Annotated in this window: 48 protein-coding genes (2 of these 48 running past the window's edge); 34 read left to right on the top strand and 14 right to left on the bottom strand. The window is 72.4% G+C overall.

Annotated elements, in window-relative coordinates; translation table 11 throughout:
- The 4 genes in view from Ani05nite_RS27580 to Ani05nite_RS27565 are tightly spaced (at most 13 nt apart) and all read right to left on the bottom strand, a layout consistent with a single transcriptional unit that may run on beyond the window.
- A protein-coding gene (locus Ani05nite_RS27580; protein ID WP_203773036.1) for an ABC transporter permease crosses the window boundary here: on the bottom strand, positions 1-279 show its 5' portion. 462 nt of this gene lie to the left of the window's left edge; only the first 279 of its 741 coding nucleotides appear in the window; it begins with the start codon at positions 277-279; its stop codon lies off the left edge, out of view.
- A gap of 13 nt (positions 280-292) precedes the next feature.
- Positions 293-1,159 (bottom strand): ABC transporter ATP-binding protein, encoded by an 867-nt coding sequence (locus Ani05nite_RS27575; protein WP_203773034.1) that lies wholly within the window; start codon positions 1,157-1,159, stop codon positions 293-295.
- Positions 1,156-1,482, bottom strand: a complete 327-nt coding sequence (locus Ani05nite_RS27570) for a winged helix-turn-helix domain-containing protein (protein WP_203773032.1) — start codon at positions 1,480-1,482, stop codon at positions 1,156-1,158. The genes Ani05nite_RS27575 and Ani05nite_RS27570 overlap by 4 nt, the downstream gene beginning before the upstream one ends.
- Positions 1,479-2,114, bottom strand: a complete 636-nt coding sequence (locus tag Ani05nite_RS27565; RefSeq protein ID WP_203773030.1) for a transporter — start codon at positions 2,112-2,114, stop codon at positions 1,479-1,481. The genes Ani05nite_RS27570 and Ani05nite_RS27565 overlap by 4 nt, the downstream gene beginning before the upstream one ends.
- 85 nt (positions 2,115-2,199) lie before the next feature.
- Here Ani05nite_RS27565 and Ani05nite_RS27560 point away from each other — a divergent pair, with 85 nt between their 5' ends.
- Positions 2,200-2,622: a GNAT family N-acetyltransferase gene (locus Ani05nite_RS27560; protein ID WP_203773028.1), complete on the top strand. Its 423-nt coding sequence runs from the start codon at positions 2,200-2,202 to the stop codon at positions 2,620-2,622.
- Here Ani05nite_RS27560 and Ani05nite_RS27555 read toward each other — a convergent pair.
- A complete protein-coding gene (locus tag Ani05nite_RS27555) occupies positions 2,609-4,639 on the bottom strand; it encodes a HelD family protein (protein WP_203773026.1) in 2,031 nt (676 codons plus the stop codon). The two genes, Ani05nite_RS27560 and Ani05nite_RS27555, sit on opposite strands and share 14 nt — an antisense overlap.
- A 280-nt stretch (positions 4,640-4,919) precedes the next feature.
- Between Ani05nite_RS27555 and Ani05nite_RS27550 the strand changes: the two genes are divergently transcribed.
- From Ani05nite_RS27550 to Ani05nite_RS27535, 4 genes are read left to right on the top strand one after another with little or no spacing between them, the layout of a single operon-like run.
- Positions 4,920-5,492 (top strand): ArsR/SmtB family transcription factor, encoded by a 573-nt coding sequence (locus tag Ani05nite_RS27550; RefSeq protein WP_203773024.1) that lies wholly within the window; start codon positions 4,920-4,922, stop codon positions 5,490-5,492.
- Between the two features lie 38 nt (positions 5,493-5,530).
- Positions 5,531-6,781: an MFS transporter gene (locus Ani05nite_RS27545; protein WP_203773022.1), complete on the top strand. Its 1,251-nt coding sequence runs from the start codon at positions 5,531-5,533 to the stop codon at positions 6,779-6,781.
- On the top strand, positions 6,778-7,629 hold the full coding sequence (locus tag Ani05nite_RS27540; protein WP_203773020.1) for a menaquinone biosynthetic enzyme MqnA/MqnD family protein: 852 nt from the start codon (positions 6,778-6,780) through the stop codon (positions 7,627-7,629). The genes Ani05nite_RS27545 and Ani05nite_RS27540 overlap by 4 nt, the downstream gene beginning before the upstream one ends.
- Positions 7,630-7,671: 42 nt before the next feature.
- The gene (locus Ani05nite_RS27535; protein ID WP_203773018.1) at positions 7,672-9,207 is read left to right on the top strand and encodes a COG1361 family protein; all 1,536 of its coding nucleotides are present in this window, start codon (positions 7,672-7,674) and stop codon (positions 9,205-9,207) included.
- Between the two features lie 3 nt (positions 9,208-9,210).
- On the opposite strand, the gene Ani05nite_RS27530 is transcribed toward Ani05nite_RS27535, so the two are convergent.
- Together Ani05nite_RS27530 and Ani05nite_RS27525 are read right to left on the bottom strand one after the other, a co-directional pair.
- Complete coding sequence (locus Ani05nite_RS27530) at positions 9,211-10,185, bottom strand: alpha-hydroxy acid oxidase (protein WP_203773016.1); 975 nt, start codon at positions 10,183-10,185, stop codon at positions 9,211-9,213.
- 1,160 nt (positions 10,186-11,345) lie between these two features.
- Positions 11,346-12,302, bottom strand: coding sequence for an aldo/keto reductase (locus Ani05nite_RS27525; RefSeq protein ID WP_239130676.1), 957 nt, complete (start codon positions 12,300-12,302; stop codon positions 11,346-11,348).
- Positions 12,303-12,454: 152 nt separating this feature from the next.
- Between Ani05nite_RS27525 and Ani05nite_RS27520 the strand changes: the two genes are divergently transcribed.
- Positions 12,455-14,062, top strand: coding sequence for a beta-1,3-glucanase family protein (locus tag Ani05nite_RS27520; RefSeq protein ID WP_203773014.1), 1,608 nt, complete (start codon positions 12,455-12,457; stop codon positions 14,060-14,062).
- 68 nt (positions 14,063-14,130) lie between these two features.
- On the opposite strand, the gene Ani05nite_RS27515 is transcribed toward Ani05nite_RS27520, so the two are convergent.
- The 3 genes from Ani05nite_RS27515 to Ani05nite_RS27505 are packed head-to-tail and all read right to left on the bottom strand — an operon-like array spanning position 14,131 to position 18,473.
- Positions 14,131-14,961 (bottom strand): SWIM zinc finger family protein, encoded by an 831-nt coding sequence (locus tag Ani05nite_RS27515; RefSeq protein ID WP_203773012.1) that lies wholly within the window; start codon positions 14,959-14,961, stop codon positions 14,131-14,133.
- 1 nt (position 14,962) lies between these two features.
- Positions 14,963-18,037, bottom strand: coding sequence for a DEAD/DEAH box helicase (locus tag Ani05nite_RS27510; protein WP_203773010.1), 3,075 nt, complete (start codon positions 18,035-18,037; stop codon positions 14,963-14,965).
- A 55-nt stretch (positions 18,038-18,092) separates the two neighbouring features.
- Complete coding sequence (locus tag Ani05nite_RS27505) at positions 18,093-18,473, bottom strand: VOC family protein (RefSeq protein ID WP_203773007.1); 381 nt, start codon at positions 18,471-18,473, stop codon at positions 18,093-18,095.
- Between the two features lie 83 nt (positions 18,474-18,556).
- Here Ani05nite_RS27505 and Ani05nite_RS27500 point away from each other — a divergent pair, with 83 nt between their 5' ends.
- The 22 genes from Ani05nite_RS27500 to Ani05nite_RS27395 all read left to right on the top strand — a co-directional run bounded on the left by Ani05nite_RS27500 (position 18,557) and on the right by Ani05nite_RS27395 (position 46,232).
- Complete coding sequence (locus Ani05nite_RS27500; RefSeq protein ID WP_203773005.1) at positions 18,557-19,312, top strand: TetR/AcrR family transcriptional regulator; 756 nt, start codon at positions 18,557-18,559, stop codon at positions 19,310-19,312.
- 109 nt (positions 19,313-19,421) lie between these two features.
- A complete protein-coding gene (mqnC, locus tag Ani05nite_RS27495; RefSeq protein ID WP_203773003.1) occupies positions 19,422-20,663 on the top strand; it encodes a cyclic dehypoxanthinyl futalosine synthase in 1,242 nt (413 codons plus the stop codon).
- A gap of 326 nt (positions 20,664-20,989) precedes the next feature.
- Complete coding sequence (locus Ani05nite_RS27490) at positions 20,990-21,685, top strand: demethylmenaquinone methyltransferase (RefSeq protein WP_275410647.1); 696 nt, start codon at positions 20,990-20,992, stop codon at positions 21,683-21,685.
- A gap of 51 nt (positions 21,686-21,736) precedes the next feature.
- The gene (locus Ani05nite_RS27485; protein ID WP_203772999.1) at positions 21,737-22,018 is read left to right on the top strand and encodes a hypothetical protein; all 282 of its coding nucleotides are present in this window, start codon (positions 21,737-21,739) and stop codon (positions 22,016-22,018) included.
- An 88-nt stretch (positions 22,019-22,106) separates the two neighbouring features.
- On the top strand, positions 22,107-23,405 hold the full coding sequence (locus tag Ani05nite_RS27480) for a geranylgeranyl reductase family protein (RefSeq protein ID WP_203772997.1): 1,299 nt from the start codon (positions 22,107-22,109) through the stop codon (positions 23,403-23,405).
- Between the two features lie 79 nt (positions 23,406-23,484).
- Positions 23,485-23,850 carry an NADH-quinone oxidoreductase subunit A gene (locus tag Ani05nite_RS27475; protein ID WP_125811851.1) on the top strand — a complete coding sequence of 122 codons (366 nt, stop codon included), beginning with the start codon at positions 23,485-23,487 and terminating at the stop codon, positions 23,848-23,850.
- Positions 23,851-23,855: 5 nt separating this feature from the next.
- On the top strand, positions 23,856-24,527 hold the full coding sequence (locus Ani05nite_RS27470) for a NuoB/complex I 20 kDa subunit family protein (protein ID WP_203772995.1): 672 nt from the start codon (positions 23,856-23,858) through the stop codon (positions 24,525-24,527).
- Entirely contained in the window at positions 24,524-25,216 is a 693-nt protein-coding gene (locus Ani05nite_RS27465) for an NADH-quinone oxidoreductase subunit C (protein WP_239130675.1), read from the top strand. Before Ani05nite_RS27470 ends, Ani05nite_RS27465 begins: the two co-directional genes overlap by 4 nt.
- Positions 25,213-26,553: an NADH-quinone oxidoreductase subunit D gene (locus tag Ani05nite_RS27460; protein ID WP_203772993.1), complete on the top strand. Its 1,341-nt coding sequence runs from the start codon at positions 25,213-25,215 to the stop codon at positions 26,551-26,553. Before Ani05nite_RS27465 ends, Ani05nite_RS27460 begins: the two co-directional genes overlap by 4 nt.
- Positions 26,554-27,717 (top strand): NADH-quinone oxidoreductase subunit NuoE, encoded by a 1,164-nt coding sequence (nuoE, locus tag Ani05nite_RS27455; RefSeq protein ID WP_203772991.1) that lies wholly within the window; start codon positions 26,554-26,556, stop codon positions 27,715-27,717.
- A complete protein-coding gene (gene nuoF / locus Ani05nite_RS27450; protein WP_203772989.1) occupies positions 27,714-29,030 on the top strand; it encodes an NADH-quinone oxidoreductase subunit NuoF in 1,317 nt (438 codons plus the stop codon). Before nuoE ends, nuoF begins: the two co-directional genes overlap by 4 nt.
- Positions 29,030-31,504 (top strand): NADH-quinone oxidoreductase subunit G, encoded by a 2,475-nt coding sequence (locus tag Ani05nite_RS27445; protein WP_203772987.1) that lies wholly within the window; start codon positions 29,030-29,032, stop codon positions 31,502-31,504. The genes nuoF and Ani05nite_RS27445 overlap by 1 nt, the downstream gene beginning before the upstream one ends.
- Before the next feature lie 55 nt (positions 31,505-31,559).
- Entirely contained in the window at positions 31,560-32,966 is a 1,407-nt protein-coding gene (nuoH, locus tag Ani05nite_RS27440) for an NADH-quinone oxidoreductase subunit NuoH (RefSeq protein WP_203772985.1), read from the top strand.
- A 1-nt stretch (position 32,967) separates the two neighbouring features.
- A complete protein-coding gene (gene nuoI, locus Ani05nite_RS27435) occupies positions 32,968-33,627 on the top strand; it encodes an NADH-quinone oxidoreductase subunit NuoI (protein ID WP_203772983.1) in 660 nt (219 codons plus the stop codon).
- Positions 33,624-34,397 (top strand): NADH-quinone oxidoreductase subunit J, encoded by a 774-nt coding sequence (locus Ani05nite_RS27430; protein WP_203772981.1) that lies wholly within the window; start codon positions 33,624-33,626, stop codon positions 34,395-34,397. The genes nuoI and Ani05nite_RS27430 overlap by 4 nt, the downstream gene beginning before the upstream one ends.
- Positions 34,398-34,434: 37 nt before the next feature.
- Positions 34,435-34,734: an NADH-quinone oxidoreductase subunit NuoK gene (nuoK, locus tag Ani05nite_RS27425; RefSeq protein ID WP_203772979.1), complete on the top strand. Its 300-nt coding sequence runs from the start codon at positions 34,435-34,437 to the stop codon at positions 34,732-34,734.
- A gap of 12 nt (positions 34,735-34,746) precedes the next feature.
- Positions 34,747-36,672 (top strand): NADH-quinone oxidoreductase subunit L, encoded by a 1,926-nt coding sequence (gene nuoL, locus Ani05nite_RS27420; protein ID WP_203772977.1) that lies wholly within the window; start codon positions 34,747-34,749, stop codon positions 36,670-36,672.
- The gene (locus Ani05nite_RS27415) at positions 36,669-38,207 is read left to right on the top strand and encodes an NADH-quinone oxidoreductase subunit M (protein ID WP_203772975.1); all 1,539 of its coding nucleotides are present in this window, start codon (positions 36,669-36,671) and stop codon (positions 38,205-38,207) included. The genes nuoL and Ani05nite_RS27415 overlap by 4 nt, the downstream gene beginning before the upstream one ends.
- Positions 38,208-38,209: 2 nt before the next feature.
- Complete coding sequence (nuoN, locus tag Ani05nite_RS27410; protein WP_203772973.1) at positions 38,210-39,742, top strand: NADH-quinone oxidoreductase subunit NuoN; 1,533 nt, start codon at positions 38,210-38,212, stop codon at positions 39,740-39,742.
- A 514-nt stretch (positions 39,743-40,256) separates the two neighbouring features.
- Positions 40,257-44,447 carry a polymorphic toxin-type HINT domain-containing protein gene (locus Ani05nite_RS27405; protein WP_203772971.1) on the top strand — a complete coding sequence of 1,397 codons (4,191 nt, stop codon included), beginning with the start codon at positions 40,257-40,259 and terminating at the stop codon, positions 44,445-44,447.
- A gap of 61 nt (positions 44,448-44,508) precedes the next feature.
- On the top strand, positions 44,509-44,910 hold the full coding sequence (locus Ani05nite_RS27400) for a hypothetical protein (RefSeq protein ID WP_203772969.1): 402 nt from the start codon (positions 44,509-44,511) through the stop codon (positions 44,908-44,910).
- A 329-nt stretch (positions 44,911-45,239) separates the two neighbouring features.
- Entirely contained in the window at positions 45,240-46,232 is a 993-nt protein-coding gene (locus tag Ani05nite_RS27395; protein ID WP_239130688.1) for a polyprenyl synthetase family protein, read from the top strand.
- Between the two features lie 49 nt (positions 46,233-46,281).
- Here Ani05nite_RS27395 and Ani05nite_RS27390 read toward each other — a convergent pair whose 3' ends face one another.
- The gene (locus Ani05nite_RS27390; protein WP_203772967.1) at positions 46,282-47,496 is read right to left on the bottom strand and encodes an MFS transporter; all 1,215 of its coding nucleotides are present in this window, start codon (positions 47,494-47,496) and stop codon (positions 46,282-46,284) included.
- A gap of 153 nt (positions 47,497-47,649) precedes the next feature.
- Here Ani05nite_RS27390 and Ani05nite_RS27385 point away from each other — a divergent pair, with 153 nt between their 5' ends.
- The 3 genes from Ani05nite_RS27385 to Ani05nite_RS27375 all read left to right on the top strand — a co-directional run bounded on the left by Ani05nite_RS27385 (position 47,650) and on the right by Ani05nite_RS27375 (position 49,750).
- On the top strand, positions 47,650-48,444 hold the full coding sequence (locus Ani05nite_RS27385) for an IclR family transcriptional regulator (protein WP_203772965.1): 795 nt from the start codon (positions 47,650-47,652) through the stop codon (positions 48,442-48,444).
- Between the two features lie 89 nt (positions 48,445-48,533).
- Positions 48,534-49,046, top strand: coding sequence for a sigma-70 family RNA polymerase sigma factor (locus Ani05nite_RS27380; protein WP_203772963.1), 513 nt, complete (start codon positions 48,534-48,536; stop codon positions 49,044-49,046).
- A complete protein-coding gene (locus Ani05nite_RS27375) occupies positions 49,043-49,750 on the top strand; it encodes an anti-sigma factor family protein (RefSeq protein ID WP_203772961.1) in 708 nt (235 codons plus the stop codon). Before Ani05nite_RS27380 ends, Ani05nite_RS27375 begins: the two co-directional genes overlap by 4 nt.
- 13 nt (positions 49,751-49,763) lie before the next feature.
- Here the strand turns inward: Ani05nite_RS27375 and rarD are convergent, their stop codons facing one another.
- From rarD to eccE, 3 genes are all read right to left on the bottom strand, one after another.
- Entirely contained in the window at positions 49,764-50,711 is a 948-nt protein-coding gene (gene rarD, locus Ani05nite_RS27370; RefSeq protein ID WP_203772959.1) for an EamA family transporter RarD, read from the bottom strand.
- A 95-nt stretch (positions 50,712-50,806) separates the two neighbouring features.
- Complete coding sequence (locus tag Ani05nite_RS27365; protein WP_203772957.1) at positions 50,807-51,190, bottom strand: phage holin family protein; 384 nt, start codon at positions 51,188-51,190, stop codon at positions 50,807-50,809.
- 123 nt (positions 51,191-51,313) lie between these two features.
- Positions 51,314-53,176, bottom strand: coding sequence for a type VII secretion protein EccE (gene eccE, locus Ani05nite_RS27360; protein WP_239130674.1), 1,863 nt, complete (start codon positions 53,174-53,176; stop codon positions 51,314-51,316).
- 295 nt (positions 53,177-53,471) lie between these two features.
- Here eccE and Ani05nite_RS27355 point away from each other — a divergent pair, with 295 nt between their 5' ends.
- The 3 genes from Ani05nite_RS27355 to Ani05nite_RS27340 all read left to right on the top strand — a co-directional run.
- Positions 53,472-53,795, top strand: a complete 324-nt coding sequence (locus Ani05nite_RS27355) for a WXG100 family type VII secretion target (RefSeq protein ID WP_239130673.1) — start codon at positions 53,472-53,474, stop codon at positions 53,793-53,795.
- 24 nt (positions 53,796-53,819) lie between these two features.
- Positions 53,820-54,113: a WXG100 family type VII secretion target gene (locus Ani05nite_RS27350; RefSeq protein ID WP_203772953.1), complete on the top strand. Its 294-nt coding sequence runs from the start codon at positions 53,820-53,822 to the stop codon at positions 54,111-54,113.
- Between the two features lie 253 nt (positions 54,114-54,366).
- Positions 54,367-57,671, top strand: the 5' portion of a protein-coding gene (locus Ani05nite_RS27340) for an SseB family protein (RefSeq protein WP_239130672.1). It continues 133 nt past the right edge of the window; 3,305 of the gene's 3,438 nt are visible here — the first part of the coding sequence; its start codon is at positions 54,367-54,369; its stop codon lies off the right edge, out of view.

The following is a 57,671-nucleotide window of genomic DNA, read 5'->3' as shown; positions in this document are numbered from 1 at the left end:
CGCGGCGCCGGCGGGCAGGGTCCGGGCGTACGGGTCCCACGGCTGGGCCCGGTCCTCGGCGACGCCGATGCCGTACTGGAAGAGGTTGCTGGTCATCACCACGAAGGTGACCATCGACGCGGTCGCGTACGTGGCGTACACGGGATCGCTGCCGACGAACGGGACCACGAAGAAGATCATCGAGGCGGCCGGGAAGAACGCGCTGCCGATCAGCGCCATCGGGATCCGGAAGGTCTCGAGCAGCTGGAAACGGGCATGGGTCAGGGCGAGGGATGTCATCCGAACCTCCGGTTCAGGCCGAGGTGAGCGTGAGGAACGCCTCTTCCAGCGAGGTGGGGCGCACCTCCAGCTCCGTGAAGGGGACGTCGCGGGCGACCAGGTCGCGGACCAGCCGGTCGGCGTCGCCGGTGAGCAGGTGGGTGCGGTCGCCGTCGCGTTCGGCGCCGACCACCCCGGGAAGGTCCGGCAGGGGTACGGGCACGGTCAGGCTGACCCGGCGGATGGCGACCAGGCCGCGTACGGCCGCGACGGTGTCGTCGGCCAGCACCCGGCCACCCCCGATCACCACCACCCGCCGGGCCAGAGCCTCGATCTCCTCCAGGTAGTGGCTGGTCAGCACCACCGTGCCGCCGTCGGCGTGGAACGCGCGGATGCCGTCCCACAGCGCGTGCCGGGCCTCCACGTCCAGCCCGGTCGTCGGCTCGTCGAGGAACACCACGCGGGGCCGGCCGACGAACGCCAGCGCGACCGCCACCCGCCGCTTCTGCCCGCCGGACAGGCCACCGGTCTGCCGCCGGACCAGATCGGACAGGCCGAACCGGTCGAGCAGCTCGGCCCGGCCCAGCGGGTCGGGGAAGTGCGCGCGGACGAAGTCGACGACCTCGCCGACCCGCAGCGCGCCGGGCAGCCCGGTCTCCTGCGGGGTCACGCCCAGCGCCCGCCGGTGCGCCGGGTCCCGCGGGTCGCCGCCGCACAGCTCGACCGTGCCGGAGGTGGGGCGGCGGACCCCGGTGAGGAGGCTGACCAGGGTGCTCTTGCCGGCGCCGTTGGGCCCGAGCAGGCCGACCAGCTCGCCGGCGTGGACGTCGAGGTTGATCCGGTCGAGGGCGAGCACGTCGCCGTACCGCCGGGTGGCGTCGGTCGCGCGGGCCAGGATCATGGCTCCTCCTGCAGGTTGGTGGTGCCGTTGAGCAGCGCGCGCAGCGCCGCGGTGTAGTCGTCGAAGGCGACCCGGCCGCGGCCGGTGAGCCGGACGAGCGTGGCCGGGGTCCGGCCCTGGTGCGTCTTGGTGACCTCGACGTAGCCGGCGTCCTCGAGCTTGCGCAGGTGCACGGAGAGGTTGCCGGCGGTCATCCGCAGGATGTCCTGCAGCCGGGGGAACGCGATGCGGTCGTCCGCGCGCAGGGTGGCCAGCGCGGAGACGACGCGCAGCCGCGCCTGGGCGTGGATCACCGGGTCGAGTTCGGGCAGCGCACCGGTCATCGCGGCATCCGCAGCCAGGACACCAGGCCGGCGACCAGCATGCCGCCGCCGCCGAGCACGGCGACGACCAGCGCGTGCCAGCCGGGACCGAGCGCGATGCCCACCACGTTCACGACGCTGATCGAGATGCCGAGGACGTAGAGGACGCGGTCGTTCCACAGCGCGCCGCCGGCCATGTGCAGGGCGCCGGTCAGGGCGACCATCGCGCCGGCCCAGAGCAGGTTGGCGTCCGGCACCGGCAGCAGCTCGCTGACCCGGCTCAGCAGGACGGCCATGCCGATGAAGGCGACCGACCAGGTGAAGCCGTACATGGCGCCCTGGCGCGACGTCGGGCCGCTGACCTGGCGGCCGGCGCGGGCGCCGACGAAACCGGTGACGATGCCGGCCAGCGTGATCGCGGCGAGCAGGACGGTCAGCGGCAGGAAGTCGGGCATGTCCACATAGACCCGTCCGCCGGGGCCGAACCGCAGGAAGAACACGCCGAAGCCGACGAGCCAGGCGAGGCCCCACGGCCAGAGCAGCAGCCGCGGGTCGGGAGTGAGCCGGCGCACGGTGGCCGCCTGCTCGCGGGCGATGAGGCGGAGCGACTCGGCCGGGTCCAGCGGGGGCAGCTCGTCGTCGTTGGCATCCATGCAAAGAACTTTACCGCATAAAGTCAAATAGCTTTGTGCCATAAACCTGATGGCTGCGGGCCACCGCCCGGCTTAGCATCGCGCGGTGACCGATCTTGAGCTGCGCGCCGCCGATGCCCGCGAGCTGGGGGCCGTGCTGGCGTTCTGGGCGACGGCGGCCGAGAACGCCAGCCGGCCCCCGGACACCCCGGCGGCCCTGGCGGCGCTGCACCTGCGCGACCCGGACGCGCTGATCGTGGCCGTCGACCGGGGCCGGATCGTCGGCACGATCATCGCCGGCTGGGACGGCTGGCGCTGCCACCTGTACCGCCTCGCGGTCCACCCGGAACGCCGCCGCGCCGGCATCGGCCGGGCCCTCATCGACGCGGCGGAGAGCCGCATCCGGGCGCTGGGCGGCACCCGGATCGACGCGATGGTCCTGGACGACAACCCGCGGGCGCACGCCATCTGGGCCGCGCGCGGCTACCGCCGGCAGGACGACTGGTCGCGCTGGATCAAGCCCCTCTGAGCGGCCCGGGCAGCGGCTCGGCGTGCACCACGGACAGCCGCGACACCGCGCGGGTGAGCACGACGTAGAGCCGGTGCAGCCCGCGCGGCTCGGCGGCGACGATCTCGGCCGGCTCGACCACGACGACATGGTCGTACTCCAGGCCCTTGACGATCGTGGCCGGCACGACCGTGACCCGCGCCGCGGAGTCGACGTCGTCGGGGGTCGCGGTCTCCAGGCCCGCGGCCCGCAGGTGCGCACGCAGCCGGTCCACCGCCGCGTCGGCCGCGATGACCGCGACCGACCCCTCGTGCTCCAGCGCCGCGGTCACCTCGACCAGCGTGGCGGCATCCACCTCGGACGCCGGCACGCCGACGACGGCCAGGTCGCCGTCGCGACGCAGCGAGACGGCTTCGGGTACGTCCACCCGCAACGCCGGGAGCAGGCGGTTGGCCAGGGCCAGCACGGCGGCGGGTACGCGGAAGCCGACCGTCAGCGGCACCACGACGGCGCCGGGCTTGCCGAGGTGCCGCAGGGTGTCCCGCCAGTCCGCGGCCGCCCACGGCGCGGTGCCCTGGGCCAGGTCGCCGAGCAGGGTGATCGAGCCGTGCTCGCTGCGCCGGGCGATGGCCCGGGCCTGCATCGGCGACAGATCCTGGGCCTCGTCCACCACGACGTGCCCGAAGCTCGGCTCGCGCTCCAGCAGGCCCGCCGCCTCGTCGAGCAGCACCAGGTCGGCGGCGCTGAACCGGGCCGCCTTGACCGAGCGCGGCGGTTTGGCCCAGCGCAGCACGGCCTGCTCGGCGTCGCTGAGGATGCCGTCGGCGGCCCGGGCCAGCAGCTCGGCGTCGGTGAGCAGCGCGACGACCAGCGCCTCCGGGGTCAGCGCGGGCCAGACGTTGTCCAGGAAGTCGCGGACCTGCGGAATCCGGGCCATCCGGCGCAGCCAGCCCTCGTTGGGCGAGTTGCCGGTGCGGTACTCCGACTGCCGCTGCAGCAGCGCGACCACCCGGGCCCGCACCCGCTCCCGCCCCACCGCGTACGGCAGATCCTCCCGCCGGGCCTCGTCCACGATGCGCCGCAGCGGCTCCGGATCGATCCGCCAGCGGTACGAGCCGTCCGACACCATGATCGGCTCCACCGGCTTGCCGACCCGGCCCCACAGCGCCCGGCGCAGCACGGCCGCCATCCGGGGATCGTGCTTGAGCAGCGCGGCGGCGTCGGCGTCGCGGCCGCGTACCGGCGCCCGGGCGATCAGGTCGTCGACCGTGGCCTGCTGCACCTCGACCTCGCCGAGCGCCGGCAGCACCGCCGAGATGTAGGACAGGAACGCGGTGTTGGGCCCGACGATCAGCACGCCGGAGCGGCGCAGCCGCTCCCGGTGCAGATACAGCAGGTACGCCGCCCGGTGCAGCCCGACCGCGGTCTTGCCGGTGCCGGGCGCCCCCTGCACGCAGATCGAGTCCTCGAGGTCGGCCCGGACCAGCTCGTCCTGCTCGGGCTGGATGGTGGCGACGATGTCCCGCATCGGCCCGACGCGGGGCCGCTCGATCTCGGCGGTCAGGATCCGGCTCCGGGTGCCCAGCTCCTCGCCGCGGTCCAGGTGCTCGTCCTCGAAGCTGGTCAGCTCGCCCCGGACGAAACCGAACCGGCGCCGGGTCGAGACGCCCTGCGGGTCCCGCACGCTGGCCCGGTAGAACGACTGGGACAGCGGCGCCCGCCAGTCCAGCACCATCGGCTCGCCCGCGTCGTCGGTGACGTGCCGGCGCCCGATGTGGTACTTGCTGTCGTCGATGTCGAGCTTGCCGAAGAACAACGGCGTGCCCGGATCGTCGGCCAGCTCGGCGACGCGGCGGGACAGGGTGCGCCCGAGGGTCTCGGCGCTGTAGGCGTCGCCGGCGATGTCGGCGCCGGCGGAGAAGAGGGACTCGGCCCGGCCGCGCATCCGGGCCAGGGCGGCGCGGGACTGCGTCAGGTGGGTGCGTTCGGCGGTGAGTTCGCTGTCGAGATCGGTTGCGGGCACGCTGATCTTTCCCATCGCGGTAGCTCGCTGCTCGCTCGCGTATCCGGCGACGGTTGGCCGTCGTCCGGCGCGGGGACGTCCGCTGCGGTGTCGTCTCACCGCGGCCGTCAAGCGGCCACGTACGATACGCGGCCGCAGCGGGCCGGGCCACCGGTTTATCGCCTTTCGGATCCGGTCGGCCGAGGAGGCCGTGAACGTGTGCCGCGTCGGCGGCGGAGGTGCGGCGGCATCTCTGAGCGCTTGCGGCGGGTGAACCCGGCTCCGCGCGGCGCGCCCGGCGCGGGATCATGGGTGCATGGCTGACGGGCAATCCTCCGCACGGATCACCGACCCGAAGGTGATGCGCGCCCTCGCGCACCCCGCCCGGATCGCGATCGTCGAGCATCTCGGCAGCACCGGCGCGGTGGTCACCGCCACCGAGTGCGCCGGGCTGGTCGGGTTGTCGCCCAGTGCCACCAGCTACCACCTGCGCGAGCTGGCCAAGTTCGGGCTGGTCGAGCAGGCGCCGAGCCGGGGTGACGCGCGGGAGCGGGTGTGGCGCAGCACCACCTCGGGTTTCAGCGTGGACGGCGACCTCGACGAGCCGGAGACCCGGGACAGTCAGCGGGCGCTGGTCGACGTGTATCTGAGCCGGGACTTCGCCCGGATGCGCGAGTGGGTGGCCCGGCTGCACGAGGAGCCCAGGGCCTGGCAGGACGCGAGCACGCTGATGGGCCCGATGCTGCTGCTCAACGCGGAGGAGTTGATCGAGGTCAACCGGCGGGTCAAGGAGGTGCTGGATCCGTACCGCCGGCGGGAGCGGATGGGCGACGCGCCGGCCGACGCCCGGCCGGTCGTGGTGCACTACGCCGCTTTCCCGGTGGAGTGACCTTGCGCTGAGCAGATGTGAAGGATTATTTTCGAAGTATGTCCTTCACACCTGACCGCTCGCGCTGGGGTGACGTGTACCTGGCGGCCGGCGCCCGCGGCGTCTCCGCCTGTGGCGACTTCCTCGCGGCCACCGCCCTCGCGCTCGCGTTGCAGCAGGCCGGGGCCGGTGGGACGGCCGTCTCGGGGCTGCTGCTCGCCGCCGCGCTGCCGCTCGCCGTGCTCGCCCCGGTCACCGGCCGGATCGCCGACCGGGTGGACAGCCGCAAGCTGCTGATCGTGGCGGGCCTCGGTCAGGCGGCGGTCTGTGTCGCGCTCGCCTTCGCCGAGCGGCCCGCGCTGATCATCGCCCTGGTGGCGGTGCTGGCCGGCGGGCTGGCGGTCACCCAGCCCACGCTGGCCGCGCTGCTGCCGGCGATGGTCCGGCGCGACGACCTGGCCAAGGCGAGCGGGATCAACCAGACCGCCGGGCTGATCGGGATGCTGATCGCTCCCGCCCTGGCCGGCGTGCTGGTCGGGCAGTTCGGCGCGCGGGTGCCGCTGCTGCTCGATGCCGGCACGTACCTCTCGCTGGTGGTGGCCGGGCTGCTCATCCGTACCAGAAGATCGTCGGCGGGCCGGCCCGCCGCGGCCGCGACCGTCTCCTGGCGGCTGCGCGACGACCGCCTGGTCGCCGTGATGGTCGGGGCCATCGCGGCCGTCGTCGCCGGGGTCGGCGCGATCAACGTCATCGAGGTGTTCTTCATCCGGCAGACGCTGGGCGCCTCCACCACCGTGTTCGGCCTGGTCAGCGCCGCCTGGACCGCCGGGATGCTGGCCGGCGCGGTGCTGTTCGGCCGGCTCGGCCGGCGCTGGACGCACGCCGGGCGGCTGGTGCGGATCTCCCTGCTGCTGGCCGGGGCCACCTGCGCCGTGGTGCTGGCCGGGGCCGGGGTGTGGCACGCGCTGCTGCTGGTGCCGCTGTGGTTCGCCGGCGGCGTCGGCAACGGCGGCATCAACGTCTTCACCAGCGTGGTCATGGCCGAGCGGGTGCCGGCCGCCGCCCGCGGCCGCGCGTTCGCCGCGATGGGCGCCGCGATCCAGGGCGCCGGCATGGTGGGCTACCTCATCGGCGGGCCGCTCGTCGACCACTTCGCGCCGCGCCCGCTGGTCGCCGCCGCGGGCCTCGCCGGGCTGGCCGCCGTCGCGGCCTGTCTGCCGGTCGTCTGGCGGGCCGGACGTGAGATTGGTCCCTCGCCGCAGGTGGAGCCCCGGCAGGCGCAACCCGCCGGAGATAGCGTCGGGGCATGAGCGACATAGGTCAGCGCCCCCGGGTCGGGCACATCCAGTTCCTCAACTGCCTGCCCATCTACTGGGGCCTGATGCGCTCGGGCGCGCTGCTCGACGTCGACCTGCACAAGGACACCCCGGACCGGCTCAACGCCGCGCTGGTCGCCGGCGACCTCGACATCGGCCCGATCTCCCTGGTCGAGTACCTGCGCAACGCCGACGATCTGCTGCTGCTGCCCAACCTCGCGGTCGGCAGCGACGGCCCGGTGCTGTCGGTCAACCTGGTCTCCACCCGGCCGCCGGCCGAGCTCGACGGCCGCCCGGTCGCGCTCGGCTCGACCTCGCGCACCGGCGTGCTGCTCGCCCAGATGCTGCTCGCCGAGCAGTACGGCGCCGAGCCCGAATACTTCCGCTGCCCCCCGGAGCTGAGCCAGATGCTGCTGGAGGCCGACGCCGCGGTGCTGATCGGCGACCCGGCCCTGCGCGCCATGTACGAGGCCCCCGAGCTCGGCCTGGAGGTCATCGACCTGGCCCAGGCGTGGCGCGAGTGGACCGGCCTGCCGATGGTCTTCGCCGTCTGGGCCGTGCGCAAGGAGTTCGCCGCCGCGCACCCCGGCGTGGTCAAGGAGGTGCACGAGGCGTTCCAGCGCTCACGGGACCTGTGCCTCGGCGAGCTGGACGAGGTGGCCGAGGCCGCGGCGCGCTGGGAGCCGTTCGACGCCGCGACGCTGGCCACGTACTTCCGGGCGCTCGACTTCTCGCTCGGCGAGCGGCAGATCGCCGGGGTCCGCGAGTTCGCCCGCCGGGCCGCCGCCCGCGGCGAGGCGCCGGCCCTGCCCGCGGACGGGCCGCTCTTCGCCCAGGTATAGACCACTTTGCTCCGGGCGGGGTAGCGCCGCGCACCGTCCTGGGTGGAACATCGTCCGGTGGCCCTGCGGATGAACAACCTGGCGATGCGGCTCGTCCTGCCCGTCGCTCTGCTCGGGATGACCGCCGTCGGCGCCGCCACCCCGGCGTACGCCGAGGCCGGGGCCGCGCGCCCGGACCTCGAGATCTCCGTGCCGGACCGGGTCGTCACGACCGCCGGCGGCACCAAGAGCGTGCCGTTCGAGGTGGTCAACACGGGCCGGACGCCCGCCACCGGCCTGGTCGTCGACTTCGCCACGGCCGCCGCCCCGCTCGATCCGCGGCTCGGCTTCCAGCCGCCCGCCGGCTGCACCGCCACGGGCTGCGCGGTCGGCGATCTCGCCACCGGTGCGCGCAAGGCCTACACGTTCACCGTGACGCCCACCAAGGAGCTGCCCGCGTCCGGGGCCGGCCTGACCCTCTCGGCGCACGACGCCGACGGTGAGTGGCACGAGGCGGTCACCGTCACCGTGGTGCGCGCGGCCGGAGGCATCGACCTCGAGACCGCCGCCATCCCGGAGCTCAAGCTGGCCGCGGGCGCGTCCGCGGTGCTGCCGATCAAGGTACGCAACAACGGCGACCAGCCCACCGAGGGCATCGCGATCGCGCTCGCCGCGCCCCGCTACCTCACCTTCCCGAAGCAGTACGCCAACTGCGTCGAGGTCGCCGACCTGCCGGGGGTCGTCTGCGCCTTCGACCTGGCGCTCGCCCCCGGCTCGGTGTTCAGCATCGCGCCGTCGACCCCGATCACCATCGCCGCCGACAAGGCCGCGCCGGGCCCCGCCCGGTACGACGCCGGCATGTACGCCTTCGGCCTCGACGACGAGGACACCGACGCCGCCAGCCTGGCCGCCGCCACCGAGGCGCTGAAGCAGCCCGGCGCCAAGCTCAAGCTGGTGCCGGCCGTGCAGGCCCTCGCCGTGGACGACAGCGAGCTCAACGAGTGGGACAACGTGATCTCGTTCCGGGTCCGGGTCCCGCTGAACCAGGCGGACAGCGTCGCGATCGGTGACGCCTTCGAGGGCAAGGTGGGCGACACCCGCACGGTCGAGGTCGGTTTCCGCAACGACGGCCCGGCGGCCGTGCTTCCCCCGCCCGCCAAGGGCAAGCACGCGGCCCGGGTGCACATCCCGTCGGGCCTGAAGCTGACCAAGGTGGACAAGGACTGCGTCCCCGACGGCGACGGCGAACCCAGTTGGAACAGGCCGGGCCAGGTCAGCGGTCACGACTACCTGTGCGTGGCGGCCGCGTCGCTGGCTCCGGGCGCCAAAGCGCTGTTCTCCTTCACCGCCAAGATCGAGAATGGCGACAACGAGGACGCGGGCTCGATCACCGTCGACGGCGGCGTGCAGGACAAGAAGACCAGCAACAACGTCGCCAAGATCGAGGTCAAGCTGACCACGGGCACCGGCAGCGGCGGCACCGGCGGCGGCCTGCCCGTCACGGGCGCCCCGACCGGCCGGATCGCCGGCGTCGGCATGCTGTTCGTCCTCACCGGCGCCCTGGCTCTGGTGCTGACCCGGCGCCGCCGCACGGTCTGACGGCTAGGCCCGCACCACCACGTCGCGGCCCACGTCGGCGAGCGTGGGCAGGCCGGCCTGCGCCATCGTCCGCGCCAGGTCGGCCCGATAAAAATCAAGGCAATCCCGTACGCCGTCAGCGCCGCCCGTGGCCAGCGCCCACAGCACCGGCCGCCCGACGAGCACGGCCGTCGCGCCCAGCGCCAGCGCGGTCAGCACGTCCCCGCCGTCCCGGATCCCGCCGTCCACGAGCACCGGAACGCGCCCGCCGACCGCCTCGGCCACCGGAGCGAGCGCGCGGGCGGTGGCCACCACCCGATCCAGCTGCCGACCCCCATGATTGGAAACGATCACCCCGGCGGCGCCCGCCTCGACGCACGCCGCCGCATCCCGGGCCCCCAGCACGCCCTTGACCAGCACCGGGCGGCCGGAGAGGCCGGCCAACCAGCCGATCGCCCCCGCAGCGAGGGCCGGATCCTGCTCCAGCCCCGCCGCCCGGGCCGCCGGTGAGAGCGCACCGGCCTGCGGCACCGGCCGCGGATGCACGTACGGGGCGTCGGCGGTGAGCACAACCGCCCCGGCCCCGGCCTCGACCGCGGCGCGCACCTGCCGCTCGGTGACGTCCCGATCCCGCAGCACGTACGCCTGGAACCACCACGGCCCCCCGACCGGAATCTCGGCCAGCGTTCGCCCGGCCCGGGCGCTGAGCACCAGCAAAGAGCCTGCAGCGGCAACGCCCCGGGCGGTCTCGGCTTCACCCTCGGGATGCGCGAGCGTGTGCAGGGCGGTCGGCCCGGCCAGCACCGGGGCGGCCAGCCGTGCGCCGAAAAGCTCCACTTCGGTGCTGACCCGGGAGACGTCCCGGAAGAGACGGGGGACGAAGCGCCACTCGCGCCAGGCGGCGGCGGCTTCGTCGCGGGAGACCTGCGCGCCGAAGCCGTCGCGGAAGTAGTCGAAGACGGCGGCGGGGAGGATTTTGCGGGCTGCTTCCTCTTGCATTGGTCACGCTCCGCTTGGTGTCTTCGGGGTTGGGGGCTTGCGGCTTGGAGTGCGCTCTTCGGTGCGGTGCTCTTCGGTGCGGTGCTCTTCGGTGCGGTGCTCTTCGGTGCGGTGCTCTTCGGTGCGGTGCGGTGCGGTGCGGTGCGGTGCGGTGCGGCCGGCCTTTGGTCTGGCGTGGGCCGGCCTTCGGTCTGGCGGGGCCGTTCGTTGGTCTGGCCGGGCGGGGGGTGGCTTTGGGGCTGGGCGTCCCGGGCGGTGTTCGGGCTTGCCCGAGCCGAGGCGGCTGATGGTTTGCCCGGCTGGCCCTTTTCCGTATTGGTTCTTCCTGGCGGGGTGTGGGGTCTGGTTCGACCGGGTGGCTATGGGGTCTGGCTCGGCCGGCGACCTTTGCGATTCGCTCGGCCGCCGGTTCTTCGTTCTGGTCCGGCCGGACGGCTGTTTGGTCTGCCCGGCGGGGCCCTTGTTTGGGCCTGGCCCGGGTGGGGTGCTGTGGGGTGTTGGGCGGCGGTCTGTTCTTCGACTTTGCTGGGCTGTGGGTTGTCGGCTGGCCGGGCTGTTCTTGGGTCTGGCCGGGGTAGGGCGGCGGGGTGTTCTTCGGTCTCGCGGGGTTGTGGATGGCTGTGCGGTGTCGGCCGGCCGGGTCGTTCTTCGGTCTCGCCCGGCCGGGGTAGCCCTTGGCCTCGCGGCCGACCCGACCCGACCCGACCCGATCCGGACCGGCCCGGACCGACCCGCCCCGGACCGACCCGCCCCGGACCGACCCGCCCCGGACCGACCCAGCGCGGCCCGGCCCGCCCGACCCAGCGCGGCCCGGCCCGCCCGACCCAGCGCGGCCCGGGCCGACCCGACCCCAGCGCGGCCCGGCTCCGCCTGCCCGACCCAGCGCGGCTCGGCCGACCCGGCCCCAGCCCGGCCACAGCCCGGCCCCAGCCCGGCCCCAGCCCGGCCCGGCCGACCCGACACCAGCGCGGCCCGGCTCGGCCCACCCGACCCAGCGTCCCGGCCCGGCCGGCTGTCCGTTCTCGCCGCCGGTACCTGTCCGGTCCGGTCCCGCACGGCCAGCGCTATTCCGGCGGCATCCGTCCCCTCCCAAGCCGGTCACGTCATCCGCTGGCCTCCCGCCCCGACCCCTCCCGGCGGGATCCCTCAGCGCAGCCCCCTCACCCCGCCAACACCCGATCCAGAGCAACCACGTCCTCGGCGCTCAGCCGCCACTGCCCGGCAGCGGCGTTCGCCCGTACCTGCTCCGGTGTGGTCGCCCCGGCGATCACGCTGCTCACCGCCGGCTGCGCGGCGAGGCCGGCGATCGCGACGTCGAGCAGGCTGTGCCCCCGCTCCTCGCCGTACGCGGTCAGTGCCTCGATGGTGTCCCAGTCCGCGCCGTCGAGCCAGCGCTGGTAGCGCTCCTGGGCCAGCCGGGTGCCTTCGGGCGGGAGAGTGCCGCGCCGGTACTTGCCGCTGAGCAGGCCGCTGTCCAGGGGGAAGAACGGCAGCAGGCCCAGCCCGAACTGCTCGCAGGCGGGCACGACCTCGTCCTCGACCTCGCGGTGCAGCAGGCTGTACTGGTTCTGCGCGCTGATGAACGGCGTGTGGCCAGCCGTGCGGGCCGTCCAGTCGGCGTCGGCGATCTGCCAGCCCGCGAAGTTCGAGTTGCCCAGGTAGCGCACCTTGCCGCTGCGGACCAGGGCGTCGAGGGCCGAGAGTGTCTCCTCGATCGGGGTGGCCTCGTCGGGGGTGTGGATCTGGTACAGGTCGATGTAGTCGGTGCCGAGCCGGCGCAGCGAGGCCTCGACCGCCCGCACGATGTAGGACCGCGAGCCGCGGGCGCCGAAGTCGGGGCCGTTGACGCCTTCCATGTCCATGCCGAACTTGGTCGCCAGCACGATCTCGTCGCGCCGGCCCTTCAGTGCCGCGCCCAGGCACTCCTCGGAACTGCCGTGCGGGGTGCCGTAGATGTCGGCCGTGTCGAACAGGGTGATGCCGGCGTCGAACGCCGCGTCGACGACCGCCCGGGTGCCGTCGGCGTCGAGCTTGCGGCCGAAGTTGTTGCAGCCGATGCCGACGACCGAGACGACCAGGCCCGAGGCGCCGAGGCGGCGGTAGCTCATCTCACTCATGATCCGAGCCTATGTCGCCGCCGGCGCCGAAATCTTCTCGCAATACATCAGCTGTTGTCTATTGACACGGGAAGTTAACCATTTGATGCTGTGAGAGCGCTCTCAGGAGCCGTTCCCCCGTCCCCTGCGCCGTCCGTCTCCGAGGAGTCATCGTGCGTACCAGATCAAAACTCCTGCATGCGCTGGCCGCGCTCGCCGTCACCGTGCCGCTCGCGGCCGTGGCCGCGGCCGCGCCGGCCCAGGCGGTGGGACCGGCGCTGCTGCCGGTCACCGTCACCAACAACACCGGCCGCGGCGAAGCCGTCTACCTGTATGTGATCGGCATCAACCTGAACACCAACAGGCTCGGCTACGTCAACCAGGGCGGCGCCTTCACCCCGTGGCCCGCCGGCTCGCTCCCGCCCTCGCCCGCCCCCGACGTGGCGATCGGCGGTCCCGGCAACGGTGGCGCCACCACTGTCAACTTCCCGCGGGGCTTCTCCGGCCGGGTCTACTTCTCCCTCGGCGAGAAGCTCAAGTTCTTCCTGACGCCGGACGGTCTGGTCCAGCCGGCCCCGTGGGCCAGCGGCGACCCGAACTACAACATCCTGTTCGACTGGAGCGAGTTCACCTACAACGACGCCGGGCTGTGGCTGAACAGCTCGCAGGTCGACATGTTCGCGGTGCCGCACGCGGTGACCGTGACCGGCGCGTCGGGGGTGACGACGAAGACCGGCGAGCTGCTGAACAACGGCCGCACCAACGTGATCAACGGCATCAGGGCGCAGGCGGGCTGGGCGAACACGGTCTACACCCGTTCCGACGGAACCGTGCTGCGGGCGCTGGCCCCAGGCAAGGCGGCGGGCGCCGGGCTGCTGAGCGCGAACTACCTGGACTCGTACATCACGTCGGCGTGGAACGCCTACGCCAGCAAGACGCTGACGGTGGTGCCGTTCGGCGACCAGCCCAACACCAAGTACTTCGGCCGGACCTCCGGCACCGTCATGAACTTCACCAACAGCGCGGGCCAGCAGGTGGCCTCGTTCAACAAGCCGTCGTCGGCCAGCGTCTGGGGCTGCGACGGGGACCTGCCGGCGCCGAACGACCTGGTGAAGGGGCCGATCTCGCGGACGCTGTGCGCGGCGCTGAACCGGGGCACGCTGGGCACCGTCGACACCCAGCCGAGCACCAACGCGGCCCAGTTCTACCAGAACAACCCGACCAACCAGTACGCCAAGATCATCCACCAGAACATGGCGGACGGTAAGGCGTACGCGTTCGCCTTCGACGACGTCGGCAACTTCGAATCGCTGGTGCACGACGGCGACCCGCGGGCGGCCGGGCTGATCCTGACCCCGTTCGGCGCGGGCGGCCCGACCACCCCGCCGCCCGCGGGCGGGGGACAGGCCCTGATCAGCGACTGGAACGGCAAGTGCGTCGACGTGCCCAACGCCAACTTCGTGGACAGCGCGCCGCTGCAGACGTGGACCTGCAACGGCTCCAACGCCCAGAAGTGGACGGCGGTCGGCGGCGCGCTGCAGGCCCAGAACAACAAGTGCATGGACGTGGCGGGCGGCGGCACTGCCAACGGCACGCCGGTGCAGCTCTACACCTGCAACGGGACCGGGGCGCAGCAGTTCGTGCTGTCGGGGGCCGGGGACCTGGTGAACCCGCAGGCCAACCGGTGCGTCGACATCAAGGACTGGAACGGCGCGGACGGGGGACGCCTTCAGTTGTGGGACTGCGCGGGCACGGCGAACCAGAAGTGGCACAAGGGGTAGGTAGCCAGCGGTGAGGAGTGGCGGGCCCGCACGGTCGGTGCGGGTCCGCCGCCTTTCGCGCCTCATGGCTATGGGGACGGTGGGTCGGCGAGGTCGCGATAGGCCGGGCGCAGGATGTCGACCAGCGGGATGTGGCGAACCCGGAGCTGCGGCGCGTCCAACACCCGCAGCAGCAGCTCCGGCGGCGCCGCCATACGCCCGGGCCGTTCCCGCAGCCGGCTCAGCGAGATGGCCGGGGTGTAGAAGTCGGTGAGCCGCGCCTCCAGCCCCACCTCCGCCACGGCCAGCGGGTCGATGGTCTCGACCGGCTCGGGCAGGCCGCGCAGGGCGGCGAGCAGCTCGTCGCGGCCGCGCCCCCGCCACGCCAGCACCAGGAACGGGTCGTCGTCGAAGGCCTCCGCCAGCACGTAGAGCACCGCGGACACGTGCTTGCAGGGCTTGCCCCAGTCCGGGCAGGAGCACGTCATGTCCAATGCGGACGGGAACAGCGGCAGCTCCAGCTCGTCGAAGAGCTCCACCAGCTCGTGCGGGATCTCGCCGGCCAGCAGCGCCGCGCGGTACAGGGCCTGGGAGCCGAGCGCGGCCAGGATCTTCGTCCACTGTGCTGCGTCGTAGGCCGGGATGTCGATCGTCACCGCGTACGGCTGCGGGCGTGAACCCTGGACCTGCCCCGCGACGCGGCCGGGCGTGAGGTCGAAGCCGATGACCTGACCCTTGCGCGCGTACGCACGCCCACGCGCGAGCCGGCCCGCGTCGCAGGTGCGTTCCAGGATGTCCACGAAACGCCGGGACCACCACTGCTCGCCGATCTTGCCGCGCTTGGCGCGTACGGCGATGCCGCCCTCCACCCGGATCGGCCCGGTGCTGTCGAACCAGCGTCCCTGCGGGTCCACGGGCATGTCAGCTCACCGCCACCGGGTCGAGCGCGAACAGCTCGCGCAGCTGGTCGGTGTCGAGGTCGGTCACCCAGTCCTCGCCCGTGCCGACCACCGAGGAGGCCAGCGCCTTCTTGCGCTCGATCATCGCGTCGATCTTCTCCTCGAGCGTGCCGGTGCAGATGAACTTGCGGACCTGCACGTTGCGCGACTGTCCGATGCGGAACGCGCGGTCGGTGGCCTGGTCCTCCACCGCCGGGTTCCACCAGCGGTCGACGTGGATGACGTGGTTGGCGGCGGTGAGGTTCAGGCCCGTGCCGGCTGCCTTGAGCGACAGCAGGAACAGCATCGGCTCCGGGTCGTTCTGGAAACGGTCGACCAGCTCGTCCCGCCGGCTCTTGGAGAGTCCACCGTGGAGCCATAGCACCGGGCGGTCCAGGTGCGCGGCCAGATACGGCTGGAGCATCGTGCCGAACTCCGAATACTGCGTGAAGACCAGCGCCTTGTCGCCGTCCTCGATGATCTCCTCGGTCAGCTCCTCCAGGCGGGCCAGCTTGCCCGAGCGGCCCGGCAGCCGGGAACCGTCCTTGAGCAGATGGGCCGGGTGGTTGCAGACCTGCTTGAGCTTGGTCATCGCCGCGATCACGTTGCCCCGCCGCTGGATGCCCTCGCTGTTGTCGATGACGGTCATCATGTCCTCGACGACGGCCTGGTAGAGCGTCGCCTGTTCGGCGGTGAGCGTGCACCAGACCTTCATCTCGTTCTTCTCCGGTAGGTCGGAGATGATCGACTTGTCGGTCTTGAGGCGTCGCAGCACGAACGGCCCGGTGGCGCGCTTGAGGGCAGCGGTCGCGTCGGCGTCGCCGCGCACCTCGATCGGCTCCTGGAAGCGCCGCCGGAACCGCTTGGCCGGCCCCAGCAGCCCCGGGTTGCAGAACTCCATGATGGACCACAGCTCGGCGAGGTGGTTCTCCACCGGCGTACCGGTCAGGGCCAGCCGCGTCCGGGCCGGAATGGCCCGCACCGCCTGGGCCTGCCGGGTGCCGCTGTTCTTGATGGCCTGCGCCTCGTCGCACGCGATCCGTCCCCAGTGGATCTCCCGCAGCGCGCCGAGATCGCGCAGGGCCGTGCCGTAGGTCGTGATGACCAGATCGGAAGCGGCCACCGCGGCGCGGAGGTCCTCGTCCCGTTTGCGGGCCCCGCCGTGATGGACGTGCACCCGCAGCGCCGGGGCGAACCGGGCGGCCTCCTTCTGCCAGTTGCTGACCAGTGACATGGGGCAGACCAGCAGGGTCGGCGCCACGGGAGCGGCCGGGTCGGCCCGCTCGGCGAGCAGCAGCGACAGCGTCTGCGCCGTCTTGCCGAGCCCCATGTCGTCGGCGAGGATGCCGCCCAGCCCCAGCCCGGCCAGGAAATGCAGCCAGGACAGCCCCCGCTCCTGGTACGGCCGCAGCGTCCCCTGAAAGCCCGGCGGCGTCGGCACCGGCGTGAGCCGCTCGGCCGCCCGGCCGGAGACGAGGTCGCCGAGCAGCCCGTCGGCATCCACCTCGACCAGCGGCAGGTCCTCCTCGCCGCCGTCGACCACCTGCTGCAGCACCTCGCCGGCGGTCAGCTCGCCCTCCCGGCGCCGCCCGACCGCCTTGAGCGCCGCCTTGAGCTGACGGTCGTCCAGCTCGACCCACTGGCCGCGCACCCGGACCAGTGGCACCTTGAGCCGGGCCAGCTCGGCGAGCTCGTCGGCGCTGACCGTGCCGTCGCCGATCACCAGGTCGATCCGGAAGTCGACCAGCTGCTCCAGGCCGAACCCGGAGTCGGCGGCGGCCTTGCCGGACGGGGTCTTGCTGCGGCTGCGGGTGGTCAGCTTCAACCCGACCGCCTTGCGCCCGGCCCAGGAGGGCAGTTGCACCCCGAACCCGGCCGCCTGCAGCAGCGGCGCCGCCTGCCGCAGGAAGTCGTGCGCCTCGCCCGTGTTCAGCGCCATGCCCTCGGGTCGGGCGTCCAGCAGGGCCTCGTGCAGGGCGGGGAACAACCGGACCGCGCGGCCCAGCCCGGCGAGCAGCGTCTCGTCGGGACTGGCCGGCAACCCGGGCAGCCGGGCGCCGGCCCACAGGTCGCCCGCGGGCAGGTAGAGGCTCGGGTCGTCGGCGGACTGCAGGGCGAACTCCAGGGCCCAGTCGTCGGTGCCGGGCGGTGGCTCGGTCAGCCGGAAGCTCACCCGGATCGGGCCGTTGGCGTCGTGGGCCGAGCGGAGCCAGGCCACCAGCGGCTTGGCCAGCTCGGCGACGTCGGCGGCCGGCGCGCCGGGCAGCGTGGGATCGGTGCCGGTCAGCGAGAAGAGCCAGCGTTCGGCGAGCGCGGTCCGGGGGCCGGGCCGCAGCCCGAGCAGCATCCGCTCGGGCATGAGCGACCGGGCCGCGGCATCGACCAGCACCTCGAGCGCATCCCGCAGCGTCCGCCCGACGCTGCCGGCGCCCGCGTCCTCCGGCGGCTCGGACGACCCACCCGCGGACGCCGAGCGGCACACCGGCGGCATGGCCGCCGCGAAGTCCCGGTAGCCGGCCGCGTCCGCGCCCGTCAGCACCGGCCGCCACCGCCCGGCCGGCGTTCCCGACTCGACCACCAGCTGGGGCAGCATCCGCCCCCGGCGAGCCAGGTCGCAGGCGTGCCCCGCCAGCAGGCACAGATAGCGCAGCGACGGCGCGGCCAGCCACGGCCCCTCCGGGTCGGGCTCGGCGAGCGCGCCGAGCGCCGCCAGCGCCTGCTCGCCGGGCACCACGAGGGCCGGCGTCGGCCACGTCCCCAGCCGCAGCCCGCGTCCCGGCGCCTCGCTGCCGGCCTCCGGGGACGGCAGCGGACCCCTGGCCGTTCCGGGCAGGTGCAGGGTCAGCTCCGACTCCGCGGCCTTGGCGAGCGCCTCGCGGACGTCGTCGGACGAGCCGGTCAGCGCCGCGGCCAGCGCCCCGGCCGGCACCGCGAACGGGTGCGGCCGGCGGCGGCCCCGGGACGAGGTGGTCAGGGGAAGGGCGGGATCCTCGGCCCAGAGCGCGAGCCTCCCGGGCGCCGACTCACCGGCGATCCACACGCCATGCACGACGAGCACTGCGACTCCGATTCCGATCGACCTGTCGAGGTTAACGACTGAGCCGGCCCGGGGCTCAGGAGGCGGCCCACTCGACCAGCTCGTACGCGATGCCGTTGGGATCCTCCACCATGAACAGGCGCTCGCCCCACGGCTCCTCGCGCAGCGGGAGGGTGATCGGCACGCCCTCGGCGCGCAGCCGTTCCTGCTCGTCCTCGAGGTCCTGCACCACGAAGGCCACGATCACGCCGGTGGCGCGCTGGTCGCGCAGCGGCTCGGGCAGCACCTCGATGCCGCGGCGGAGGAAGACGACGTCCACCGCGCCGTCGTCGCGGCCGAGGGCGGCGAACCCGTCGGCCGCCATCCGCTCGACGAAGCCGAAGTGGGAGACGAGAAACTTGCTCGACGCGGGGACGTCGTCGACGGTGAGTGAGACGGCAGAGGACGAGACTCGCACGGAACCTCCAGCTCGTACGGGAACCCCAGCTCTTTAGTTGGACACCGTATAAGATACGCCGTACAGGAAGGGAGTGCCACCCCGTGGCTGAGGCCCGACGCACCATCGACCTGCTCTGGTTCTCCGAGCCGGCGAGCCGGCGCGGCCGGAAGAAGGGGCTGACCCTGGCCCGGGTCGTCGACACCGCGATCGTGCTGGCCGACGACGAGGGGCTCGACGCTGTGAGCATGCGCCGGGTCGCCCAGGAGCTGGGCGTCGTGCCGATGACGCTGTACACGTACGTGCCGGACAAGGCCGCCCTGCTCGACCTGATGCTCGACGCCGTCTACCTGCGGATGTCGCGGGCGGAGCCCGCGGGGGAGTCCTGGCGCGAGCGGCTCGCCGCGGTGGCCGAGGACAACCGGCTGCTCTACGAGCAGCACCCGTGGGCGGCGGGCATCTCGCAGAGCCGGCCGCCGCTGGGCCCCGGGCTGATGGCCAAGTACGAGCACGAGCTGCGCGCCTTCGCCGGCGCGGGCCTCGACGACGTGGAGACCGACGCCGCCCTGACCTATCTGCTGGGGTTCGTGCAGGCCTCGGCCCGGGCCGAGGCCGACGCCCGGGCCGAGGCCGCGCGCAGTGCCCGCAGCGACCACGAGTGGTGGGCCGAGAACGGCCCGCTGCTGGCCAAGGTCTTCGACCCGCAGGCCTACCCCACCGCCGTGCGGGTCGGCGCCGCGGCCGGCGCCGAGCTGGGCGGGGCCTACCACCCGGGCCGCGCGTACGTCTTCGGCCTGGAGCGGGTGCTGGACGGCCTGGGCGTCCTGATCGACCGTCGGGCCGCCGACCAGCGTCGCTGAGCGCCGCGAGGGCGGGCGGCGCGGGGGAGCGCGCCGGCGGGCGGAGGCGCGCCGCGGCAGTGACCGACGCCGCTGACGACCGCCGGATCCGGGACGTAGGCTTCGGGGCGTGACGGCGAACCCGGAGATCGACAGCATCCTGCAGCGTGGGGCCGACGGTGGGCGGATCACGCCCGAGGAGGCGCTGCTGCTCTACACCGAAGCGCCCTTCCACGCCCTGGGTGAGGCGGCCGACGCGGTCCGGCGCCGGCGCCATCCGGACGGGATCGTCACCTACCTGATCGATCGCAACATCAACTACACCAACGTCTGCGTCACGGCCTGCAAGTTCTGCGCCTTCTACCGGGCGCCGAAGCACGCCGAGGGCTGGTCGCACCCGATGGAGGAGATCCTGCACCGCTGCGGCGAGGCGGTCGAGCTCGGCGCGACGCAGGTGATGCTCCAGGGCGGCCACCACCCCGACTACGGCGTGGAGTACTACGAGAACCTCTTCTCCTCGGTCAAGCAGGCCTACCCGCAGCTGGCCATCCACTCGATCGGCCCCAGCGAGATCCTGCACATGGCCAAGGTCTCCGGCGTCTCCATCTCCGAGGCCGTGCTGCGGATCAAGGCCGCCGGCCTGGACTCCATCGCCGGCGCGGGCGCCGAGATGCTGCCCGACCGGCCGCGCAAGGCGATCGCGCCGCTCAAGGAGTCCGGCGCGCGCTGGCTCGAGGTCATGACGGTCGCGCACCGTAACGGGCTGAGCTCCACGGCCACGATGATGATGGGTACGGGCGAGACCAACGCCGAGCGCATCGAGCACATCCGGATGATCCGCGAGGTGCAGGACCTCGCCGTGGCCAACGGCTACGTGGACTCGCCGGTCGAGGCCGAGGGCAGCGTGGGCGGCTTCCGCGCGTTCATCCCGTGGACGTACCAGGCGGAGAACAACCACCTCAAGGGCCGCACCCAGGCCACCACCCTGGAGTACCTGCGCTTCATCGCGGTGTCCCGGCTTTTCTTCGACAACGTGGCCCACCTGCAGGCGTCCTGGCTGACCACCGGCAAGGACGTCGGCCAGCTGGCGCTGCACCTGGGCGTGGACGACCTGGGCTCGATCATGCTGGAGGAGAACGTGATCTCCTCGGCGGGCGCCCGGCACCGGTCGAACCTGCACGAGCTGATCTGGATGATCCGCACGGCGGGACGGGTCCCGGCGCAGCGCGACACCCTGTACCGGCACCTCGCGGTGCACGCGACCGAGGCCGACGACCCCACGGACGAGCGGGTGGTCTCGCACTTCTCGTCGATCGCGATGCCCGGCGGCGGCGCCGGCCGCACCGAGCTGCCGCTGGTGGACGTCTCCTGAGACCCCGGCGGGACCCCCGGAAGTGAGGGGTGTCGATGGGCCGGATGACCGAGGTCATCGGCCGATCGGCCAGGTACGGGTCGGTGGAGTGGCGAGGGGCTGGTTGCTCCTCGGTAACGAGCCGCGCGTGTCTGTGGTTTGCGCCGTTCGCGCTGGTTATGTTGCCTGCGTAACACCGCACCACTGAAGCGTCGCCACGACTCATGACCGTCGGCGGCGGGGTCTCGGACCCGACCGATGGCGGTCGTATATATAACGCACGAAGAACGGGCGGGATGGGTCACCATCCCGCCCGTTCTGTGTCCCCGCCTGGCAGAGTTGCGGGCGTGACGCGCGCAGATCTGGACAAGCAGCCGCACGAGGTCGCCGAGATGTTCGACGGCGTGGCCGAGCGGTACGACCTGACCAACACGGTGCTCTCCTTCGGGCAGGACCGCGGCTGGCGCCGGGCCACCCGGGCGGCGCTCGGCCTGCGCCCGGGCGAGCGGGTGCTCGACGTGGGCGCGGGCACCGGGGTGTCGACCGAGGAGCTGGGCCGCTCGGGGGCGTACGCGGTGGGCGCCGACCTCTCCACCGGCATGCTGCGGGCCGGGCGTGCCGCCGGCCGGACCGTGCCCCTGGTCGCCGGGGACGCCCTGAAGCTGCCGTTCCCCGATGCGGCCTTCGACGCGGTGACGATCTCCTTCGCCCTGCGCAACGTCGTCGACACCGGCGCGGCGCTGCGGGAGCTGGGCCGGGTCACCCGGCCGGGCGGGCGTCTGGTGGTGTGCGAGTTCAGCCACCCGACCAACGCGGCGTTCCGCACCGTCTACCTGTCGTACCTGATGCGCAGCCTGCCCTCGGTGGCCCGCGGCGTGTCGAGCAACCCGGAGGCGTACGTCTATCTGGCCGAGTCCATCCGGGCCTGGCCGGACCAGGCCGGGCTGGCCGCCCGCATCGCGGGCGCGGGCCCGTGGAGCCGGGTCGGGTGGCGCAACCTGACCGGTGGGGTCGTTGCCCTGCACCGGGCCACGAAGATCTAGAAAATAGTTGTTTGCCCGGTTCAGGCGGGTGCGGGGTGTTTGACTCGGGCCATGACGACAATCGACTGCGCGGTCGACGACTCGGACATCGACGTCCCGATCGACGACCGTGACGAGGGCGAGCGACGGGCCCTGGAGCTGGCGCATCGTATCCGGTTGGTGGCCGTGCGGGACCCGGAACAGGCGCAGCGGTTGGTGGATGAGCTGATCGTCGCGCTCGACGCCGCGATGGGCGGTACGTTTTCCGAGCACCTGGACGGAGTCGCCCGCGAGGTCCTGCAGCGTGCTCTCGCGAAGAGCCGGAACAGTTCCGAAACAGTTAGGGTTCCCTAACCCCTATCCGCTTCGATGGCCGTCTTAGACTCCGACCTGGGCTGGCTTGTGAACTGTTTCACGAGCCCGCGCTTGACGGAGGTGAGCCGTGAACGACCTCGCTACCGCAGGAGGAACCGTCGCCGACGAGGCCGACGTGATCGTGGTCGGGGCAGGGCCGGGCGGCTCCGCCGCGGCGTACCACATGGCGCGGCACGGCCTGCGGGTCCTGCTGCTGGAGAAGACCGAGTTCCCGCGCGAGAAGGTCTGCGGCGACGGGCTCACTCCACGCGCGACCCGGCAGCTGATCCGGATGGGCGTCGACACCTCCGAGAAGGCCGGCTGGCTGCACAATCGCGGCCTGCGGGTGATCGGCGGCGGCGTCCGTCTCGAGCTGGACTGGCCGGAGCTCGCCAGCTTCCCCAACTACGGTCTCGTGCGCACCCGCCTGGACTTCGACGACATGCTGGCCCAGCGCGCGGTGGAAGCCGGCGCCCTGCTGCGCACCGGCGTCAACGTCACCGGGCCGGTGCTCGACGACGACGGTCGCGCCATCGGTGTCGAGGCCAAGGCCGGCCCCGGCAAGGAACCGGTCCAGTATCGCGCCCCGCTGGTGATCGCGGCGGACGGCGTGTCCGGCAAGTTCCCGCTCGCCATGGGGCTCGCCAAGCGGGACGACCGCCCGCTCGGCGTCGCCGTCCGGCGCTACTACCAGTCGCCGGTGCGCGCCGAGGACGACTACCTGGAGTCCTGGCTGGAGCTGCGCAGCGCGCAGGACCGCGACCGGCTGCTGCCCGGGTACGGCTGGATCTTCGGCCTCGGCGACGGCCGGGTGAACGCGGGCCTGGGCATCCTCAACTCCTCCAGCGCCTTCGGCCGCACCAACTACCGGGCCATGCTCACCGACTGGCTGAACACCACGCCCGAGGAGTGGGGCCTGCGCGGCGAGGCCAACGCCGACGGCCCGATCCTGGGCGCCGCGCTGCCGATGGGTTTCAACCGCGTGCCGCACTACACGCGCGGCGTCATGCTGGTCGGCGACTCCGGTGGCATGGTCAACCCCATGAACGGTGAGGGCATCGCGTACGCGATGGAGTCCGGCGAGCTGGCCGCCGAGGTGGCCGTCCAGGCCCTCGCGCGCCCGGCCGGGGCCGACCGCGAGCGTGCCCTGCAGGCGTACCCGGCGGAGTTGAAGGTCCGTTTCGGGGGGTACTACCGCCTCGGTGGGGTCTTCGTGAAGCTGATCGGCAACCCGCAGATCATGCGGATCGCCACCAAGCACGGCATGCCGCACCCGACCCTGATGCGCTTCGTGCTCAAGTTGCTGGCGAATCTGACGGATCCGCGGGACGGGGACGCCATGGACCGCATCATCAACGGCCTGACGAAGGTCGCACCGGCGGTATGAAAGACATCGGGACCCCGGTCGACCGGACGCCAAAGCGGATTAATAGTGTGAAGCGGCTAACAGTCGAGCAGGAGACGGTATGACGCTCAATCCCTACGTACCGATCGTCGGGCTGCTGATTCTCGGCGCGCTCTTCGCCTTGTTCTCGGTGTCGATCGCGCCGATCGTCGGCCCGAAGCGGTACAACCGGGCCAAGCTCGATGCGTACGAGTGCGGCATCGAGCCGGCGCCGCAGCCCATCGGTGGCGGCCGCTTCCCGGTCAAGTTCTACTTGACCGCGATGCTGTTCATCGTCTTCGACATCGAGACCATCTTCCTCTACCCGTGGGCGGTGTCCTTCGAGGCGCTCGGCCTGTTCGGCTTCGTCGAGATGGTCCTCTTCATCGTCACTGTCTTCATCGCCTACACGTACGTGTGGCGACGCGGCGGATTGAACTGGGACTGACTGATATGGGAATCGAAGAGAAGCTACCGAGCGGCATCCTGCTGACCTCGGTGGAGAAGCTTTCCAACTGGGCCCGCAAGTCGTCGTTCTGGGGCGCCACCTTCGGCCTGGCCTGCTGCGCCATCGAGATGATGGCGGCCGGCGGTCCGCACTACGACCTCGGCCGCTGGGGCATGGAGGTCTTCCGGGCCTCGCCGCGGCAGGCCGACCTGATGATCGTCGCCGGCCGGGTGAGCCAGAAGATGGCGCCGGTCGTGCGGCAGATCTACGACCAGATGCCCGAGCCGCGCTCGGTGATCTCGATGGGCGTCTGCGCCTCGTCGGGCGGCATGTTCAACAACTACGCGATCGTGCAGGGCGTCGACCACATCGTCCCGGTCGACATCTACCTGCCGGGCTGCCCGCCGCGGCCCGAGATGCTGATCGACGCGATCCTCAAGATGCGCGAGAAGGTCATGGCCGCCCCGCTCGGCCCGAACGGCCGCAAGATGCTCGAGGCCCGCAAGGCCGCGGGCAAGATGCCGGTCGTCGCCCCCGGCGCCATGCCGTCCTCGTACCGGGTGGACAAGGTCCGCCGGGCCGAGTGGACGCAGGCCGTCAAGGAGGGCCGCGAGGAGCAGCTGCGCATCGAGAACTGGATGAAGCTGCAACCGCACCTGCGGGAGGATGGTAAGTGAGCGTCGAATCGACTCCCGAAGGGGCCAATCTCGGCTCCCCGGCGGAGCTGCCGCCCAGCCCCGACAAGGGCATGTTCGGCATCCAGGGCACCGGCGACGTCTCCGGCTTCGGTGGCCTGGTCCGCCGGCGGCCGACCACCGCCGACACCCCGCGCCCGTTCGGCGGCTACTTCGACGAGGTCCACGACGCGCTGGAGGAGGCCTACCCGGGCTTCGCCGACGCGATCGAGAAGGTCGTCGTCGACCGCGGTGAGCTGACCCTGCACATCAAGCCGGAGCGGATCGCCGAGGTCTGCCAGATCATGCGCGACGACGAGTCGCTGCGCTTCGAGCTGTGCTCCTCGGTGGACGCGGTCGACTACCTGGGCAGCGACAACCGCCGCTTCCACGTGTCGTACCAGCTCACCTCCATGACGTACCGGCGCCGGGTCCGGCTGGAGGCGGCGGTGGCCGACGGGGTCAGCCTGCCCACCGTGACCAGCGTGTACCCCACTGCCGACTGGCAGGAGCGCGAGGTCTACGACATGTTCGGTGTCGTCTTCGCCGGCCACCCCAACCTCACCCGGATCCTCATGCCGGATGACTGGGAGGGCCACCCGCAGCGCAAGGACTATCCGCTCGGCGGCGTGCCCGTCGAGTACAAGGGCGCCGAAATTCCGCCGCCGGACCAGCGGAGGGTCTACCAATGACAAGCCAGACGACCAGCGGAGCCGGGTACGCCACCGAGCGCGAGACCACCGAGGGCCGGGTCTTCAACGTCACCGGCGGTGACTGGGACACCATCACCGGCGGCATCGACCCGCTCAGCAACGAGAAGATCGTCGTCAACATGGGCCCGCAGCACCCGTCGACGCACGGCGTGCTGCGGCTGGTGCTGGAGCTCGAGGGCGAGACCGTCACCCAGGTCCGGCCCGTGGTCGGTTACCTGCACACCGGCATCGAGAAGAACCTGGAGTACCGCAACTGGACCCAGGGCACGACCTTCGTGACCCGGATGGACTACCTGGCGCCGCTGTTCAACGAGACCGGCTACTGCCTGGCGGTCGAGAAGCTGCTCGGCATCACCGACGACATCACCGAGCGGGCGAACACCATCCGGGTGCTCTTCATGGAGCTCAACCGGATCTCGTCGCACCTGGTCTGGATCGCCACCACGGGCATGGAGCTCGGCGCGATCTCGATGATGCTGTACGGCTTCCGCGAGCGGGAGTACATCCTCGACATCTTCGAGGAGACCTCGGGCCTGCGGATGAACCACGCGTACATCCGCCCGGGCGGGGTCGCGCAGGACATCCCGGACTCGGCGATCCGCAAGATCCGGGACCTGCTCGTCTACCTGCCCAAGAAGCTCAAGGAATACGAGGCCATGCTCTCCGGCCAGGTCATCTGGCAGGAGCGCACCCAGGGCGTCGCCGTCCTGGACGTGACGGGCTGTCTTTCGCTGGGCATCACCGGCCCGGTGCTGCGCTCGGCCGGCCTGGCCTGGGACCTGCGCAAGACCATGCCGTACTGCGGGTACGAGGACTACGAGTTCGACGTGCCGACGGCCACCTCCGCCGACGTCTGGGGCCGCTACCTGGTCCGGATGGCGGAGATCCGGGAGTCGCTGAAGATCGTCGAGCAGGCGCTGGACAGGCTCAAGCCCGGCCCGGTCATGATCGCGGACAAGAAGATCGCCTGGCCGGCCCAGCTGGCCGTGGGCGTCGACGGCATGGGCAACTCGCTCGAGCACGTCGCCAAGATCATGGGTCAGTCGATGGAGTCGCTGATCCACCACTTCAAGCTCGTGACCGAGGGCTTCCGGGTGCCGCCCGGCCAGGTCTACGTCGGGATCGAGCACCCGCGCGGTGAGCTCGGTGTGCACGCCGTCTCCGACGGTGGCACCCACCCGTACAGGGTGCACTACCGCGATCCGAGCTTTGTGAACCTCCAGGCCATCCCCGCGATGGCCGAGGGCGCGCTGCTGGCCGACGTCATCGCCGGCGGCGCCTCCCTGGACCCCGTGATGGGTGGGTGTGACCGCTAAATGTCAGACGTGACTGTGGACTTCTCCCCGGCCGCAGCGCCGCTGGCCGAGAAGCTCCTGGAGCCGGCGCGCGAGATCCTCGCGCGCTACCCGGCGGGTCGTGAGCGTTCGGCGCTGCTCCCGCTGCTGCACCTGGTGCAGACCGAGGAGGGCTACGTCAGCCCCAACGGCGTCGCGTTCTGCGCCGAGATCCTGGGCATCAACAAGGCCCAGGTCGGCGCGGTGGCGACGTTCTACACCATGTACAAGCGCAAGCCGACCGGCGAATACCTGGTCAGCGTCTGCACCAACACGCTGTGCAACGTGCTCGGCGGCCAGGAGGTGTACGACGGCCTCGTCGAGCACCTCGGCGTGGGGCACGACGAGACCACGGCCGACGGCAAGATCACCCTGGAGCACGCCGAGTGCCTCGCGGCCTGCGACTACGCGCCGGTCGTGACGGTCAACTACGACTTCGCGGTCGACAACACCACCCCGCAGGCGGCGGTGGAGCTGGTCGAGCAGCTGCGCAAGGGCGAGCGGCCGATGCCGAGCCGCGGCGCACGGATCTGCTCGCTCAAGGAGATGCAGGTGCAGCTGGCCGGCTTCGCCGACGAGCGGGACGGCGCCGTCGCCGACGGCCCGGCCGGGGCGCCCACGCTGCGCGGCGTGACGCTGGCCCAGGAGCACGGCGTCGCGGTGGCCAACTTCAACATCGACACCCCGATCACCACCACCAAGCCGGCCCGCGACGACTCCGCCAGGGCGGTCAAGGACCCGGGCCCGGTTCCCGCCGCCCGGCCGGCCGAGGAGAAGCACGGCGGCCTCATCGCCAACGTGGCCTCCAAGGTCAAGGCCGCGGCGGCCACCGTGGTCGACAAGGTCGAGCACCGCAAGGCCGGCGCCCCGGTCAAGGCCGGCGACGACAAGGACCCGGAGGTACGGGCGGCCGAGGCGCGCCAGCCCGACGCCTCCACCCCGGCTCCCGGCGCGACGACGGCCGGCCTGCCCGACGGCACCCCGGCACCCAGCAACGCCGCCGAGGCTGCCGGCGTCGCGGACAACCAGCCGGCCGGCGACGGCAAGCCCGCCGGCGACGGGGAGCGGGGCGAGAGCATCGTGAGCGACAGCACGGCCGCGCACAAGCGGCAGAACGCTCGGCGCGGCAACGAGGAGAAGAAGTGACTCAGCCCCGGCGTGAGGTTCTCCAGAAGCTCACCCCCGTCCTCACCAAGCGCTGGCTGTCGCCGGACGCCTGGCAGATCGACACCTACGAGCGGCTCGACGGCTACGCCGCGGTCCGCAAGGCGCTGGACGTCCACCCCGACGACCTGATCCAGCTCATCAAGGACTCCGGCCTGCGCGGTCGCGGCGGCGCGGGCTTCCCCACCGGTCTCAAGTGGGGCTTCATCCCGCAGGGCGACGGCAAGCCGCACTACCTGGTCATCAACGCCGACGAGGGCGAGCCGGGCACCTGCAAGGACCTGCCGCTGATGACGTACGACCCGCACTCGCTGATCGAGGGTGCGATCATCGCGGCCTACGCGATCCGGGCCAGCCGGGCGTTCATCTACATCCGCGGCGAGGCCGTGCACGCCGCCCGCCGGCTGCGCAACGCCATCAAGGAGGCGTACGCCCGGGGCTATCTCGGCGAGAACATCCTCGGCTCCGGGTTCGACCTGGAGCTCGTCGTGCACAGCGGTGCGGGCGCGTACATCTGCGGCGAGGAGACGGCGCTGCTGGACTCGCTCGAGGGCTTCCGCGGCCAGCCCCGGCTGCGCCCGCCCTTCCCCGCGATCGCCGGCCTGTACGCGAGCCCGACGGTGGTCAACAACGTCGGCACCATCGCGTCGGTGCCGTACATCGTGCTGGGTGGCGCGGACTGGTGGAAGAGCATGGGCACGGAGAAGTCGTCCGGCCCGATGATCTACTCGCTCTCCGGCCGGATCGCCAACCCGGGCCAGTACGAGTGCGGCCTGGGCATCACCCTGCGCGAGCTGATCGAGCTGGCCGGCGGCATGAAGCCCGGCCACAACCTGAAGTTCTGGACGCCCGGCGGCTCGTCGACGCCGCTGCTGACGGCCGAGCACATCGACACCCCGATGGACTTCGAGGGCGTGGCGGCGGCGGGCTCGATCCTGGGCACCACGGCGATGCAGATCTTCTCCGACCAGGACTGCCCGGTGTACGCGACCTGGCGCTGGCTGGAGTTCTACCACCACGAGTCCTGCGGCAAGTGCACCCCGTGCCGCGAGGGCAACTACTGGATGGTCCGCACGTACCGCCGGATCCTGTCCGGCCAGGGCACCGTCCAGGACCTGGACACCCTGCAGGACACCGCGGACAACATCTTCGGCCGGTCGTTCTGCGGCCTCGGCGACGGCGCGGCGACGCCCGTCATGTCGACGCTCAAGTTCTTCCGGCAGGACTACCTCGACTACATCGAGGGCCGGACCGCCCCGCGGCTGTCCGAGAAGGCCCTGGTAGGAGCGCACTGATGACCGATGTGGCCAAGAAGACCGACGAGGTCACGCTGACCGTCGACGGCGTGGAGGTGACCGCCGCCAAGGGCGAGCTGGTCATCCGGGTCGCCGAGCGGATGGGCATCGCGATCCCGCGGTTCTGCGACCACCCGCTGCTGGCCCCGGCCGGCGCGTGCCGCCAGTGCCTGGTCGAGGTGGAGGGCCAGCGCAAGCCGGTCGCGTCCTGCACCCAGACGGTGGCCGAGGGCATGGTGGTCAAGACCCAGCTCACCTCGCCGGTCGCCGCCAAGGCCCAGGGCGGCGTGATGGAGCTGCTGCTGGCCAACCACCCGCTCGACTGCCCGACCTGCGACAAGGGCGGCGAGTGCCCGCTGCAGAACCAGGCCATGTCGAACGGCCGCGCCGACTCGCGCTTCCACGAGCACAAGCGCGAGTACGAGAAGCCGATCCACATCTCCAGCCAGGTGCTGCTGGACCGCGAGCGCTGCATCCTCTGCCAGCGCTGCACCCGCTTCTCCGAGGAGATCGCCGGGGACAAGTTCATCGACCTGATGGACCGCTCGTCCGGCGAGCAGATCAACGTCTACCGCGACGACTTCTTTGGCGGCGACGGCACCGGCGACGGTCAGGTCGGTGACGGCGCGGGCGATGTCGCGTTCAACTCGTACTTCTCCGGCAACACGATCCAGATCTGCCCGGTCGGCGCGCTCACCGGCGAGCAGTACAGGTTCCGGGCCCGCCCGTTCGACCTGGTCTCCTCGCCGACCGCCTGCGAGCACTGCGCGGCCGGTTGCGCGATGCGGGCCGACCACCGGCGGGGCAAGGTGCTGCGGCGCCTGGCCGGCGACGACCCGGCGGTCAACGAGGAGTGGAACTGCGACAAGGGCCGGTGGGGCTTCCGCTACACCACCGGCTACGACCGCATCACCACCCCGATGGTCCGCGACGCCAAGAGCGGCCAGCTGCGCGAGGCGTCCTGGAGCGAGGCGCTGCTGGCGGCGGCCGAGGGTCTGCAGGCGGCGAAGGGTCGCGGCGTCGGCGTGCTGACCGGCGGCCGGCTCACGGTCGAGGACGCGTACGCGTACGCGAAGTTCGCCCGGGTGGCGCTCGGCACCAACGACATCGACTTCCGGGCCCGCCCGCTGTCGGCGGAGGAGGCGGACTTCCTGGCCTCCTCGGTCGCCGGGGTCACCGACGTGACCTACACCGACGTGGAGAACGCGCCGTCCGCGGTCATCGTCGGGCTCGAGCCCGAGGAGGAGTGCCCGATCCTCTTCCTGCGCCTGCGCAAGGGGCACGGGAAGAAGAACCTCAAGGTCACGGCCGTGGCGCCGTACCTGAGCCGGGGCTTCGAGAAGCTCGGCGCGACGCTGGTCGCGGCCGTGCCCGGTGACGAGGCCCGGCTGCTTGGCACCGACGCGGCGGTCGCCGCGGCGCTCGCCGTTCCCGGCGCCCTGCTGATCGTCGGCGAGCGGCTCGCGAGCGTGCCCGGTGGCCTGTCGGCCGCCGCCGCGCTGGCCGACCGCACCGGTGCCCGGCTGGCCTGGGTTCCGCGGCGCGCGGGCGACCGTGGTGCGGTGGACGCGGGCTGCCTGCCCAACCTGCTGCCCGGCGGCCGTCCGGTCACCGACGCCGGCGCCCGCACCGAGCTGGCCGCGGCCTGGGACGTCGACGCCGGCGCCCTGTCCGGCACGGTCGGGCGGGACACGGACGCGATCGTCGCGGCCGCGGCGGACGGCACCCTCGGCGGCCTGCTGGTCGCCGGCGTGGACCCGGCCGACCTGGCCGACCCGCGGCTGGCCGAGCAGGCCCTCGACGCGGTGCCGTTCCTGGTCAGCCTGGAGCTGCGGCAGAGCGCGGTCACCCGCCGCGCCGACGTCGTGCTGCCGGTCGCCCCGGCCGCCGAGAAGCCGGGCACCTTCATGGACTGGGAGGGCCGGCTGCGCACCTTCGACGCCGTGCTCAACACCACCGCGATGGCCGACGGCCGGGTGCTGGAGGCCGTGGCGGCGCTGATGGGGGCCACCCTCGGCACCGGCGACGTCGGCGCGATCCGGCGTGAGCTGGGCACGATGCCCGCGAGCCGCTCCGGCCGCCCGGCCGCGCCGGCCGTGGCCGCCGCCGCGCTGCCCCAGGTCGGCGCCCGGGAGGCCGTCCTCGCGTCCTGGCACCACCTGATCGACCTCGGCTCCATGCTCGACGGCGACGAGGTGCTGGCCGGCACGGCCCGCACCCCGGTGGTCCGGCTCGGCAAGGGGCTCGCGGAGTCGCTCGGCGTGGCCGACGGCGACGCCGTCACGGTCGGCACCGACCGCGGCGCGATCACCCTTCCCGCGGCGATCACCGATCTGCCCCCGCAGGTGGTGTGGCTGCCCACGAACTCGCCGGGCTCGACGCTGCGTCGCAGCCTCGGCGTCACCTCGGGTGCGGTGGTCCGGCTCAGCGCCGGCCAGCCCGGCCCGATCCTCGCTCAGGGGGCTTTGTCATGACTGACTGCACCGCAGCGAAGCAAGGGCCAGGAAGGCATGACGGAGGAGGTGCAGCATGAATTCCACGATGATCCTGGCGAAGGCTCAGGACCCGACCCTGCAGACGTTCGAGAACGACGTCTGGTGGATCGTCCTGATCAAGCTGCTGGGTGTCTTCGTCATCCTGCTGCTGCTGACGCTCTTCACGATCAACTATGAGCGCAAGGTCGTGGCCCGGATGGCGGTCCGGCCGGGCCCCAACCAGGTCGGGCCCAAGGGCTGGCTGCAGAGCCTCACGGACGGCGTCAAGCTGCCGTTCAAGGAGGAGATCATCCCGAAGACCGCCGACAAGGTGGTGTACTTCATCGCGCCGGTGATCTCGGCGACGGTGGCGTTCACCGCGTTCTCGGTGATCCCGTTCGGGCCGGTCGTCTCGATCCTCGGCCACAAGACGGCGCTCCAGCTCACCGACGTGCCGGTGTCCGTGCTGGTGCTGCTGGCCTGCTCGTCCATGGCGGTCTACGGCGTGGTGCTGGCCGGCTGGGCGTCGGGCTCGACGTACCCGCTGCTCGGCGGCCTGCGGTCGAGCGCGCAGATGATCTCGTACGAGGTCGCGATGGGCCTGAGCATCGTGGCGGTCTTCATGACCGCGGGCACCATGAGCACCTCGCAGATCGTCGCCGCGCAGGCGGGCAACGACCCCACCACGGCATTCGACATCTTCGGCTGGAGCCCCACCCCGCCGAGCTGGTACGCGGTCCTGCTGCTGCCCAGCTTCGTCATCTACTGCATCGCGGCGGTCGGCGAGACCAACCGGGCCCCGTTCGACCTGCCCGAGGCGGAGTCCGAGCTGGTCGGCGGCTTCCACACCGAGTACTCGTCGTTCAAGTTCGCGCTGTTCTTCCTGGCCGAGTACATCAACATGATCACCGTCTCGGCCTTCGCGACCACGCTGTTCCTGGGCGGCTGGCGGGCCCCGTGGCCGATCACCACCTTCTGGGAGGGCGCCAACTCCGGCTGGTTCCCGCTGATCTGGTGGCTCGGCAAGGTGCTGCTGCTGCTCTTCGGGTTCATCTGGCTGCGGGCCACCCTGCCCCGGATGCGCTACGACCAGTTCATGCGCTTCGGCTGGAAGGTGCTCATCCCGGTCAACCTGGTCTGGATCCTCTTCCTGGCCGGCGTCCGGGTGACCAACGACCGGATCGACGGCGGCGCCCGCTGGCTCGTCTACCTCGCCGCGGCGGTGGTGGTGCTCGGCATCGCGCTGCTCTGGCCGGCCAGCAAGAAGGAACGGGAGTTCTCCATCGAGGAGCAACTGGCGGCCCGGCCCCCGGGCAGCTTCCCCGTCCCGCCGATGGACCTGCAGGTCCCACCGAGTCCACGCGCCCGCCGCGCGGTCGCCGAGCGGCAGCCGGCCACGGTCGGCGGCGCCACCGCTGGCCCGGACGACACCGTGAACGACACGTCAGACAAGGAGGTGTGACGTGGGAACGTTCACCGGCTCGTTCAAGGGCTTCGGGGTGACCTTCGCGCACATGTTCCGCAAGGTCATCACCACCGACTACCCGTTCACCCCGCCGACGCCGGCGCCGCGCTACCACGGGCGGCACATCCTCAACCGGCACCCGGACGGCCTGGAGAAGTGCATCGGCTGCGAGCTGTGCGCCTGGGCCTGCCCGGCGGACGCGATCTACGTCGAGGGTGGCGACAACACCGACGAGCAGCGCTTCTCGCCCGGTGAGCGGTACGCCAGCATCTACCAGATCAACTATGCCCGGTGCATCTTCTGCGGACTGTGCATCGAGGCCTGCCCGACCCGTTCGCTGACCATGAGCAACGAGTACGAGCTGGCCCGCGACAGCCGCCAGGACCTCATCTTCACCAAGAAGGAGCTCCTGGCCCCGCTGCTGCCCGGCATGGAGCAGCCGCCGCACCCGATGCGGCTGGGCGACACCGACAAGGACTACTACCTCGGCGCCCTGACCAACCCGGGCACCTCGGCCGGCGCCGAGCGCGCGCCCTGGTCGGACGCGGGCACCGAGGACGCGGCGACGGCCGTCGACCCGGCGAGCCGGCCGGAGACGGCGGGCACGGTCCGCCGGGCCGGCGCCACCGGCGAGGTCGCGAAGGAGGCGGCACGATGATCGCGTTCGCGGCCGAGGCGGCCGGCCAGGTCTCCACCGGCGAGGAGTGGGGCTTCTGGATCCTGGGCACGCTCGCCGTCATCGGCGGCCTGGGCATGGTCATCGCGCGCAACGCGGTGCACTCGGCCCTGTGGCTGGTCGTCACGATGCTGTGCCTGGGCTTCATCTACGTCATCAACCAGGCGCCGTTCCTGGGCGCGGTGCAGATCATCGTCTACACCGGCGCCATCATGATGCTGTTCCTGTTCGTGCTGATGCTGGTCGGCCGGGATGCGTCCGACTCGCTGATCGAGACCCTGCGCGGGCAGCGGATCGCGGCCATCCTGCTCGGCGTCGCGTTCGGCGTGCTCGTCGCGACGGGCCTGGCCCGCTCGCTGGGCGGGGCCGAGGTCGTCGGGCTGGCCGAGGCGAACAGCGCCGCGGGCGGCAACGTCCAGGGCATCGCCCGCCTGCTGTTCACCAAGTACGTCTTCGCCTTCGAGGTCACCTCCGCGCTGCTGATCACGGCGGCCGTCGGCGCCATGGTGATGGCCCACGTCGAGCGGGCCAAGGCGGACATCGCCGACCAGGTGACGCGCATGAAGGCGCGTTTCCGGCCGGGCTCGTACCCGGGGGCGAAGGCCGGCCCGGGTGTCTACGCGAACACCATGTCGGTCGCCGCGCCGGCCCGCCTGCCGGACGGCAACGGGTCCGAGCGCAGCATCTCGGCGATCCTGCCCGTGCGCGAGCTGACCGAGCAGGAGCTCGCACCGAAGGGGACCGAGAAGTGACGGCGCAGCCGAAACGATCAAAGGGCGGTTCAGCGAAGTGACACCTGATTACTATCTCGTGCTGGCGGCGATCCTCTTCACCATCGGCGCCGCCGGTGTGCTGGTCCGCCGCAACGCGATCGTGCTGTTCATGTGCATCGAGCTGATGCTGAACGCCGCGAACCTCGCGCTGGTGACCTTCAGCCGGATCAACGGCACGCTCGACGGCCAGATCATCTCGTTCTTCGTGATGGTGGTAGCGGCGGCCGAGGTCGTCATCGGGCTGGCCATCATCATGTCGATCTTCCGAACGCGGCGCTCGGCCAGCGTCGACGACGCCAACCTCCTCAAGTACTAAAGGGGCCTTCACGTGGAACAGACAGTGGAGTATGCCCACGCGACGGGGCTGCTGAGCGGAATCTGGCTGCTGGTGGCCATTCCGCTGGCCAGCGCCGCGGTCCTGCTCCTGCTGGGCCGCAAGGCCGACAAGTGGGGGCACTGGCTCGGCGTCCTGGCGGTGGCCTCGACCTTCGTGCTCGGCCTGCTCATGTTCTTCCAGCTGGGCGGCCTGGACGCGGAGCGGCGCTCGGCGGAGCAGAGCCTGTGGGACTTCATCGCCGTCGGTGGGCTGCACGTCGACTTCGGGTTGCTCTTCGACCCGCTGTCCGGCGTCTTCGTCCTGCTGATCACCGGGGTCGGATCGCTGATCCACCTGTACGCGGTGGACTACATGGAGCACGACGAGGGGCGGCGGAAGTTCTTCGCCTACTTCAACCTCTTCGTCGCCGCGATGCTGCTGCTGGTCCTGGGCAACAACTACGTGATGCTCTACTTCGGCTGGGAGGGCGTCGGCCTGGCGTCGTACCTGCTGATCTCCTTCTGGTACACCCGCCCGTCCGCGGCCACCGCGGGCAAGAAGGCGTTCCTGATGAACCGGGTCGGCGACGCCGGCCTGGCCATCGGCATCTTCCTGATGTTCGCCACGCTGGGCACCACCCAGTACGACGAGGTCTTCACCGGGGTCAGCGCGCTGTCCGGCGGCACGGTGCTGGTCATGGGCATCCTGCTGCTGCTCGGCGCGGCCGGTAAGTCCGGTCAGTTCCCGCTGCAGGCCTGGTTGCCCGACGCGATGGAGGGCCCGACCCCGGTCTCGGCCCTGATCCACGCGGCGACGATGGTCACCGCCGGCGTCTACCTGATCGCCCGCTCCAACGCGATCTTCACGGCCAACCACACGCTGCAGACCGTGGTGGTCAGCGTCGGCGCGCTCACCCTGCTGCTGGGCTGCGTCATCGGCGCGGCCAAGGACGACATCAAGCGCGTGCTGGCCTGGTCCACGGTCAGCCAGATCGGCTACATGTTCCTCGGCGTCGGGCTCGGCGGCGGCGCGTACGCGCTGGCGATCATCCACCTGCTCGCGCACGGCTTCTTCAAGGCCAACATGTTCCTGGGCGCCGGCTCCGTCATGCACGGCATGCACGACCAGGTGGACATCCGCCGGTTCGGCGGGCTCAGCAAGTACATGAAGTGGACCTGGCTCACCTTCATGATGGGCTGGCTCGCGATCATCGGCATCCCGCCGCTGTCCGGCTTCTTCTCCAAGGAGCCGATCATCGTGGCGGCCTTCGAGCGCGAGGGCTGGACGGCCTGGCTGTACGGCTCGGCGGCCCTGCTCGGCGCCGGCCTGACCGCCTTCTACATGACCCGGCTGTTCGTGCTGACGTTCCACGGTCCGAAGCGGTGGACCGAGGACATCCACGAGCCGCACGAGTCGCCGTACATCATGACCGTGCCGCTGATGCTGCTGGCCGTGGGCTCGATCGGCGCCGGCTTCCTGATGTCGACCTCCGTGCCGGACTGGCTGGAGCCGGTGTTCGGTCAGGAGCAGGCCGAGGCCGAGCCGGTCCTCGCGCACTGGCTGCTGACCACCCTGAGCATCCTCGTCACCCTGCTGGGTGCGGGGCTGGCCTGGGCGCTGTTCCGCAACGGCACCGCCGAGGAGCCGGAGCCGGCCGGGGTGCTCGTCACCGCGGCCCGCCGCAACCTCTACACCGATGCCTTCAACGAGGCGGTGTTCGAGCGGCCCGGCATCTACCTCACCCGCGCGCTGGTCTTCCTCGACAACAAGGGCATCGACGGCGCGGTGAACGGCCTCGCGGCCGCCGTCGGCGGCAGCTCGGGTCGCCTGCGCCGACTGCAGACCGGTTTCGTCCGCTCGTACGCGTTGTCCATGCTCACCGGCGTAGTCCTGGTCGTCGGTGCCTTCCTCGCGATCCAGTTGGGATGGTTGGCGTGACCGACTTTCCGTTCCTGTCCATCCTGACGCTGTTCCCCCTGGTGGGGGCGGCGGTGGTGGCCTTCATCCCGAAGACCAGGGCGCAACTCGCCAAGACGATCGCCCTGGGCTGGTCGCTGGCGGTGCTCGCGCTGAGCGTCGTCATGTGGATCGTCTTCGAGGCCGGCGGCGACCGCTTCCAGTTCCGCGAGTCCTACCAGTGGATCCCCACCTGGGACGCCCGGTTCACGTTCGCCGCGGACGGCATCGCCCTGGTGATGCTGCTGCTGATCGCGATCCTGGTGCCGGCGGTGATCCTGGCCTCGTGGAACGACGTCGACGAGACCCAGCGGTCCGTGCCGACGTACTTCGCCCTGCTGCTCGCCCTCGAGTGCACGATGATCGGCGTCTTCGCGGCCGCCGACGTGTTCCTGTTCTACGTGTTCTTCGAGGTCATGCTGGTGCCGATGTACTTCATCATCGGCTCCTACGGCGGCGCCCGGCGGCAGTACGCGGCGGTCAAGTTCTTCCTGTACTCGCTGGTCGGCGGCCTGTTCATGCTGGCCGCGGTGATCGGGCTCTGGGTCGTGGGCGGGCACACGTTCGACTGGCAGAAGCTCAGCGACGTCTCCGCGGCGTTCGACACCAACACGGCCCGCTGGCTGTTCCTCGGGTTCTTCATCGCGTTCGCGGTCAAGGCGCCGTTCTTCCCGTTCCACACCTGGCTGCCCGACGCCGGTGTGGCCGCCCCGGCGCCGGCCGCCGCCCTGCTGGTCGGTGTGCTGGACAAGGTCGGCACGTTCGGCATCCTGCGCTACTGCCTCCCGCTGTTCCCGGAGGCGTCGCGCTGGTTCGCCCCGGCGGCGCTGATCCTCGGGGTCATCGGGATCATCTACGCCGCGCTGCTGGCGGTCGGCCAGAACGACCTGAAGCGGCTGGTGTCGTACACGTCGATCGCCCACTTCGGGTTCATCGGCATCGGCATCTTCGCCTTCACCACCCAGGCCGGCACCGGCTCGGTGCTCTACATGGTCAACCACGGCCTGGCCACCGGCCTGCTGTTCCTGGTCGTCGGCATGTTCGTCGCGCGGCGCGGCTCGGCGCTGGTCAGCGACTTCGGCGGGGCCGGCAAGCTGGTCCCGGTGCTGGCCGGCGTGCTGTTCTTCGCCGGCCTGGCCTCGCTGGCGCTGCCCGGCACCGCGCCGTTCGTCAGCGAGTTCCTGGTGCTGATCGGCACGTTCACGGTGCACAAGGTGTACGCGGTCATCGCCACCGTGGGCATCATCCTGGCCGCCGCCTACGTGCTGTGGATGTTCCAGCGCACCACGCAGGGCACGCTGAACCCGGCGCTCACCGAGGTACCGGCGATGCACAAGGACATCAGCCTGCGCGAGAAGATCGTGGTCGCGCCGCTGGTGCTCCTGCTGCTGATTCTCGGCTTCTACCCGAAGCCGGTCACCGACGTGATCAACCCGGCGGTCGAGGCCACCATGCAGGACGTGGGCACGACCGACCCGGCGCCGACGGCGGTCGCAAACGGAAAGGTGGCGCCGTAGCCATGGGAGACCTCAAACTGCCGGAGATCAACTATGGCGCGCTGTCGCCGATGTTGATCCTGTTCGGAGCGGCCTGCCTCGGCGTGCTGCTCGAGGCGGTCCTGCCGCGCGGCCGGCGGCACGGGGTGCAGCTGACCCTCGCGCTGGCCTCGCTGGTGGCGGCGCTGGCCGCGGTCATCCTGACCCGCAACACCCGGGTCGTCACCATCGGCGGCGCGGTGGCCATCGACGGCCCCACGGTGTTCCTGTGGGGCAGCATCCTGCTGCTGGGCGTGGTGTCGATGCTGCTGATCGGCGAGCGCGCGGTCGAGGCCGGCGGCGCGTTCGTCTCCCAGGCCGCGATCACCGTCGGGTCGGACAAGGACCTGAAGCAGGCGGGCGGCCAGCCCGGCGCCACCGAGGTCTACCCGCTGACGATCTTCTCGATCGGCGGCATGCTGCTCTTCGTGGCCGCGAACGACCTGCTGACGATGTTCGTCGCGCTCGAGGTCCTGTCGCTGCCGCTCTACCTGCTGTGCGCGCTGGCCCGGCGCCGGCGCCTGCTCAGCCAGGAGGCGGCGCTCAAGTACTTCCTGCTCGGCTCGTACGCGTCGGCGTTCTTCCTGTTCGGCGTGGCGCTGATCTACGGCTTCGCCGGCGCGGTCGACCTGGCGTCGATCCACGCGGCGGTCGCCGACCCGCAGCGCAACGAGGTGCTGCTCTTCGGCGGCCTCGCCCTGGTGGCGATCGGCCTGCTGTTCAAGGGCGCGGCGGCGCCGTTCCACGTGTGGACGCCGGACGTGTACCAGGGCGCGCCCACGCCGATCACGGCGCTGATGGCGGCGTGCACCAAGGTCGCCGCGTTCGGGGCGCTGCTGCGCATCCTCTACGTGGCGTTCGACGGGGTGCGCTGGGACTTCCAGCCGGTCCTCGGCGTGATTGCGATCCTGACCATGCTGATCGGCGCGGTCCTGGCGGTCACCCAGACGGACATGAAGCGGCTGCTGGCGTACTCGTCGATCGCCAATGCGGGCTATCTGCTGGTGGGCGTTCTGGCGCTCAACAAGGAGGGCCTGTCCAGCACGATGTTCTACCTGGTGGCGTACGGCTTCTCGGTGCTGGCCGCGTTCGGCATCGTCTCGCTGGTCCGCGACGCGGAGGGCGAGGCGACCCACCTGTCCCGCTGGGCGGGCCTGGGCCGCAAGAGCCCGCTGTACGCCGGCGTCTTCTCGTTCATCATGCTGGCCTTCGCCGGCATCCCGCTGACCAGCGGCTTCACCAGCAAGTTCGCGGTCTTCGGGGCGGCCATCGACGGCGGGCAGACCTGGCTGGTCATCGTCGGCGTGATCACCAGCATGGTGCTGGCGTTCCCGTACCTGCGGGTGATCGTGATGATGTGGCTGTCCGAGCCGGGCGAGAGCACCCCGACGGTGTCCATCCCGGGCTTCCTGACCTCGGCCGCGCTGGTGATCGGCGTGATCGTGACGCTGGCGCTCGGCGTGATCCCGGCGCCGCTGCTGGACCTCACCAACGACGCGGCGCAGTTCGTGCGCTAGCTCGTCTGCTTCCTGGTGGCCCCGGTCGGACTTTCCGGCCGGGGCTTCCGCATTGCCGGATCGGTCGTTCTCGAATGCACGGTGACGTCGATTCCGCCGACCCCCGAGCGCCTTCCGACAAGTGACATGTGTCACATATACATGCATTCGCATAGATCATAAACTCCCCGGCACACAACTGTGCGCGTTCTCGCGCATGACACGGGGGATAACTGAATGAGGCTCAGAAAAGGGCCGCGGAGTGCTGTGCGCACTCGCGCGGTCATTCGTCGATCGGTCACCGTCGCCGCCGCGATAGCGGTCGGGCTCGCCGCGGTCGTCACGCCACCGCTGCAGAATTCCGCGGCCGCCGCCGGCCTGCCGACGGTGCAGTGGAGTGCCTGGCCACAGTGGAGCGTCTGGACCGGCCTGTTCAACACCGACTACACCAACACCCACACCAACTTCAACGACTGGACGCCCAGCACCCGCGACGGCGAGCAGTCACGCGCCGACCGTTGTCCGCATCGGCGTCGTGCTCCATCAGGGCGGGCCGCAGGTCCGCAGCCTGGCCAAGACCGCCCTGGAGACCACCGACACCGCGCGCCGGGACGCGTTGACCGGCGCCGACGCCCGGGACACGCCGCTGGGCGCCGCGGCCCAGCAGGACTGGAACGCCTCGCCGCCGCCGGCCGGTTTCGAGACCGCGCAGGAGCAGCGCTGGCTCGCCGTCATCAACAAGTTCAGCTACCAGTCCGGGGTGCCGGAATTCGACACCGCGATGCGCCAATTCATCCGCAACAGCGACCACCGCACGTACGACGCCCTCGATTCCGACATCGTGCCGCGGGCCAACACCGCCGCCACGGACAAGGTCAAGGCGTTGGTCACCGAGCAGAAGACCAGCGACCGGTATCTGGTCGCGCTGCGGCAATGGCAGGTCGACCTCGGCGCCCTCTACGGTGAGTCGCCGGTCGACATGACCGAGATCGCCCTGCGGATGTCCGCCGACGACGCCCGCATGTTCCTGCAGTACGGCGGGTTCGCCAAGGACGCGCCGGTGGCCGACTCCGCGGAGTTCCGGCAGGAGGTCGAGTCGCTGAAGGCCCGCTGGGCCGGCTGCGACTACCGCAACCCCGCCGATCCCTACCGGGCGCTGGTCGACGTCACCTCGGTGGCCCAGGCGGAGTGGCAGGCCGAGCTCGACGCGCAGGCCGCACCGCGCAACGCCATCGTGGCGGCCGAGGCCCAGGCCTGGAAGGACATGTTCGACGCGTCCACCGCCCTCACCGAGTCGGTCGGGCAGGCCTGGATCGCCGACCGGATGCTGGCGTACCAGAAGAGCATGGGCTCGACCTGGACGCCCCCGGCCGCCTTCACCACCGCCCTCAAGGGCACCCAGACCGCGATCGACCAGCAGCTCGTCATCGCCAACAACGCGCTGACCTCGGTCAAGGCCCAGTCCGGCAAGGCCGACGCCGCGCAGGAGCAGGCCGCGCAGATCGCCGCGGCCAACCACACCCCACGCGGTCGCGGGCTGGCCTACGCGCTGCAGTCCGTCCAGGTGACCAAGGCCGCGGTGGCCGCGACGGAGGCCGCGGCCAAGGCCATCGCGACGGCCAAGAAGACGTCGCTGGCCACCACGGCGACCAGCAGCGCCCTGTTCGCGCAGGCCTGCGCCGAGGAGAACGCGCTGCAGGCGCAGTTCCGCCGGGCGGCCTCGGAGGAGGCCGCGAAGCAGGCCAAGGCGGCCGCCGACGCCGCGGTGACCCAGGTCGCGGTGGCCAAGGCCGGCGCGGAGAAGGCGGCCTCCGGTCGCGCCCGGGCCGAGGCGGCGGAGAAGGTCGCGAAGGCGGCCGCCGCTGACGCTCACGCCAAGCGGGGCATCGCCGAGCAGGAGCAGCGCAACGCGGCTGCCGCTCGGGCCCGGGCGGACCAGGAGCGCGCCAAGGCAGCCGAGGCGGAACGCCGGGCGGAGCAGCAGCGCAGCGTCGCGGCGACCGCCCGGACGAATGCCGAGACGGCGGGCACAACCGCGGCGCAGAAGCGGGCGGCGGCCGAGAAGTCCGAGGCCGACGCGGTGAACGCCCGCCGCGACGCGGTCACCGCGGAACACCTCAAGGACGCCGCGGTGGCCAAGGCCCAGGCCGCGAACGCGAAGGCGTCCGCGGACGAGGGCACCGCCAACGCCCAGGCGGCCCGTAAGGCCGCCGACGAGGCACAGGTCTACGCCGATCAGGCGACGACGGCCGCGACGAGCGCCCGGTCGGCGGCCGACAGCGCCACCGCGGCCGCCTCGGCCGCCCGCGCGGCGGCCACCCAGGCCACCGCGGCGGCCGGACGCGCCCGGGCGGCCTCCGACGCCGCCCAGGCCGACGCCGTGACCACCAGCGCCCAGGCCGCCATCGCCCACGCCGCGGCGGCCGACGCGATCGCCGGCTCGGCGCAGGCCGCCGGCGCGGTCCGTGCCGCGCAGGCCGAAGTACGCAAGGCCCAGGCCGCCTCCGTGGCCGCCGCGGCGGATGCCGCCGCGGCCAAGGTGCTGGCCCGGGAGGCCCAGGTCGACGCCGGCAAGTCGGCCGGCTGGGCGTACGCGGCATCCGTGGCGGCGGTCGGCGCGCGGGACGCGGCGGCCGCCGTGGTCAACCCGGCGAACACGGCCATCGCGATCGGCACGGCGTACCGCGAGATCGACGCGTCCGCCGGGATGGCGGTGCTGATCGGCCAGAACGCCAAGACCCTGGCCGAGCAGCAGGCGGCGACGGCGCAGATCCGCGCCGCCGAGGCCGCGCGGGCGGCCACCGCGGCGCAGCAGGCCGCCGACCGGGCCGCGGCCGACTCCAAGGCCGCGGCGGTGGCCGCGGCGCAAGCGGCCGCGGACGTGTCCCGCGCGCTGGCCGCACTGCAGCAGACCAAGGTGTACGCGGCCCAGGCGGCGACCGACATGGCCGCCGCGATCAAGGCCGATGCGAGCACCTCCGAGTACAACCGCCAGGCCCAGGAGGACGCCGCGGCGGCCGACCGGGCAGCCACCACCGCGGAGGCCGACGCCGCCGCGGCCCGGGAGGCGGCCAGCGCCGCCGAGGCCGATGCCCAGTCGGCCCGTGCGGCGGCCAACGCGGCCGAGGCCGACGCGGCGATCGCCCGTGACGTGGCGGCCAAGGCCGACAAGGACGCCGACGCGGCGGAGCTGGCGGCGGCCAACGCGCGGGAGGCCGCGGAACAGGCCGAGAGCGCCAAGGTGCTGGCCGAGATCGAGGCGCGCAACAACGCCTTCGCCGTGGCGATCAGCGGGGAGGGGCCGAGCGGAGCCGCCGGCCTGCAGATCGTCCCCAACATCAGGGACGAGGTGACCCCGGACGACGACTGCGTCATCCCGTGGAACGACATCAACGTCTGTGACCTGAAGGTCGATCACCACATCACCGGCCAGATCACCTACCTGGTGCGGACCTGCCCCGATCAGACCGCCACGTCCTGCCCGGACGCCTACACCATCGACTACCTCGGCGTCGGTGACGTGGACATCCACGAGACGCGTACCGAGCGCATCGACGTGGGCGCGATCCGGCGTGACCTGATGACCAAGTTCGCGTACGGCATGGTCAGCGACTTCGTCGAGTGTGCGCGGGCCGAGAAGCCGAACTGGAAGACGGCCTGCGCCTGGGCGCTGGGCAGCATCGCGGCGCCGGCCGTGCTCAAGGTGGCGGCGCGCAGTGTCATGACGCTGCGGGTCGCCATGCGTACCGGCATCGGCATCGAGGAGGCCTACGCGGCCGTACGGCTCGCGGAGGTGGAGGCCAGCGCGCTCGCGAAGCTGGAGGGCGACGCGGCCAAGGCGCTGGCGGAGAAGGGTTGCGCCACCGGGCACAGCTTCGCCGCGGACACCCCGGTCCGGCTGGCCGGCGGCGGCAGCAAACCGATCGACCAGGTACGCGAGGGCGACCGGGTCACCGGTATCGACCCGGTCACCGGCGGGCCGGCCACCGGGACGGTCTCGTGGGTGCACGAGCACACCGACACCGACCTGAGGGACGTCACCGTCCGGGACGCGGCGGGCGACGAGTTCGTCGTGCGCACCACCCACAACCACCCGTTCTGGCGCATCGCGGACCTCGGGTGGGTGGACGCCGGCGACCTGAAGGTCGACGACGCGCTGCGCACGGAGGACGGCCGCGCGGGCGTGGTGACCGATGTCCGGCCCCACCCCGGACACCAGCAGATGTACGACCTCACCGTCGACGACATCCACACCTACTACGTCGTGGCCGGCGCGTCCGCCCTGCTGGTGCACAACGTCGACTGCCTGGGTCGCAAGGTCAACTGGCTGTCCACGGCGCTCGGTACGACCGCCATGGAGTTCCGCCGGTCGCTGCCCTTCTACCCCTCCCGGAACGTCGCCGTGGCCAAGGTCGAGGTCGACGGCCAGGAGCGGCTGCTCAAGGCCATGAGTGACGGCGAGGGCAAGCATTCGGAGGACTTCATCATCGAGCAGATCAACAAGCTGCGGGGCGAGGGCAAGGAGGTCAGCAAGATCAAGGAGCTGTACTCGGACCGGACCCCGTGCCCCCGCTGTGAGGGCCGGCTGGGCGACTACCTCGCCGACGACGCGGACGTGACCTGGTCGTTCTACTACCTCGATCCGGCCACACCGCTCGGCGCCGAGGTCAACAAGCAGACCCTGGAGATGCTCAAGAAGGCCGTCACGAACTCGTGGCATCCATGATCGCGCCGAGCCGCCGCCGGACGGTCCGGCGCGGCAGAATGGCCCTGCGGAGGGAAGAGTGATGACGCTGCCTGCCAAGGGGCCGTGGGAGGACTTCGGGCCCCTGCGCGACCGCGCCCGTGACGCGGTCGCGGCGATCGCCCGGGCCGGACTGCCGGCCCGGCTCGTGGACCAACCGGGGACGGAGGGCCCGGCGGCCGGAGTCAACGCCTGGCTCGAGCGGGCCGACGACGGCGGCGCCGACCTGTTCTTCGTCTGGGAACCGGACCCCGAGCTCCACGCGGCCTCGCGCCGAGCGGTCGAGGCGTTGGATCTCGGCAGCCCGGATCTGCGCTTCGCGAGCGAGGTGACGGTGGCCATGCGGGGCGCGTTGCGGGCCATCCTCAGCGCCGCCGGTTTCGCGGCGGTCGATCCGCCGGACATCAGCGGCGCCCAGGTGCTCATCCGGCTGCCACGGGTCTGACAGCTCGAACGGCCGGCCCCGACCGGGGCCGGCCGTTCCGGGGTGGCGGTGAGCGGATCCACCGAGTGAGACCGGCCACAGCCCGACCTGTCGGATATGCCAACTTTTGGCGGAGCGCGCGGCCCCGGAACCGGCTCCGCCCCACCGGCGACCCGGCCGGAGGCGGCCTGATCAGGGCGAGTGGGCAGGCCCGCCGGGCGGTGGCGGCGCCGACTTCGCCGAATCCGTACCGTCGTCGGGTTTTTGATCTTGCCACGGTGACCCCTGGGCCCGCCCGGGTCCGGGTCGTATGGCATCGTGAAAGTGTGGTGAGCACCGGAGACAGCGCGCTGACGTCGTTCGGCCTCGACATCGACCCCGCGGTCGACGCGTCGGTGTCCGCGACGCTCGCCGCTGTGGAGGATGCGCTGCGCAGCAACGTCGCCAGTGCCGATCCCCTGGTGGCCGAGGCGGCCCGGCACCTGATGGACGCCGGCGGCAAGCGGTTCCGGCCGCTGATCCTCGCCCTCGGCGCCGAGATGGGCGACCCGGCCCGCCCCGAGATCGTTCCGGCCGCCCTGGTGGTCGAGCTGACCCACCTGGCCACGCTCTACCACGACGACGTCATGGACGAGGCCACCGTGCGCCGCGGCGCCCCCAGCGCCAACTCCCGCTGGGGCAATTCCGTGGCGATCCTCGTCGGCGACTACCTCTTCGCCCGGGCGGCCGACATCGCCGCCTCGCTCGGCCCCGAGGCGGTCCGGCTCCAGGCGCGCACGTTCGCCCGGCTCGTGCACGGCCAGATCGCCGAGACCGCCGGGGCGCGCGGCTCCGACCCGATCGCGCACCACCTGAACGTCATCACCGAGAAGACCGCGTCGCTCATCGCGACGTCGGCCCGCTTCGGCGGCCTCTTCTCCGGCGTCACCCCCGAGCAGGTCGAGGCCCTGACCGGGTACGGCGAGACGATCGGCATCGCCTTCCAGCTCTCCGACGACCTGCTCGACATCGCGTCGGAGTCGGTGCAGTCGGGCAAGACGCCGGGCACCGACCTGCGCGAGGGTGTGCCGACGCTGCCGGTGCTCTACGCCCTGGCCGGCGACGACACCGACGCCTCGGCCGTCCGGCTGCGCGAGCTGCTCGCCTCCGGCCCGCTGGTCGACGACGCGCTGCACGCCGAGGCGCTCGGCCTGCTGCGGGAGTCCGCCGCGATGAAGCGGGCCCGCGAGACCGTCCGGACGTACGCGGAGGAGGCCCGCGCCCGGCTCGCGCCGCTGCCGCAGGGGTCACCGCGCCGGGCCATGGAGTCGCTCTGCGACTTCATCGCCGACCGCACGAGCTGAGCCCCGGGCGTGCTTCCCGCCCGCTCCTGAGCCCTTTCCCGCCGTCGCCTCACGCCGCCGCGACAGTGCGGTCCGCGTGGCGCCGCAGCATCCGGCCGCCGATGACCATCGCCGCCGCCGCCCACAGCATCGCGATCGCCGCCACCGTCCACATCGTCGGGTAGCCGGCCGCCGCGGCGATCGTGCCCAGGCTCAGCGGCCCGAGGCAGCCGCCCGCGTACACCCCGGTCTGGGTGATCGACGTCGCCGCGGCCGGCGCCTGCGGGTGCAGCCGGACCACGGCGAAGTTCATCAGGCCGGGCCAGGCCCAGCCCAGGCCGAAGCCCAGCACGACGCCCGCGATCAGCGTGGCCGGGTTCAGCACCGACAGCACTCCCAGGCCGGCCGCCCCGACGGCCAGCATGCCGGCGATCACGCTGATCTGCCGGTCCGGCATCCGGTCGGCCAGCCAGCCGTCGACGATGCGGGCCGCGACGCCGACCGCGCTGCCCAGGGTCAGGGCCAGCCCGGCGGCCGCGGGCGCGACGCCGTCCGCCACCGCCGAGTCGACCAGGAAGGTGCCCAGCGCGTTGGCCGAGCCCGCGGCCAGGGTCGCGCCGACGCCGATCACCACCAGCGCCGCCGTGGCCCGCTCGCCGCCGCCGCCGCGCGCCGACCGGCGGTCGGCCCGCTCGACCGGCACCAGCCACAGCGCGGCCGTTGCTCCGGCCGCCGCGAGCACGAACGCCCACCGCCAGCCCACGGTCAGCGCCACAGCCGGTACGGCCGCACCCGCGAGCAGCGTGCTGACCGGGATCGCCGCCTGCTTCACCCCGAACGACAGGCCCTGCCGCCGTACCGGCACGTGCCGGGAGAGGCTGGTGTTGCTGGCCAGCTGGCCCATCGCGTTGGCCGCCGCGCCCAGCGCCAGGATCGCGATGAGGCTCCACAGTGAGCGGGCGGCGACCGCGATCGTCAGCAGGCACGCCGCCGCCAGGCCGATGCCGGCGCGGGCGATGGCGGTCGAGCCGTACCGCTCCACCAGCGCGCCGGCGGGCACCGAGGCGAGCGCGCTGGCCCCGAAGTACGCCGAGACCGCCAGGCCGAGACCGGCCGGGCTGAAACCGAGCTCGTGCCCGATCTGCACCGCGAGACCGCCGACCAGAAAGACGGGAACCGAACAGGCGATGGTGGTGGTGAGGGCACTGGAGACCGCGCGCCGCGGGCTCACCGCGTTCGCGCTGGTCGCGGCGGTCTCGGCGGGGTCGGTCAGCGGTTCGGCCATCAGACGCAGAGTATGCCGGGCCCCGGTCACCTCGGGACGGTGAGTGTCAATGACCACACGAGGCGTAGATATCAGTCATGGTCGACACGCTCCAGGCATTCCGTCCGGGGAAGATTATTCATATGGTGTAAGTCCCCGGCGTCGGAGGTGGCTGTGCGCGACCCCCTGGCGGAGCCGTCAGATCTCATCCGGAGCGTGTCACGCGCCTTGCGTGTACTCGAATCGGTGGGACGGGCCCCGCGCGGACTCACCGTGAAACAGATCGCTCGGCGATGTGAGCTGACCGTTGCGACGACGTATCACCTTGTCCGTACCTTGGCGTACGAAGGCTATGTGATCCGGCGGGAAGACGGCACCTACATCGTCGGTCTGGAGATCGCGGATCGCTACCGCGAGCTGGTCTCCGCCTTCCGCGGGCCGCCGTCGGTCGGCGAGGCGTTGCGCCGGGCCGCGGTCGAGACCGGCTACAGCCACTATCTGGGCCGCTTCGTCGGCGGCCGGATAGCCGTGACCGCGTCCGCCGAGGGCGCCCGGTCGCCGTTCATGGACGACATGGTGCCCGGCTTCGACGAGGGCGGGCACGCCACCGCCCTCGGCAAGGCCCTGCTGGCCACGCTGACGGCCGACCAGCGCGCTCGGTACCTGCGCGACTGGGGCATGCGGGCGTTCACCCCGGCCACGCTGACCTCACCCGAGGCGCTCGAGGCCGACCTGGCCGCCGGGGAACGGCGGGGCATGCAGCTCGAGATGGGCCAGTTCCGTCAGGGCCTGGCCTGCGCGGCGGTCAACGTCGTCACCGACCGGGACATGGAACGCCGGCTGGTGTTGGCCTGCGCCCTGCCGGCCGCCGAGATGCTGACCTCGGCCCGGGTGGTACGCGCCAAGCTGACCGCGGCCGCCCGCAGCGTCGCCGAGGCCCTCTCGGCGGGGGACGCCGCCACCGCCTGACCTGGTGAAGTACCGGCCCGACCGCCGTTGAACCACCCGCGCTCCGAGCACGTAGTACGGGTGGGAGCGCGCGGAGGAGGTCGGCAGGCTTGGATCAGGATGCTGAGCTGTTGCGCGCGCTGCAGGAGGAGCACGGGGAAGCCCTGTTCGCGCACGCCGTCCGCCTCTCCGGGGGCGACCGGCAGCGGGCCGAGGACCTGGTGCAGGAAACGCTGCTGCGGGCCTGGCGCTACCCGGAGGCGCTCGACCCGGAACGCGGCGCGGTGCGGTCCTGGTTGTTCACCACCGCGCGCAACCTGGCGATCGACGCCTGGCGACGCCGGTCCGTCCGGGTGGGTGAGGTGGTCACCGACATGATTCCCGAGCCGCCGCCCAGCGCGGACGAGGCGGACCGGGCCGTGGAGGCCTGGACCGTCGCGGAAGCCCTGGGACGGCTGTCCCCGAGTCACCGCGACGTGCTGGTGGAGTGCTTCTACCAGGGCCGGTCGGTGGCGGAGGCGGCCGCCCGGCTGGGCGTGCCGCCCGGCACGGTCAAATCGCGCACGCACTACGCCCTGCGGTCGCTGCGCCTGGTACTGGACGAGATGGGGGTGACGGGATGATGAGATGCGACCACGAGCACGACGACGGCGCGTACGTCCTCGGCGCCCTGTCGCCCGCCGAGCGCGCCGCCTACGAACGGCACCTGGCCACCTGCTCGTTCTGCCGCGAGGCCGTCGCCGACATCGCCGTGCTGCCCGGCCTGCTGGGGCGGCTCGACCCGGCCGACTTCGAGAAGCTGCTCGCCCCCGACCTGCCGCCGCCGCGCACCCGGCGCAACAGCATGCCGGATCTGGTCACCGCCGCGCAGTCGACCCGGCGCGCGGAACGCCGGCGGGTCCGCTGGCGGGTGCTGGGCTCGGCGCTGGCGGCGGCCTGCCTGGCGCTGGTCGTCGGCATCGGCGCGGTGTTCTGGATGGGCCGCGGCGGCGCCCCGGACCCCTCGGTGCCCGGCCCGACCATCGCGATGACCCCGGCGAATGACCGGGTGCAGGTGAACGCCCGGCTCAACCTGGCCTCGGCCGGCGGCGGCACCCGGATCAACCTGGTCTGCTTCTACAACGGCGACGCCCAGTCCGAGCCGTACACCATCCGGCTGATGGCGTACGGGCCGGACGACGAGAGCGAGCAGCTCGGCTCGTGGACGGCGGCGCCCGGCAAAGAGGTCAAGATGTCCGGACTGACGCACTTCACCGCCGGCACGCTCTCCCGGCTGGCGCTGGTGCGCACGGACGACCGGACTCTGCTCTCCTACGACGTCCCCTGACGGGCCCGCCTCGTCAGCGCGGCGGAAGGGCGGCGGCTGGTACGGCGGTGGCGGCCGCTGCGCCGGCCGCCGCCCTCCCTTTAGCGGCGTTCCGGGCGCCGCGCAGGCCGTCCACGGTGAAGATGACCAGGGCGGTCCAGACCAGCGCGAAACCGGCCAGCCGGGCCGGCGGCATCGGCTCGTGGAACAGCAGCACCCCGCAGGCCAGCTGCAGGATGGGCGCGACGTACTGCAGGATGCCGATGCCGACCAGCGGGACCCGGTTGGCCGCCCCGGCGAAGAGCAGCAACGGTACGGCGGTGAACACGCCGGCCAGCAGCATCAACACCGTGTGCGCGGCCGACACGTGCCCGAACTGCGCCCCGCCGGTCGCGTTCAGCCAGGTCAGATAGCCCAGCGCGGGCACCGCCAGCACGGCCGACTCGAAGAACAGGCCCTCGGCCGGCGGCAGCCCGAGCCGCTTCTTGATCAAGCTGTACGACCCGAAGCTGGCCGCCAGCACCAGGGCGATGTACGGCAGGTGCCCGTAGTCGACGGTCAGCACCGCGACGGCGAGCGCGCCCGTACCGACGGCGACCCACTGCCACACCCGCAGCCGCTCCCGCTGCACGGTCACGCCGAGCAGCACGACGAACAGGGGCGTGATGAAGTAGCCCAGCGCGGTCTCCACCACCCGGGCGGAGTTGACGCCGTAGATGTACGTCGCCCAGTTGACGCCGATCAGCACCGCGGCGAGCGTGATGCCGCCCAGCAGCCGGCGGTCGCGCAGGATGCGGCCGAGGAAGCGCCGGTTGCGCATGGCCAGCAGCACCACGCTGATGAACACGACGGACCAGATCACCCGGTGCGCGAGGATCTCCAGCGGCGGGGACGGCGCCAGCAACTTGAAGTAGATCGGGAAGAAGCCCCACAGCGCGTACGCCGTGAGGCCGTACAGATACCCTCGCCGTTCCTCGCCCATGACCTCACCGTAAGGTCCCCGCCGAGGTCCGGTCCTTGCCTATGTCGTAGCTCACCAGGCCAATCGCGGTCCGGCGGCTCGACGGGCGGGGCCGGTCAGTCGTCGCCGCCGTCGGGCACGAGCATGTTGAGGACCCAGCTCACCACGCCGACCAGCAGGGCGCCCAGGATCGCGCTGGGCCAGAAGTCGTCGACGTGGAACGGCAGGTCGAACTGGCCGGCGATCCAGCTGACCAGCAGGAACAGCAGGCCGTTGACGACCAGCGAGATCAGCCCGAGGGTGAGCACGTAGAGCCCGCAGCCGACGGTCTTGATGATCGGCCGCAGCACCGCGTTCACGATGCCGAAGATCGCCGCGACGGCGAGGAGGGTGCCGACCTTGCCCCCGGGGGAGTCGGTGGTCAGGCGGATGCCGTCGACCAGCACCGTCGCGATCCACAGCGAGACGGCGGTGATGACCAGCCGGATGAGGATGCCCATGGCAACGGATGGTGCCACGCCGGGGCCACTCGGTGGGGCGACACTCCACGATCTTGTCGAGGTCGTTGTCTTTGATCCACGGTTGTCGCTCGCGCGCCCGGCCCCCGCGCGCCGGGCCGGGGGTCAGCCGCGGACCGGCGGCCCGATCAGCTGGGCCTCGATCGGGGTCTGGGAGAGCGCCGCCCAGCGGACCGCGCGCCGGTTGATCACGCCCACCATGTCCGCGCGGATCTGGGTCAGCCACTTCGCCGCCTCGCCGAGCCCGAGGGCGGCGCCGACCAGGCCCGCCTCCTCCGGGCGCAGCGGCTGCACGAGCAGCAGGTCGGCCCGGGAGGCCGCGTCGGCGTCGGCCGGGCTGAAGTCGTCCCGCACCACCAGCGTGGCCTGCCAGCCGGCGCCCGGGCGGTTGTCGGCGCCCACCGGGCCGATGTCGACCACCACGAGCAACGGGTGCAGCGCCGAGCCCGGCGGGATCTCCACCGCCCGGCCCGGCGGGATGACCGCGATCGCCTCGCCGGGCACCGCCGCGCCCCGGACGAACGGCTCCCAGGCCTGTGGCCGGGCGGTCTGCACGACCACCCGGGCGCCCAGGGCCATCGCCCGCAGGGCCACCAGCTGCGCGCAGCGCACGCCGCCGACCAGCAGCGCCCGGGTCTGCTCCGGGCGGAACAGCCGGACGATCACCGGCTCGCCCTTGCGGTTGCTGCCGATCATGAGGCCGGCGTGGCCCACCGGCAGCTGCAGGTCGTCCAGCAGGTCGGCCCGGGCCTCGTCGGGGCTGGGCCGGCCGGGCACGCGCGGCGTCGCCGGGATGCCGAGCGGCAGGGTGGCGGTGAGCCCGTCGAGGTGCTCGCCGTCCAGCCGCCGGGCCGCGGCGCGCTCGCCGGCCAGCAGCTTGCGCAGCGCCTGGGTGGCCACGGACAGCGCGGCCGAGTCGGGCGCGGCCAGCCGGATGGTCAGGTCGGTCGCGGTGTCCGCGCCGGTGGCCGAGCGCGGGCCCACGCCCAGGGCGACGGTCGTGGCGGCGGCGGGCAGGGTCAGCAACCGCGCCACCAGCCGGCGCGACGTCTCGATGCGCAGGTCCGGCCAGCGGTGCAGCCGGAACGTGGCCTGGGTCAGGCTGCCCACCCGCAGGCCGGGCCAGGTCTCCTGGGCCGCGTCGATGCCGTCGTCGTGGGCCAGCTCGGCGACCACCCGCCGGGCGGCGGCCTCGCCGAGCGGCCGGGCCGGGGCCGGTCCGAGCCGGCGCAGCAGCTTGCGCACCAGGCCGGACAGGGCCCGCCGCAGGTCGTCCTCGGACCAGCCCTCGGCGCGCAGCACCCGTACGGCCAGCAGCGCCCGGCTGTGGCCGAGCAGGCGGCCGTCGGTGAGCTGGCGGTACGAGTTGGCCGGGGTGCCGCCGCCGGCCCGCAGAGTCGGTGCCGGCGCGCCGACGAGGAGCAGCTGGAGGCGGCACGGCGGGTGCTCGGTGCCCGCGGGCGGCAGCAGGCCGGCCGGGGACGGCAGGATCACCGTCTCCTCGGCCAGCAGGCCGCCCGGGTCGCCCAGCTCCAGCACCGCGGTCAGGCCCGATCCGTCGACGATCACGGCGGCCGGGTCGCCGGCGAGCTCGGTCTGCTCGATCCGGGCGCCGGGCGCGACGAACTCCAGCAGCGCGGTCGATGCCTCGCTCCGGGGTGCGGTGTGCCGGCGGCTCGCGAAGCGCAGCCCGGTGCCGAGCCACTCGAACGCCCACCGGCCGCGCAACCGCAGCCACGTGACGGCCAGCAGGACGATCGCCAGGAAAGCCGCGGCGGCAAGGGTGAGGGGGCCGTTGACGGCGCCGATGAGTAAGGCGACGACCGCCACCTGGGTGCTGACCCATTGCCCGGTGCGAATACCGAACAATCGTCCATGTCGGACGGGCCCGGAGCGGACCCTCGGCAGCCGCCCGCCCGCCCCGCCCAGCTCCGGGAAGTCGCGGCCGCCCGCCAGGTCTGCCGTCACCGTCGCGCCCGCCTTTCCTGGATCGCTGCCTGCGCGGCCTCATCGTAGGGCGCGGGCCGCGTACGCAGGGGGCGGCGTCGATATCCACAGGTTGTCCACCGGGGCTACCGCGACTGCGCGCGGCCCGTTACCGTCAGCGACGACAACGGACAACGAGCAGCTCAGGGGTGCCCCCCACCGCAAAGCGGAAGAGGCTAACCTGAATGCCACGTCAGATGCGCCGGGTCGAGTGAGTTGTCCTGATCGGACCGGGCGCGCGACAGACGATTGTGAAGAGAGCGGGGTGACGTCCGGGGTGTCCGAGACGACGCAGGCAAGTTCCGCGGATATGGCAAGGGTCTCCGCGGAGTTCGAACAGGTCAACGCCGATTTGACCGCGATGCTCAACAAGCTCATTGATCGGCTCTCCGGGTTGCAGACCGCCTGGGTCGGCAGCGGCGGCCGCGCGTTCGAGACCGTGAAGAACCAGTACCAGCAGGATCTTGCGCAGCTCAACAAGGCGCTCGCGGACACCGCGGAGGCGATCAAGACCTCCGGCGTCAGCTACGACAGCACCGACTCCTCGGCCGCCAGCATGGTGACCAAGTCCGGTGGCGGCGGCGTCAGCCTGCCGCTCTAACTCCGACCTGGAAGGGAGCACGACATGAACGACGGTTTGCTTCGCGTCAACTTCGCTGCCCTGGCTGAGGCCGGCGTCGACATCCAGAGCGCTGTCAACGAGCTCGACACCAAGCTCGCCCACCTCGTGGCGGTGGCCAAGCCGCTGGTCGACACCTGGGAGGGCAAGGCTCAGGCGGCGTACCACCAGCGTCAGCAGAAGTGGGACACGGCCGCCACCGACCTCAAGAACATCCTCCGCGACATCCAGGGGGCGGTGGACCGGTCGGCGCAGGACTACGCGACGACCGAGGGCAACGCGGCCAAGCGCTTCTCCTGAGTTCTGAGGAACCCATCTTCGCGGCACGGCCGGAGCGGTCCGCTCCGGCCGTTTCCGTCCCCCGGGGTGAATTGGCTACCCCGGGTCATCGGGCGGTGTCGCTGGGCGACACAATCATCTCCTGACGGACGCCGATCACGCCGCCGGAGCCTCTGGAAGGTTGTATGCATCCAGCCGCCCATTGTGATCGGGGCCTGACCTTGTAGGTTGTACGCGTTGAGATGGCCCGTTCGCCGCGAAGGGAGAGGTGGACGTGACCGAGTGGGAACCGGCTACGGACGCCGAGATCGCGATGCGCAACGCCCTGCGCACCGACGACCAGGAGTCCTACTTCCGCATTCTCGCCGGTGTCGACCTGCTCCTTCCGGTCTCGGCGGACGCCCTCGCCGGCCTCGCCCCGCTCGGCTGGGGCACGTGGAGCACCGGCGGCCGTACGCACGTCCTCGCCTTCACCTCGCCGGCGGCGCTGCAGGCCTGCCTGGCCGACTACACCGGCTCGGCCCGCCGCGTGGCCTACGCGGAGCTGGCGGACACCTGGCCCAACCTCGAATGGTGGCTGGCGGTCAACCCCGGCCTGCCGATCGAGGGCTACCTGCCGGCCTGGTTCGTGGCCCAGCTCTCCCGCGGTGACCTGCGCCTGCCGACCCGCGGCCCGGGCCGCGAGGGCAGCAACGCCCCGAACCGCATCCAGGACCTGCACGCGGCCGCGACCCTGGCGGCGACGGCGGCGGCCCAGGGCTACAACGCCGCGGACCAGAGCTACGCAGCCGCGGCCGCGGGCGGGCCCATCCAGGCCGGTCCGGCCTCCAGTGGTCCCGGTCACGGTGGTTCTCCCCACGAGGGCGCCGCGGCGTCTGCCGGGGCTGTTTCAGCTGCTCAGGCGTCTTCCGGGGCACCTGCGGGCGCGGCTTATGCGGCCGGCCAGGCTCCCTCCGCGCCGGAGGCCGGCCCGGGTGGGCAGGTCGGACCGGGCGGACTGCCGCTGCGCACGCCCGGCGCGGTCATGCCGAGCGGACTTCCCTCGCGCGTGCCCGGCGCCCCCGCCGATCCCGGTGGCGGCATCCCGGGCGGCCAGTTCAACGGCTTCGGCACGCAGCCCGGCGACCGTCAGGCTCCGGGCGGCGACCGTCAGGCTTCGGGCGGCGACCGTCAGGCTTCGGGCGGCGACCGTCAGGCTTCGGGCGGCGACCGTCAGGCTCCGGGCGGCGACCGTCCGGGCCAGCCCGGCGCTGGTAGTGGCAGTGCCGGACAGGAGCCGCGCGGCTTCGCCGGGCAACCGGGCGAGCCGTCGGCGCGCCCGGGCGGGGCATGGCCTGGCGGGGTGCAGCAGCCTGGAGGAGCGCAGCCCGGAGGTATGCAGGCCGGAGGTATGCAGCCTGGCGGTGCGCAGCCTGGCGGGGCGCAGCCCGGCGGGATGCCCGGTGCCGGGCGGCCCGGCGACATGCAGCGGGGCGGGGTGCAGCCCCTTTCCGGAGCGCCGGCTCGGCCCGGTGACGTGCCCGCGGCCTACCGCCCACCGAGCGTTCCGACCGGTGGTTTCGCTGGTCAGGGCGGTGCCGGCGCGCCCACGCGGCCCGCTTCCGGCGCCAGCGCCCTGGACGCGCTGGGCAGCCGTTCCGGGCCAGGCGCCCCCGCCGACCGGAGCGCTGCTCCGAGCCCCGCCGGTGGCCCGCCCGCGTCCAGTTCATCCGGATTGTCGCAACAGCGTCCCGATTCTCCGCTTCCCACGCGCACGCCGATGGCGCAGACACCGCCGCTTCCGGCCCACATCCCACCCCCGCCGGACACCGACGACGCCTCGGCCGGCTCCGGCCGCCCGGCCTCGGGCCCGGCCGGGGACACCACCCCGGGCCAGACGGGCGCCGGCGCCATCTCCGCCGGTCCGCGCGATACGGTTCCCGCCGGTCCGCGCGATGCGGTCTCTGCCGGTCCGCGCGATGCGGTCTCCGCCGGTCCGCGCGATGCGGTCTCCGCCGGTCCCCACGATGCGATTTCCGCCGGGTCGGCCGGTGCGATCTCGGCCAAGCTGGCCGGGCCGGGCGGCGCGATCTCCGCCAAGCTCGCCGGGCCGAGCGCCTCGGAGCACTCCGGTTCCGCACCGTCCAGTGCTGAGCGCTCCGGTTCGCCGGCCCGACCGGGCGCGGACCGCCCAGGTTCGGAGCAGGGCGCGGATGGCCGGGGCACGGGCCCCGGCGGGCTGCCGCGTCGCCAGGTCACCCCGCCGGAGGAGCGGCCCGCCTCCATGGCCGCCGCCGCTCAGGCGCTCGCGGCCAAGGGCAGCGCCGGCTCCAGCCCGGCCCCGACGACCCAGTCCCCGTCGGCCCAGCCCTCCTCGCCGCAGCCGTCGTCGGCCGGCCAGCACCCCCCGGCATCGCAGCTGCGCACGGATCAGGCGACAGCGAACCAGCCGGGCGCCGCGCAGCAGCCGCGACCCGGCCTCGCTCCGCCGGTTATCCCCGGCGCGGGCGGCGCCGCCCGGTCGACAACCGCCCCCGTGGTCCCGGCCCCGGCGGCCCGCCCCACCGTCCCGCCGTCGACCGCTTCGACCCCGGCGCCCCCGGGTCAGGCACCGGCCCTCCCGCCGGACAGCCAGGCCGCATCGCCGACCGGGTCCCGGCCCGAGACCCAGCCGGCCGGCCCGCACCCGACAGGCTCGCGAACCGCCGCCCCCGCGAGCGCGGGGAGCCACGCCCCGGGCGCCGGACCGGACCCCGCGATCCCGGGCGGTGCCCCGGCCACCATCGACTACGACGACGACTTCGTCCCGGCCAACGAGGTGGAGCGCGACCTCTACCGGGCCGTCGACGAGGCCAGCACCGATTCCTTCCTCTCCACCCTGCTGCTGGCCACGGTCCTGGTGCCCGTCGCGAACAACTCGCGCCCCGGCAGCGCCCCGGGCGAGTCCGGCTTCGCGTTCCGGACCGAGGAGATCGACGGCGACGTGTTCCTCGTCGTCTTCACCAGCCGGGACCGGCTCGCCGAGCATTTCGCCGAGCCGACCCGGACCGTCGGGGTCCGGTTCGTCGATCTGATCCGCAACTGGCCGGATCCGGCCTGGTCCTTCGCGGTCAACCCGACCTCGCCGATCGGCGCCCGCTACCCCGGCCCGCAGGTCATCGCGCTGGCCAGCTGGGCGGTCGAGGCCGGCCTGGGCGGCGACCCGGTGGACGCGCCCGCCGCGCAGCCGCAGCGGCCCGCCGAGCCGTCCGCGCAGCTCACCGTCATGCAGAAGGCCGTGCCGGCCGAGCAGATCGACTACTACCTGGAGCGAGGCTACGACCGGGTCGCCGGGTTCGTGCACCGCGCCGGCGAGGTCGAGCACCTGCGGGAGCCGGGCGAGCTCTTCGCGGCCCTCGGCCTGCTCTACGACGGCTCGCCCTACCGGGCGGACGCCAAGGAGGCCTTCGTGCTCCGCTGGCCGGCTCACCGGCCCAGCCTCTATCGCATCCCGTACGGCGGGCAGAGCGAGCAGGCGCTGCGGGCCATGGACGGCTGGGTCATCGAGCGGCCGCCCTTCCGGGGCAACGGGTTCGCGCCCGGCGAGGGCAAGGACGTCAT

This window comes from Actinoplanes nipponensis, from assembly GCF_016862275.1.
In the GTDB taxonomy this organism is placed as follows: domain Bacteria; phylum Actinomycetota; class Actinomycetes; order Mycobacteriales; family Micromonosporaceae; genus Actinoplanes; species Actinoplanes nipponensis.
Note: the sequence above shows the minus strand (reverse complement) of the source record. Positions and strands in the feature narration are given on the sequence as shown.

Coding starts and splice junctions, on each gene's coding strand:
- nuoE (WP_203772991.1), top strand. CDS start 26,554: ATGTCAGACGTGACTGTGGACTTCTCCCCGGCCGCAGCGCCGCTGGCC.
- Ani05nite_RS27565 (WP_203773030.1), bottom strand. CDS start 2,114: ATGGATGCCAACGACGACGAGCTGCCCCCGCTGGACCCGGCCGAGTCG.
- Ani05nite_RS27540 (WP_203773020.1), top strand. CDS start 6,778: ATGAGCGACATAGGTCAGCGCCCCCGGGTCGGGCACATCCAGTTCCTC.
- nuoN (WP_203772973.1), top strand. CDS start 38,210: ATGGGAGACCTCAAACTGCCGGAGATCAACTATGGCGCGCTGTCGCCG.
- Ani05nite_RS27575 (WP_203773034.1), bottom strand. CDS start 1,159: ATGATCCTGGCCCGCGCGACCGACGCCACCCGGCGGTACGGCGACGTG.
- Ani05nite_RS27365 (WP_203772957.1), bottom strand. CDS start 51,190: ATGGGCATCCTCATCCGGCTGGTCATCACCGCCGTCTCGCTGTGGATC.
- Ani05nite_RS27390 (WP_203772967.1), bottom strand. CDS start 47,496: ATGGCCGAACCGCTGACCGACCCCGCCGAGACCGCCGCGACCAGCGCG.
- Ani05nite_RS27460 (WP_203772993.1), top strand. CDS start 25,213: ATGACAAGCCAGACGACCAGCGGAGCCGGGTACGCCACCGAGCGCGAG.
- Ani05nite_RS27350 (WP_203772953.1), top strand. CDS start 53,820: ATGAACGACGGTTTGCTTCGCGTCAACTTCGCTGCCCTGGCTGAGGCC.
- Ani05nite_RS27550 (WP_203773024.1), top strand. CDS start 4,920: ATGGCTGACGGGCAATCCTCCGCACGGATCACCGACCCGAAGGTGATG.
- nuoH (WP_203772985.1), top strand. CDS start 31,560: ATGAATTCCACGATGATCCTGGCGAAGGCTCAGGACCCGACCCTGCAG.
- Ani05nite_RS27525 (WP_239130676.1), bottom strand. CDS start 12,302: ATGAGTGAGATGAGCTACCGCCGCCTCGGCGCCTCGGGCCTGGTCGTC.
- Ani05nite_RS27515 (WP_203773012.1), bottom strand. CDS start 14,961: ATGCCCGTGGACCCGCAGGGACGCTGGTTCGACAGCACCGGGCCGATC.
- Ani05nite_RS27400 (WP_203772969.1), top strand. CDS start 44,509: ATGACGCTGCCTGCCAAGGGGCCGTGGGAGGACTTCGGGCCCCTGCGC.
- Ani05nite_RS27485 (WP_203772999.1), top strand. CDS start 21,737: ATGACGACAATCGACTGCGCGGTCGACGACTCGGACATCGACGTCCCG.
- Ani05nite_RS27430 (WP_203772981.1), top strand. CDS start 33,624: ATGATCGCGTTCGCGGCCGAGGCGGCCGGCCAGGTCTCCACCGGCGAG.
- Ani05nite_RS27545 (WP_203773022.1), top strand. CDS start 5,531: ATGTCCTTCACACCTGACCGCTCGCGCTGGGGTGACGTGTACCTGGCG.
- Ani05nite_RS27555 (WP_203773026.1), bottom strand. CDS start 4,639: ATGGGAAAGATCAGCGTGCCCGCAACCGATCTCGACAGCGAACTCACC.
- Ani05nite_RS27530 (WP_203773016.1), bottom strand. CDS start 10,185: ATGCAAGAGGAAGCAGCCCGCAAAATCCTCCCCGCCGCCGTCTTCGAC.
- rarD (WP_203772959.1), bottom strand. CDS start 50,711: ATGGGCGAGGAACGGCGAGGGTATCTGTACGGCCTCACGGCGTACGCG.
- Ani05nite_RS27445 (WP_203772987.1), top strand. CDS start 29,030: ATGACCGATGTGGCCAAGAAGACCGACGAGGTCACGCTGACCGTCGAC.
- Ani05nite_RS27375 (WP_203772961.1), top strand. CDS start 49,043: ATGATGAGATGCGACCACGAGCACGACGACGGCGCGTACGTCCTCGGC.
- Ani05nite_RS27570 (WP_203773032.1), bottom strand. CDS start 1,482: ATGACCGGTGCGCTGCCCGAACTCGACCCGGTGATCCACGCCCAGGCG.
- Ani05nite_RS27475 (WP_125811851.1), top strand. CDS start 23,485: ATGACGCTCAATCCCTACGTACCGATCGTCGGGCTGCTGATTCTCGGC.
- Ani05nite_RS27470 (WP_203772995.1), top strand. CDS start 23,856: ATGGGAATCGAAGAGAAGCTACCGAGCGGCATCCTGCTGACCTCGGTG.